The 56,959-nt window shown below is 74.8% G+C and carries 49 protein-coding genes, 1 tRNA gene and 2 pseudogenes (2 of these 52 running past the window's edge); 26 read left to right on the top strand and 26 right to left on the bottom strand.

Features of this window, described 5'->3' with window-relative positions; all coding sequences use genetic code 11:
* On the top strand, nt 1-1,581 hold the 3' portion of the coding sequence (locus tag ACF068_RS30390) for a RecQ family ATP-dependent DNA helicase (RefSeq protein WP_392277524.1). Its footprint begins 198 nt before the window's first position; 1,581 of the gene's 1,779 nt are visible here — the last part of the coding sequence; its start codon lies off the left edge, out of view; it ends in the stop codon at nt 1,579-1,581.
* Nucleotides 1,582-1,710: 129 nt separating this feature from the next.
* Nucleotides 1,711-2,334 carry a DUF6328 family protein gene (locus tag ACF068_RS30385; protein ID WP_392277523.1) on the top strand — a complete coding sequence of 208 codons (624 nt, stop codon included), beginning with the start codon at nt 1,711-1,713 and terminating at the stop codon, nt 2,332-2,334.
* 34 nt (nt 2,335-2,368) lie between these two features.
* Here the strand turns inward: ACF068_RS30385 and ACF068_RS30380 are convergent, their stop codons facing one another.
* Genes ACF068_RS30380 through ACF068_RS30370 form a run of 3 tightly spaced genes read right to left on the bottom strand, consistent with a single transcriptional unit; the run spans nt 2,369 to nt 3,926 of the window.
* Nucleotides 2,369-2,794: an ATP-binding protein gene (locus tag ACF068_RS30380; protein ID WP_392277522.1), complete on the bottom strand. Its 426-nt coding sequence runs from the start codon at nt 2,792-2,794 to the stop codon at nt 2,369-2,371.
* Nucleotides 2,795-2,798: 4 nt separating this feature from the next.
* Complete coding sequence (locus tag ACF068_RS30375) at nt 2,799-3,683, bottom strand: MEDS domain-containing protein (protein ID WP_392277521.1); 885 nt, start codon at nt 3,681-3,683, stop codon at nt 2,799-2,801.
* A gap of 57 nt (nt 3,684-3,740) precedes the next feature.
* On the bottom strand, nt 3,741-3,926 hold the full coding sequence (locus ACF068_RS30370; RefSeq protein ID WP_392277520.1) for a hypothetical protein: 186 nt from the start codon (nt 3,924-3,926) through the stop codon (nt 3,741-3,743).
* A gap of 364 nt (nt 3,927-4,290) precedes the next feature.
* Here ACF068_RS30370 and ACF068_RS30365 point away from each other — a divergent pair, with 364 nt between their 5' ends.
* The 4 genes and pseudogenes from ACF068_RS30365 (at nt 4,291) to ACF068_RS30350 (ending at nt 9,165) form a co-directional block, all read left to right on the top strand.
* Nucleotides 4,291-5,430, top strand: coding sequence for a hypothetical protein (locus tag ACF068_RS30365; RefSeq protein ID WP_392277519.1), 1,140 nt, complete (start codon nt 4,291-4,293; stop codon nt 5,428-5,430).
* Nucleotides 5,431-5,623: 193 nt separating this feature from the next.
* Nucleotides 5,624-6,460, top strand: a pseudogene (locus ACF068_RS30360) (AAA family ATPase); the annotation flags it as partial.
* A gap of 65 nt (nt 6,461-6,525) precedes the next feature.
* A pseudogene (locus ACF068_RS30355) lies at nt 6,526-7,467 on the top strand (LysR substrate-binding domain-containing protein); the annotation flags it as partial.
* A 288-nt stretch (nt 7,468-7,755) separates the two neighbouring features.
* Nucleotides 7,756-9,165, top strand: a complete 1,410-nt coding sequence (locus tag ACF068_RS30350) for a carbohydrate-binding protein (protein WP_392277518.1) — start codon at nt 7,756-7,758, stop codon at nt 9,163-9,165.
* Between the two features lie 178 nt (nt 9,166-9,343).
* Here the strand turns inward: ACF068_RS30350 and ACF068_RS30345 are convergent, their stop codons facing one another.
* The 3 genes from ACF068_RS30345 to ACF068_RS30335 form a co-directional block, all read right to left on the bottom strand.
* Nucleotides 9,344-10,471: a hypothetical protein gene (locus ACF068_RS30345; RefSeq protein ID WP_392277517.1), complete on the bottom strand. Its 1,128-nt coding sequence runs from the start codon at nt 10,469-10,471 to the stop codon at nt 9,344-9,346.
* Between the two features lie 145 nt (nt 10,472-10,616).
* A complete protein-coding gene (locus ACF068_RS30340; protein ID WP_392277516.1) occupies nt 10,617-10,949 on the bottom strand; it encodes a hypothetical protein in 333 nt (110 codons plus the stop codon).
* A gap of 43 nt (nt 10,950-10,992) precedes the next feature.
* Nucleotides 10,993-12,264, bottom strand: coding sequence for an FAD-dependent monooxygenase (locus ACF068_RS30335; protein ID WP_392277527.1), 1,272 nt, complete (start codon nt 12,262-12,264; stop codon nt 10,993-10,995).
* Between the two features lie 144 nt (nt 12,265-12,408).
* Between ACF068_RS30335 and ACF068_RS30330 the strand changes: the two genes are divergently transcribed.
* Entirely contained in the window at nt 12,409-12,564 is a 156-nt protein-coding gene (locus ACF068_RS30330) for a DUF6131 family protein (RefSeq protein WP_392277515.1), read from the top strand.
* 89 nt (nt 12,565-12,653) lie between these two features.
* Here ACF068_RS30330 and ACF068_RS30325 read toward each other — a convergent pair whose 3' ends face one another.
* The 3 genes from ACF068_RS30325 to ACF068_RS30315 all read right to left on the bottom strand — a co-directional run bounded on the left by ACF068_RS30325 (nt 12,654) and on the right by ACF068_RS30315 (nt 15,293).
* Entirely contained in the window at nt 12,654-13,214 is a 561-nt protein-coding gene (locus ACF068_RS30325; protein WP_392277514.1) for a DoxX family protein, read from the bottom strand.
* A gap of 154 nt (nt 13,215-13,368) precedes the next feature.
* Nucleotides 13,369-13,854 (bottom strand): hypothetical protein, encoded by a 486-nt coding sequence (locus ACF068_RS30320; protein WP_392277513.1) that lies wholly within the window; start codon nt 13,852-13,854, stop codon nt 13,369-13,371.
* Nucleotides 13,851-15,293: a WGR domain-containing protein gene (locus tag ACF068_RS30315; RefSeq protein WP_392277512.1), complete on the bottom strand. Its 1,443-nt coding sequence runs from the start codon at nt 15,291-15,293 to the stop codon at nt 13,851-13,853. The genes ACF068_RS30320 and ACF068_RS30315 overlap by 4 nt, the downstream gene beginning before the upstream one ends.
* 321 nt (nt 15,294-15,614) lie before the next feature.
* On the opposite strand from ACF068_RS30315, the gene ACF068_RS30310 reads away from it, so the two are divergent.
* Nucleotides 15,615-16,379, top strand: a complete 765-nt coding sequence (locus ACF068_RS30310; RefSeq protein ID WP_392277511.1) for a peptidoglycan recognition protein — start codon at nt 15,615-15,617, stop codon at nt 16,377-16,379.
* Between the two features lie 24 nt (nt 16,380-16,403).
* Here ACF068_RS30310 and ACF068_RS30305 read toward each other — a convergent pair whose 3' ends face one another.
* Nucleotides 16,404-17,228 carry a CAP domain-containing protein gene (locus tag ACF068_RS30305; RefSeq protein WP_392277510.1) on the bottom strand — a complete coding sequence of 275 codons (825 nt, stop codon included), beginning with the start codon at nt 17,226-17,228 and terminating at the stop codon, nt 16,404-16,406.
* A 340-nt stretch (nt 17,229-17,568) separates the two neighbouring features.
* Here ACF068_RS30305 and ACF068_RS30300 point away from each other — a divergent pair, with 340 nt between their 5' ends.
* The 6 genes from ACF068_RS30300 (at nt 17,569) to ACF068_RS30275 (ending at nt 27,964) form a co-directional block, all read left to right on the top strand.
* Nucleotides 17,569-17,826: a phosphopantetheine-binding protein gene (locus ACF068_RS30300; RefSeq protein WP_392277509.1), complete on the top strand. Its 258-nt coding sequence runs from the start codon at nt 17,569-17,571 to the stop codon at nt 17,824-17,826.
* Nucleotides 17,823-19,505 (top strand): amino acid adenylation domain-containing protein, encoded by a 1,683-nt coding sequence (locus ACF068_RS30295; protein WP_392277508.1) that lies wholly within the window; start codon nt 17,823-17,825, stop codon nt 19,503-19,505. The genes ACF068_RS30300 and ACF068_RS30295 overlap by 4 nt, the downstream gene beginning before the upstream one ends.
* Nucleotides 19,502-24,196: an amino acid adenylation domain-containing protein gene (locus tag ACF068_RS30290; RefSeq protein ID WP_392277507.1), complete on the top strand. Its 4,695-nt coding sequence runs from the start codon at nt 19,502-19,504 to the stop codon at nt 24,194-24,196. Before ACF068_RS30295 ends, ACF068_RS30290 begins: the two co-directional genes overlap by 4 nt.
* 37 nt (nt 24,197-24,233) lie before the next feature.
* A complete protein-coding gene (locus ACF068_RS30285) occupies nt 24,234-26,453 on the top strand; it encodes an NADP-dependent isocitrate dehydrogenase (protein ID WP_392277506.1) in 2,220 nt (739 codons plus the stop codon).
* A 244-nt stretch (nt 26,454-26,697) separates the two neighbouring features.
* The gene (locus ACF068_RS30280) at nt 26,698-27,201 is read left to right on the top strand and encodes a hypothetical protein (RefSeq protein ID WP_392277505.1); all 504 of its coding nucleotides are present in this window, start codon (nt 26,698-26,700) and stop codon (nt 27,199-27,201) included.
* A gap of 22 nt (nt 27,202-27,223) precedes the next feature.
* Nucleotides 27,224-27,964, top strand: a complete 741-nt coding sequence (locus ACF068_RS30275; protein ID WP_392277504.1) for an RNA polymerase sigma factor — start codon at nt 27,224-27,226, stop codon at nt 27,962-27,964.
* A gap of 757 nt (nt 27,965-28,721) precedes the next feature.
* On the opposite strand, the gene ACF068_RS30270 is transcribed toward ACF068_RS30275, so the two are convergent.
* A complete protein-coding gene (locus tag ACF068_RS30270; protein ID WP_392277503.1) occupies nt 28,722-29,288 on the bottom strand; it encodes a DM13 domain-containing protein in 567 nt (188 codons plus the stop codon).
* 144 nt (nt 29,289-29,432) lie between these two features.
* Here ACF068_RS30270 and ACF068_RS30265 point away from each other — a divergent pair, with 144 nt between their 5' ends.
* Nucleotides 29,433-30,518: an NAD-dependent epimerase/dehydratase family protein gene (locus ACF068_RS30265; protein WP_392277502.1), complete on the top strand. Its 1,086-nt coding sequence runs from the start codon at nt 29,433-29,435 to the stop codon at nt 30,516-30,518.
* Here ACF068_RS30265 and ACF068_RS30260 read toward each other — a convergent pair.
* Complete coding sequence (locus tag ACF068_RS30260) at nt 30,493-31,605, bottom strand: sensor histidine kinase (protein WP_392277501.1); 1,113 nt, start codon at nt 31,603-31,605, stop codon at nt 30,493-30,495. The genes ACF068_RS30265 and ACF068_RS30260 overlap by 26 nt on opposite strands.
* Nucleotides 31,602-32,333 (bottom strand): response regulator transcription factor, encoded by a 732-nt coding sequence (locus ACF068_RS30255; RefSeq protein WP_392277500.1) that lies wholly within the window; start codon nt 32,331-32,333, stop codon nt 31,602-31,604. The genes ACF068_RS30260 and ACF068_RS30255 overlap by 4 nt, the downstream gene beginning before the upstream one ends.
* Before the next feature lie 134 nt (nt 32,334-32,467).
* Here ACF068_RS30255 and ACF068_RS30250 point away from each other — a divergent pair, with 134 nt between their 5' ends.
* Genes ACF068_RS30250 through ACF068_RS30240 form a run of 3 tightly spaced genes read left to right on the top strand, consistent with a single transcriptional unit; the run spans nt 32,468 to nt 34,574 of the window.
* Nucleotides 32,468-33,145 carry a glycosyltransferase family 2 protein gene (locus ACF068_RS30250; RefSeq protein WP_392277526.1) on the top strand — a complete coding sequence of 226 codons (678 nt, stop codon included), beginning with the start codon at nt 32,468-32,470 and terminating at the stop codon, nt 33,143-33,145.
* Entirely contained in the window at nt 33,142-33,777 is a 636-nt protein-coding gene (locus ACF068_RS30245; RefSeq protein WP_392277499.1) for a DUF2064 domain-containing protein, read from the top strand. The genes ACF068_RS30250 and ACF068_RS30245 overlap by 4 nt, the downstream gene beginning before the upstream one ends.
* Complete coding sequence (locus tag ACF068_RS30240; RefSeq protein ID WP_392277498.1) at nt 33,774-34,574, top strand: class I SAM-dependent methyltransferase; 801 nt, start codon at nt 33,774-33,776, stop codon at nt 34,572-34,574. The genes ACF068_RS30245 and ACF068_RS30240 overlap by 4 nt, the downstream gene beginning before the upstream one ends.
* A 243-nt stretch (nt 34,575-34,817) precedes the next feature.
* On the opposite strand, the gene ACF068_RS30235 is transcribed toward ACF068_RS30240, so the two are convergent.
* Complete coding sequence (locus ACF068_RS30235; protein WP_392277497.1) at nt 34,818-35,972, bottom strand: molybdopterin-dependent oxidoreductase; 1,155 nt, start codon at nt 35,970-35,972, stop codon at nt 34,818-34,820.
* Between the two features lie 113 nt (nt 35,973-36,085).
* On the opposite strand from ACF068_RS30235, the gene ACF068_RS30230 reads away from it, so the two are divergent.
* Nucleotides 36,086-37,462 carry a glycosyltransferase 87 family protein gene (locus ACF068_RS30230; RefSeq protein WP_392277496.1) on the top strand — a complete coding sequence of 459 codons (1,377 nt, stop codon included), beginning with the start codon at nt 36,086-36,088 and terminating at the stop codon, nt 37,460-37,462.
* A gap of 16 nt (nt 37,463-37,478) precedes the next feature.
* On the opposite strand, the gene ACF068_RS30225 is transcribed toward ACF068_RS30230, so the two are convergent.
* Nucleotides 37,479-37,552, bottom strand: a tRNA-Pro gene (locus tag ACF068_RS30225).
* A 129-nt stretch (nt 37,553-37,681) separates the two neighbouring features.
* Between ACF068_RS30225 and ACF068_RS30220 the strand changes: the two genes are divergently transcribed.
* Nucleotides 37,682-38,176, top strand: a complete 495-nt coding sequence (locus tag ACF068_RS30220; RefSeq protein ID WP_392277495.1) for a DUF309 domain-containing protein — start codon at nt 37,682-37,684, stop codon at nt 38,174-38,176.
* 265 nt (nt 38,177-38,441) lie between these two features.
* Here the strand turns inward: ACF068_RS30220 and ACF068_RS30215 are convergent, their stop codons facing one another.
* Both ACF068_RS30215 and ACF068_RS30210 read right to left on the bottom strand, forming a co-directional pair.
* On the bottom strand, nt 38,442-39,668 hold the full coding sequence (locus tag ACF068_RS30215; RefSeq protein WP_392277525.1) for a cytochrome P450: 1,227 nt from the start codon (nt 39,666-39,668) through the stop codon (nt 38,442-38,444).
* 345 nt (nt 39,669-40,013) lie between these two features.
* On the bottom strand, nt 40,014-40,625 hold the full coding sequence (locus tag ACF068_RS30210) for a TetR/AcrR family transcriptional regulator (protein ID WP_392277494.1): 612 nt from the start codon (nt 40,623-40,625) through the stop codon (nt 40,014-40,016).
* 156 nt (nt 40,626-40,781) lie between these two features.
* Between ACF068_RS30210 and ACF068_RS30205 the strand changes: the two genes are divergently transcribed.
* Together ACF068_RS30205 and ACF068_RS30200 are read left to right on the top strand one after the other, a co-directional pair.
* Complete coding sequence (locus tag ACF068_RS30205; protein WP_392277493.1) at nt 40,782-41,558, top strand: phosphatase PAP2 family protein; 777 nt, start codon at nt 40,782-40,784, stop codon at nt 41,556-41,558.
* A complete protein-coding gene (locus ACF068_RS30200) occupies nt 41,555-42,424 on the top strand; it encodes a DMT family transporter (RefSeq protein ID WP_392277492.1) in 870 nt (289 codons plus the stop codon). Before ACF068_RS30205 ends, ACF068_RS30200 begins: the two co-directional genes overlap by 4 nt.
* Here the strand turns inward: ACF068_RS30200 and ACF068_RS30195 are convergent.
* The 9 genes from ACF068_RS30195 to ACF068_RS30155 form a co-directional block, all read right to left on the bottom strand.
* A complete protein-coding gene (locus ACF068_RS30195; RefSeq protein ID WP_392277491.1) occupies nt 42,414-42,782 on the bottom strand; it encodes a DUF488 domain-containing protein in 369 nt (122 codons plus the stop codon). The two genes, ACF068_RS30200 and ACF068_RS30195, sit on opposite strands and share 11 nt — an antisense overlap.
* Nucleotides 42,783-42,996: 214 nt before the next feature.
* Nucleotides 42,997-44,355, bottom strand: coding sequence for a trypsin-like serine protease (locus ACF068_RS30190; protein WP_392277490.1), 1,359 nt, complete (start codon nt 44,353-44,355; stop codon nt 42,997-42,999).
* Between the two features lie 152 nt (nt 44,356-44,507).
* Nucleotides 44,508-44,726, bottom strand: coding sequence for a DUF6059 family protein (locus ACF068_RS30185; protein WP_392277489.1), 219 nt, complete (start codon nt 44,724-44,726; stop codon nt 44,508-44,510).
* Nucleotides 44,723-46,516, bottom strand: a complete 1,794-nt coding sequence (locus ACF068_RS30180; RefSeq protein WP_392277488.1) for an acyltransferase domain-containing protein — start codon at nt 46,514-46,516, stop codon at nt 44,723-44,725. The genes ACF068_RS30185 and ACF068_RS30180 overlap by 4 nt, the downstream gene beginning before the upstream one ends.
* Before the next feature lie 306 nt (nt 46,517-46,822).
* The gene (locus ACF068_RS30175; protein WP_392277487.1) at nt 46,823-47,092 is read right to left on the bottom strand and encodes an acyl carrier protein; all 270 of its coding nucleotides are present in this window, start codon (nt 47,090-47,092) and stop codon (nt 46,823-46,825) included.
* 242 nt (nt 47,093-47,334) lie between these two features.
* Nucleotides 47,335-48,555: a ketosynthase chain-length factor gene (locus tag ACF068_RS30170; RefSeq protein WP_392277486.1), complete on the bottom strand. Its 1,221-nt coding sequence runs from the start codon at nt 48,553-48,555 to the stop codon at nt 47,335-47,337.
* Complete coding sequence (locus ACF068_RS30165) at nt 48,552-49,817, bottom strand: beta-ketoacyl-[acyl-carrier-protein] synthase family protein (protein ID WP_392277485.1); 1,266 nt, start codon at nt 49,815-49,817, stop codon at nt 48,552-48,554. Before ACF068_RS30165 ends, ACF068_RS30170 begins: the two co-directional genes overlap by 4 nt.
* A gap of 350 nt (nt 49,818-50,167) precedes the next feature.
* Nucleotides 50,168-51,757, bottom strand: a complete 1,590-nt coding sequence (locus ACF068_RS30160) for an acyl-CoA carboxylase subunit beta (RefSeq protein WP_392277484.1) — start codon at nt 51,755-51,757, stop codon at nt 50,168-50,170.
* A gap of 55 nt (nt 51,758-51,812) precedes the next feature.
* Entirely contained in the window at nt 51,813-52,607 is a 795-nt protein-coding gene (locus tag ACF068_RS30155) for a BTAD domain-containing putative transcriptional regulator (RefSeq protein ID WP_392277483.1), read from the bottom strand.
* A gap of 340 nt (nt 52,608-52,947) precedes the next feature.
* Between ACF068_RS30155 and ACF068_RS30150 the strand changes: the two genes are divergently transcribed.
* The 4 genes from ACF068_RS30150 to ACF068_RS30135 form a co-directional block, all read left to right on the top strand.
* Entirely contained in the window at nt 52,948-53,178 is a 231-nt protein-coding gene (locus ACF068_RS30150; protein WP_392277482.1) for a hypothetical protein, read from the top strand.
* Nucleotides 53,175-55,442 (top strand): TOMM precursor leader peptide-binding protein, encoded by a 2,268-nt coding sequence (locus ACF068_RS30145; protein ID WP_392277481.1) that lies wholly within the window; start codon nt 53,175-53,177, stop codon nt 55,440-55,442. Before ACF068_RS30150 ends, ACF068_RS30145 begins: the two co-directional genes overlap by 4 nt.
* A gap of 187 nt (nt 55,443-55,629) precedes the next feature.
* On the top strand, nt 55,630-56,829 hold the full coding sequence (locus tag ACF068_RS30140; RefSeq protein WP_392277480.1) for a sensor histidine kinase: 1,200 nt from the start codon (nt 55,630-55,632) through the stop codon (nt 56,827-56,829).
* Between the two features lie 26 nt (nt 56,830-56,855).
* A protein-coding gene (locus ACF068_RS30135) for a DNA-binding response regulator (RefSeq protein ID WP_392277479.1) crosses the window boundary here: on the top strand, nt 56,856-56,959 show its beginning. 511 nt of this gene lie beyond the right edge of the window; only the first 104 of its 615 coding nucleotides appear in the window; the start codon lies at nt 56,856-56,858; the stop codon falls past the right edge of the window.

The raw sequence follows: 56,959 nt of genomic DNA, 5'->3' as shown, positions 1-56,959 counted from the left end.
TCCGCGGTGTACCAGGTGCCCACCCTGCTGCTGGACGGCCCGACCGTGGTCGTGTCCCCGCTGCTGGCCCTCCAGCGCGACCAGATCGCCGGCCTGCTGGAGCACCGCGCGCCGCGGGCGGTCGCGGTCAATTCGGCGCAGGCGGAGGGCGAGACGGACGCGGCGTGGGAGGCGGTGACCACGGGGGACGCGGAGTACCTGTTCCTCTCCCCCGAGCAGCTCGCCAGGGACGACGTGGTGGAACGGCTGGAGCGTGCGGAGCCGGCGCTGTTCGTCGTCGACGAGGCGCAGTGCGTGTCCTCCTGGGGGCACGATTTCCGCCCCGACTACCTGCGCCTCGCGCAGGCCGCCCGGCGGGTGGGGCGGCCGCCATTGCTGGCGCTGACCGCCACGGCCGCACCGCCGGTACGGCAGGAGATCGTCGACCGGCTGGGGATGGCGGAGCCCGCGGTGGTCGTCGCCGGCTTCGACCGGCCGAACATCGCGTTGGACGTACGCCGCTTCCAGGAGGACGACGACCGGCGCCGTGCCGTGGTGGAACGCGCGGCCGGTGAGCCGAAGCCGGGAATCGTCTACGCCGCCACCCGCAAGGACAGTGAGCGGTACGCCGCCGAGCTGGCGGACCTGGGCCTGGCGGCGGCCGCGTACCACGCCGGGCTGCGCGCCGCGGAGCGGTCGCGGGTGCACGACGCGTTCCTCGACGGCACGCTCGACGTGGTCGTGGCCACATCGGCGTTCGGGATGGGCATCGACAAGGAGGACGTGCGGTTCGTGCTGCACGCCTCCCTGCCCGGGTCCCTCGACGCCTACTACCAGGAGATCGGCCGTGCGGGCCGGGACGGGAAACCCGCCCTGGCGGTGCTGCACTACCGGCCGGAGGACACCGGCATGCGGAACTTCTTCGCCGCCCGCACCCCCGGCGACCGCACCCTGGGCAAGGTCGCCGAGCACCTCGGCGAACGGGACGGGCCCCGGCCGCTGGACGAGCTGCGCGAGGAGACGGGACTGTCCCGCAACCGCCTCACCGCCGCGGTGAACCTGCTGGAGGAGGCGGGGGCGGCGCACACGGACCAGGAGGGTGCCGTACGGCCCGACCCGGACGTCCCGCAGGACGAGGCGGTCGAGCGGGCGGGCGAGGCGGCCCGCGCCCGGCGGCGGCTGGAGCGCACCCGGGTGGAGATGGTGCGCGCCTACGCGGAGACCACCGGGTGCCGCCGCCGGTTCCTGCTGGGCTACTTCGGGGAGGCCTACGACTCCCCGTGCGGTTCCTGCGACGTGTGCGAGGCGGCCGCGGCCGGCCCGGAGGGGGACGCCGTCGCCGCGCGGGCCACCGACCCGGCGGGCCCGGCCCCCGGAGCCGGAGCCGGGAGCGGAGCCACGGACGAAGCCGGGGACGGGGGCGGTGCCGGGGGCGGGCCGGGAGCGCGGGTGCGGCACCGGGAGTGGGGCGACGGGACGGTGCTGAGCCAGGAGGGCGACCGTCTGACGGTGCTGTTCGACACCATGGGGTACCGCACCCTCTCGCTGCCGGCGGTGGACGACCGCGACCTGCTGTCGGTCCTCGACGAGCCGTCGGTCTGACCGGCCCGACCCCGGGACGGCCCCCGGGCCGCATTCACCGACCGCCCGCCGACCGGACCGCTCCCCGTTCCGGTCGGCATGAACGGCCACGAACGGGGCAACCGGGCCTTCCGAGACACGGAGGGTGCCATGACCATGACGGAGCAGCCGGCCCGGTCGAGACCGGAGGGCCCCGACGCCCCGTGCGACTCCTGCGGGGCCGCCACCGGGAGGCGACGGGGCGCGGACCCCGGCACGGAGACGTGCGCGGGACCGGCCACGGAGCCGGGCGCGGAGCCGCCGGAGTCGGCGCGCGAGCGGGTCAACCGCCGCTGGAACGAGATACTCCAGGAGACCCGGGTCGCCCAGACGGGCGTGCAGATCCTCTTCGGGTTCCTGCTGAGCGTGGCCTTCACCCCGCTGTTCCGGGACCTGGGCACCTTCGACCGGGTGGTCTACGTCCTGACGGTGGTCCTCGGCGCCTCGGCGACGGGCTCGCTGATAGCGCCCGTGTCGATCCACCGCTTCCTGTCCGGGCAGCGGATGAAGGACGACGTGGTGCGGGCCGCGAGCCGGCTGATGGTGTGCGGCATGGTGCTGCTGGCGCTGACCATCGGATGCACGCTCCTGCTCATCCTGCATGTCGTGGTGCCGGGGCTGCTCGCGGAGGCGCTGGTCGGCGGCGTCATGCTCTGGTTCGGCCTGTGCTGGTACGGGCTGCCGCTGTGGCTGCGCCGGCGCGCCGCCGCCCGCGCGAACGCCGGGACGGACTGACGCCCCGCCCTCCCCGGGCCGGGGCACTACGGGGTCAGTCCAGCCGCATCGCGAACGTCACGGTGCTGCCGACCGGGTCGCGGGTGACGGTGAGGCGGTCGGTGATGAGGCGGGTGAGCCACAGCCCCCGGCCGTGACAGGCGCCGTTGAGCCCGGGCGCCAGGTCGGGGATGACGTCCTCGCTGAAGCCCGGGCCCCGGTCCGAGACGCGGCACTCCAGCTCCTGCGCCGTCCTCGCCAGCACCAGCACCCCGTGCCCGCCCGCGTGCTGGACGACGTTGCCGGCCACGGCGTCCATGGCCACCACGAAGTCACCGCGCCGGGGTTCCGGCAGCCCGGACAGGGCCGCGCAGCCCTCCACGCGGACGCGCAGCCGCGGGATGTCCGCACCGCCGAACCGGCGGCGCAGCAGCAGTTCCTCACCGATCCCGGGCTGGCCCCCAGGCGATTCCACCGTCATGGCGCTACCCCGTCGTCACGTCGAGGACGGCCGGGTCCGCGCCGAGACGGCGCAGCAGGCGGGCGTGGTGGGCGGAACAGCGGATCCGTACCGTCCGGTGGGCCGGCGCCCGGTCGAGGAGGCGGACGAGTGCCGTCGCGCACCCGGCACCGAGGAAGCCGGTGCGGAGCAGGTCCACCGTGCGGGGGCCGGACGGGGGCGCGGGGGCGTGGAGCAGGCCGGTGAGCGCCCGGGTCAACCGGTCGTGCGTGTCCCGGTCCGCCTCGCCGATGACGTGGAGCGTGCCCTGGTCGTACAGGCACCGCAAGTGCCCCAGCCGGGGCAGCAGGTTCTGGGGATGGGCCCGGCACATGGCCTCCAGGACCGGCTCGGGGAAGCGCCGCCGGTCGTACGCGCAGATCTCGCTGTAGAAGCCGTCGGTGAACAGGTGTCCGGCCCGGCGCTCACGGTCCATCATCATGTCGAGGTCGGCGCCCAGGTCGGCGACCCAGCCCATGTCGATGTACGTGCGCAGTCCGGCGTACCCTTCCGCGCGGGCGGCCCCGGACTCCTCGACGATGCGCTGCCACTGCCGGTCGGCGGTGAACCGCCGTGCCGGCAGGATCAGTTCCCGCATGCTGTTCAGCTCCAGTTGCGCCCTCTCGTATCCGGACGCGGCCAGGGGCCCTGGGGCCTCGCGCAGCCGCGACCGGAGTTCCGCCTCGGTCAGACGCGGCGGTCCGAAGACGATGACCTTCTCGCCGCGGGCCAGTCCGGACCAGACGAACGCGGCCAGGACGTCCCAGCCGGGGGCATCGTCGTCGTAGCACAGGAACGCGTGGTGACCGGGGCCCATGTGCTGCACGGGGAGCGTTCCGGGATGGTGCTCGTCACTCGTGAGCACACCCACCTGACCCACCCCCGTGTAACCGCCGTGTGGCGCTACGTTACCAAGCCTCGCGGGTCCTCACTGACGCTCCTCGGCATCGGGGTGCCTTTCGCGCAACGCGTCGCCGGGCACGGGCCCCTTGGGCGGTGCCGGTTCCGGTTCCTCCGCCCGGTCCGTGGTGGCGCCGTCGCGCCGCCCGGCCCGCCGCTTCTCCTCCGTCAGCCGCTTGCGGACCTCTTCGGGCTTGTCTCCGAGCTGGTTCATGACCGCCTCCGTGCCCTCGCCACCGGGAAGGGTGGCCGACCGGGGACGGGCCGGACGGCCCGCCCGCCGTCAGCGTCACACAGACCCGCCCGCCCCGCACGCGGCGGCGTCCGCCCCGGCCGGGGGCCGCCGCTCGGGCGGCGCCCGGCTCCCCCGCCGGCTCGGCCGCCGCCGACCGGGATCCGCCCGGAAAGCGGCCGGGGCGCGACCGGGCGATCCGGTGCAATGGAAGCAGCCGGAACCGGCTTGTGAGGCGGGTGGCGTCGGTGGGATCCTTTCCGCCATGCCTTCCCACCCTCCTCACCTGCCTGAACACGGGTCGGTCCTCGCGGAGGTGAGGAAGGTGAGGCGAGCGGGTGTGGTCATGCTGCGTGAGCTCGACGTTCCCGAACTCGCCCGGATCGCCGACGGGTTCCACGCCGGTGCCCCGACGGACGCGGCGGCCGGCGGCGGTGTGGAGCGGCTGTTACGGGCGGCGGTCTCCCGCATCGGCGGCGGGACGTTGCAGACGGCCGCCGAGTACAGCCTCGGGCTCGCCCAGGGCACCCGGGACTGGCCGGCCGCCGACCGGCGCCGCAGGGCGGCCCAGGTGTACGGCGTCAGCATCGAGAGGTTCCGCAAGCACCACGAGCTGATGGTGCTGGGGCAGATCGCGGAGCAGCTCGTCGGTATCGCCGCCGTGGGCGGCGGGACGCCGGGGGCCGGCGGCAGCGGGCGTCCCGCCGGGGACGGTCTCCGGCCCGGGAACGGGACCGCGTCCGGGCACGCTCTCCGGCCCGGGAACGGGGACGGCACGCCGCTGGCGGCCGCCGCCGTGCACCGTACGCACCGCACCGTGCGCGCCCGGGGGCGGACGCCCGTCCGGATCCACGTGCACTCGGTGGACCTCCTCCGTGACGTCGACGTCGTCGTGTCCCCGACCAACACCCACTTCGCGCTGCCCGCCGCCTACAAGTCGTCCGTGTCGGCCACGCTGCGGCGGGCCGGGGCGGACCTCGACCCGACGGGGGGACTCGTCGCGGACCGCGTCCACGACGAGTTGCGGGGGTGGCCCGCCCGGCACGGCACGCCGGGCCGGGCGGTCCTGCCGGGCACGGTCGCCCCCACCTCGGCCGGTGCCCTGGCCGCCCAGGGGCTCCGCCGCATCTACCACGTGGCCGTGGCACAGCCCCGGCCCGGCACCAACGACTACGACGTCCAGCCCGCCGACGTCACGCGGGGGGTGGCCCGGGCGTTCGCGCTGCTGGCCGAGGAGTCCGCCCGGTTCGACCCGCCGCTGCGTTCGGTGTGCCTGCCGCTGCTGGGCGCGGGGCGCGGCGGGCTCACCCCGCTGGAGAGCTTCGGCGCGCTGTGGCCGGCGGTGGAGGCCGAGCTGGCCCGCGCCGCGACCCCCGGCGGGGGCGCGCGCTGGGAGGTGCACTTCGTGGTGCGCGCCCACGCCCGGGCGGACCTGATCGAACGACTGCTCACCGACGAGGTCGGCCACGACGGGGGGAACCCATGAATCCGTACGCCGTGCTGGCGGCCGCGGCGGCCCACTGGGACCGGGTCGCCGGCCGCGTCGACGGCCCACTCCGCGACCGGCTGGCCGCGCTCCTCACCGAGGTGCGCCGCAAGCGGGCCGAGGGGGCCGGCGAGGCGGAGCTGCGGGCCGCCGCCGGGGCCGCGGCCCGGGTGCTGCGGCAGGCGCGGCCCGAGGAAGCCTCCGCGAGTGGCTCAAGCGCAAGCACCAGCTCATGCACGCCGATCTGCGCGACACGGCACTGCGCCCGCCGCGCGGGGTGCTGCTGGTGGGCGTCCCGGGCTGCGGCAAGTCCCTGTCCGCGAAGGCCATCGCGCACGAGTGGCAACTGCCGTTGTACCGGCTGGACATGGGCAGCATCCACGGCAAGTACCTGGGCGAGTCGGAGGGCCGCTTCCGCGAGGCGCTGGCGATGGCGGACCGGGTCGCCCCCTGCATCCTGTGGATCGACGAGATCGAGAAGGGGCTCGCGGGGCGGGACGACGGTTCGGGCGTGCCGCAGCGCATCATCGGGCAGTTCCTCTTCTGGCTCCAGGAGTCGCAGTCCCGGGCCTTCGTGGTCGCCACCGCGAACGACATCCGCAGCCTGCCGCCCGAGTTGCTGCGCAAGGGCCGCTTCGACGAGCTGTTTTTCGTCGACCTGCCCGACGCCCAGGACCGCAAGGAGATCATCGAGCTGTACTTCCACCGCTATCTGCGGGTGCGTCCCGACGCGGAGCAGCTCGACCGGCTCGTCGACCTGTCCGAGGGCTTCGCGGGGTCCGACATCGCCTCCGCGCTGCACGACGTGGGCGCGGAGGCCCATCTGTGCGGCGGCGCCGAGAACCTGCGGCCCTCGCTGATCCTGGACACCTTCGCGAACACGGTGCCGCTGAGCCGGGTGAACCCCGAGCAGATCGAGGAGATCCGGGCGTGGGGCCGTGAGCGGGCGGTGCCGGCCGGCCGCACCGCGGTCGCCGCGGCCTCCCCGGGTGGTACGGCTCCGCGCCGCATCGTCTTCCGGGAGGACTGAGCACACCGGTATTGGTCCGGACCTTTGTCTTGCCGGGCGGTTCGGGCGGGGGTCAAGCTGCTTGCATGGAACTGGAGTTGCGGCACCTCAGGACGATCAGGGCCATCGCCGACGCCGGCAGCCTCACCAAGGCCGCCACCGCCCTCGGCCTCGCGCAGCCGGCGCTGAGCGCCCAGTTGAAGAGGATCGAGCGCTCGCTGGGCGGTCTCCTCTTCGAGCGCGGCCGCCAGGGGGTGCGGGCCACCGCGCTCGGCGCGCTGGTGCTGGACCGGGCCCGGATCGTCCTGCCGGCCGTGCACGAGCTCCAGGAGGAGGCCGTGCGGTTCGCCCGGTCCGGGTCGCCGGCCGGCGGGCGGCGCCGGGTGCGCATCGGCGGGACGCACGGTCCGCTGCTGGGCGGTCTCGTGGACCGGCTCGCGTCCGCCGACCCGGATGTGGAGGTGGTCACCCACACCTCGTGGTCGGAGCGCGGGATCGCCGCGCAGGCGGCCGGGGGCGGACTGGACTACGCGCTGATCGGTACGTGCGGGGACAGCGCCCCGCCGGAGCCGGAGCGGCTGGTGTGGACGGAGGTGGCCCGCGACCCGGTGTTCGTGATGCTGGCCGCCGCCCATCCGCTCGCGTCGGCACCGGAGGTCGCGCTCGCCGACCTGGCGGCGGAGGCGTGGACGGACGTCCCGGGTGACGGGTGCTTCGCGGACTGCTTCACCGCCGCGTGCGTCCGGGCCGGCTTCACCCCGGCGTCCGTGTACGAGACGGACACCGCGTCCTGTGTCCATCTGGTCCAGGTGGGCCGGGCCGTGGGGCTCTGCCGCGCCACCTTTCCCGACACCCCGGGCATGGTGACCCGTCCGCTGGCGGGCGCGCCGCTGGTGTGGCGGCACCTGCTCGGCCGGCACCCGGACGCGCCCGCCTCGCTGGACGCGCCCCGGGTGGTCGCCCAGTTGCGGGCGGCGCACCGGGAGGCGGTGGCCCGCAGCGGGAGCTACACACGCTGGCTGGCGTCGCGGGCCGGGGGGCACGGGGTCAGGGTGTCCGCGGTCGCGGTGCCCGGGGCCGGGGTGTCCGGGGCGTCGCCGGACGGCGGCGGGGCCGGGTGGCCCGGGGAAGCGGGTGGGGCGGCGGACGGCGGTGGGCCGGTGGGCGGGGGCGGGTCCTCGGGCGCCGGAGCGCCGGTGGGCGGGTCCCATAACGCCGTGCGGGGGGCCGGCTGACATCTCCCCGCCGGCGCACCGCCGTCCGTACGGTTTCGGCACACCGCCACTCCCCCACCGCCGACACCGAGGAGATCCCCCATGTTCCACCGACACGCCAGAGCCGCGTGCGTGGGCGCCGCCACCGTCGGCGCGCTGGTACTGACCGCGCTCCAAGGCGCCGCGGCGGCGCCCTCGTACGGTACGGGCGTCCCGGGCGCGCCCGTGACGGCGGCTGCGCCGGGGGCCCGTTCGGCCGCGGACACGCTCGCCGTGTCCGCCGTACGGCGGGAAGTGGTGGACGCCATGCGGCGGGACCTCGGCCTCACCGCCGACCAGGCGCGGCGGCGGCTGGTCAACGAGGCGGAGGCGGGCGCCCTCGCGGCGGGCCTCCGGCAGCGGCTGGCCGCGTCCTTCGCGGGCGCCTGGGTCGAGGGGCCCGCGTCATCGGTGCTGACCGTCGCCACCACCCGGGCCGCCGACGCGGCGGCCATCCGGGCGAAGGGCGCCGAGGCCGACGTCGTGACGTACAGCCTGGCCCAGCTCGACGCCACCAAGGCGGCCCTGGACCGCGCGGCGAGGAGCGCCGCGTCCACCGGCGTACCCGTGTGGTACGTCGACGTGCGCAGCAACTCCGTGGTGGTCCGCGCCGTGGACACCGGGGCGGCCGCGGCGCTGGTCGCCCGGGTGAGCCGGACCGACCGGTCCCGGATACGGGTCGTCCCGACGGACGAACAGCCGCGCCCCCTCTACGACATCCGGGGCGGCGACGCCTACTACATGGGCGGATCCGGCCGTTGCTCGGTGGGCTTCCCCGTCACCCGGGGCACCCAGCAGGGCTTCGCGACGGCGGGGCACTGCGGCCGGGCCGGGACCACCACCAGCGGGTACAACCAGGTGGCGCAGGGCTCCTTCCAGGCCTCGACGTTCCCCGGCCGGGACACCGCCTGGGTGGCGACCAACACGAACTGGACGGCCACCCCGTACGTCAAGGGCACCGGCGGCGCGAACGTCCAGGTGGCCGGATCAGTGCAGCAGCCGGTCGGCGCCTCGATCTGCCGCTCGGGTTCGACGACGGGCTGGCACTGCGGCACCATCCAGCAGCACAACAGCAGCGTCACCTACCCGGAGGGCACGATCACCGGGGTGACCCGCACCTCCGTGTGCGCCGAGCCGGGCGACTCGGGCGGCTCGTACATCTCCGGCAGCCAGGCCCAGGGCGTGACGTCCGGGGGCTCGGGCGACTGCCGCGCCGGCGGCACGACGTACCACCAGCCGATCAACCCGCTGTTGCAGGCGTACGGGCTGACGCTGAAGACCTCCACGGGTCCCGAAGACCCGGAGGACCCGGAGGACCCCGGCGAGCCGGGCGGTACGTGGGCCGCCGGCACCGTCTACCAGGCGGGTGACCAGGTCACCTACGGCGGTGCGGCCTACCGCTGCCTCCAGGGCCACCAGGCGCAGGCCGGGTGGGAACCTCCGAACGTCCCGGCGCTCTGGCAGCGCGGCTGAGGGTGCGCGCCGCGCCCGTCCGGGTGCCGGGCCGTGGGGGCGCGTGCCGTGACCGGTGGCGGTCACGGCACGCGCGTACCCGTGTGCGGGGGCCCTGTGTGCGGGCTCCCCGTGTGCGGGGGCCTGTGTGCGGGCTCCCCGTGTGCGGCTGGTGTGCGGGGCCGTGTGCGAGGGCCCGTCACCACTGGCCGTCGGACACCGGCTTCCCGGGGGCGTCCCCGAGCGGCTGGACCTGGTGGGGGGCGGGCGGCTGCCACGGTTGGTGGTCGTCGCCGAGCCAGTCGCCGACCGGCTTGACGCCGCCGAGGGCGTCCGTCGGCGCCAAGTCCGTGGCGTCGTCGTCGTAGTAGTCGAACCAGGGCAGCCCGGCGCGGGTGTAGGCGGCGCGGTCCACGGGGGACGGCGGGGGCTCCTCTCCGGTGATGCGGCGCCATTCCGGCGGGGTCACCAGATGGACGAAGACCCGCCCGGCCGGGTCCTCCGCCCAGTCGGACAGGGGCCTGTCGTCCTGGTACACCTCCTGGCGCATGGAGCCGCCCACGCCCAGGCCCATGGCGGCCGCCGCACGCGGGGGCGGGCCACCGGGCGCCGCCGGAGGGGCGGCGGCCATCGGTGCGGCGGCCATGGGGGCCGCCATGGCCGCGGGCGGCGGGACGGAGCCGTATCCGGCGCCGGGCGGCGGCGGCACGGGACCGTAGCCGGTCACGGGCGGGGGCGGGGGCGCCGAGGCACGGGCGCGCGCCTCGCGCTCGGCGCGGAGCCGCTGCTCCTCGCGCCAGGCGTCCAGGGCCTCCGGGGACAGCGGGAAGGACTGGAGCTGGACGCCGCCCCAGCTCTCCTCCCCGGTGACCTGCCCCTCGACGGTGGCGCCGAGCCCGAGCGGTACCGCGACGAACTGCCGGACCGTTCCCTTCCCGGAGTTGATGCCGTCAAGCCAGGGCTGCCGCGGCAGGACCACGTAGTTCTGCGGCCGGCACGACAGCCGGCCGGTCCACCTCTCGCCGGACACGGCGCACACCTTGCCCACGCCCACCTGGAGGGCGGCCGGTTCCGGCGTACCGGCGAAGCTGAGCCACATGGCCTCCCGCAGGTACACGGGGAGCATCACCCCGCCGCGCTCGCGCATCCGGGGCGGCACGGCACCCGCGAAGTCCTCGACCCGGCGCACCGGGAACGCGCCGAGGCCCGGCGGCAGGGCGTGCGTCCCGGATTCCGGGAGGCGCAGCGTCCGGATGAACCGGACGCGTGCCCCTCCGCCCAGCACCACACTGTCACCGTCGACGCGTACGGCACCGCGAGCAGCCACGGCGCACCCCCCTCTGTACGGAACCTCTGTCTGTACGGAACTCCTACGCTGCTATCACGGCGTACGGCGGGCGGCGGTTCCGGAACCGGACGCTCCCGGAGCCGGGCGGTTCCGGAACGGGGGGTTCCGGAGTTCCCGGGGCTGCTCAACGCCCGCCCCGGTCACGGCGGTCACGATGCGACCACATGCGGGAGACCAGGAGGGACGCCTTGTTGATGAGCCAGATGCTGCTCAGCGAGAAGAGGGCGAAGGTCGCGAGGAAGGCCACGGCCATCATCACGACGAGCAGGGGGCCCTCGACCGTCGTCGAGCCCCGGAACAGCGCCCCCACCGCGCCTCCGGCCGCTCCCACGGCCGGGACCAGGACCGCCGTCAGCAGGACGCGGCCCCGGTGGGGCGGGGCGTCCTCGCACGCGAACCCGTCGTCGCGCGTGTGGCCCCGCCCGTGCTCCTCGTCGTCGCTTCTCGCCTCGTTCACACGAGAAGTCTGCGGTGTGCCCCGCCGCCACGGAAACCGGGTTTCATTCCCCGAGCCCCGGACGCGCGCCTTCCGGCCGGCCCGGCAGGTCCGGCCGGCCCGGCAGACGGCCGGCGCCCGCGACGGTGCGGGCGATCCGCGGTCCCAGCCAGCGCTTGAGCCGGCGCAGCGATTCGAGCCGGCCGGCCGCGCGGTCGATGCGGTAGTAGAGCTGCGGCGGGACGTACGGCAGCAGGGGTGAGTGCCGTTGGCCGAGCAGGGCGAACATCTCCGGTGGCGCCAGATCGATGTAGCGCGGCAGGTTCTCGTACCACCGGGCGCTGTAGCGGGCAGCGCTCTGGGTGGGGACGAGGGCGGTACGGCGTTCGCGTTCGTAGCGGGCGAGGGCGGTCTGGAGGCGGGGGACGTCGTGCAGGGCGTCGGTCAGCGCGATGGCGTCCTCCAGGGCGAGGGTCGTGCCGGCGCCGATGGAGTAGTGGGTGGTGTGGGCCGCGTCGCCGAGCAGCACGAGGTTGTCCCGGTACCAGGTCCGGTTGGTGACCGTACGGAAGTTCAGCCAGCGAGCGCTGCCGTCGTCGTGTGCCCGGCCGATCAGCGGGTGGCCGTCCAGCGGGCCGGCGAACAGGCGCTGGAGCAGGGCGAGGCCTTCGGCGTGGCTCGCGCGATCGAGGCCGAGGCCCGCCCAGGTCGCGGGCGCGCACTCGACGACGAAGGTGCTGTGCTCCTCGCCGTACCGGTAGCCGTAGCACCAGATCCAGCCGTGGGGGGTCTCGACGAAGGCGAACGTGAAGGCGTCGAAGACCTTGGTGGTGCCGAGCCAGACGTATGTGTTGCGGCCGGTGGCGACGTGGGTGCCGAAGTGGTCCGCGTGGCGGGTGCGGAGGGCGCTGTTGGCGCCGTCGCAGGCGACGACCAGGTCGGCCCGCGCGCCGATGCCGTCGAGGTCCTCGCCGGTGAGCGGGTGCCGGAAGTGGACGCGTACGCCCAGGGAGCGGGCCCGCTCCGCGAGGACGTCGAGCAGGGTGTGCCGGCTGATGCCGAACCCCTCGTCCCCGTGGTGCACCGTCGAACGGTCGCGGACGTACGCCACTCCGTCGCTCCAGCGGACCGAGTGGGCGGCGACCGCCCGTGCGGTGACCGGGTCGTGGCGGTGCAGCGTGTCGAGCAGCCCGGACCAGTAGGTGACGCCCCAGCCATAGGTGGAGCCGGCCGGATCGCGTTCGTGGACGGTGATGTCGTGGGACGCGTCCCGCAGTTTCATCAGGATCGAGAAGTACAGCCCGGCGGGCCCGCCACCGACGCAGACGACCTTCACGCACGCTCCCCGGGTGTGACGCAGAACGGTCAATTGACCACGAAACGTAGCAGCCCCTTGGCGACTCTGGTGCGATTTAGGCGGTTTGACCCAGACGTGACGGGGGAGGTCATGAGTAGTGGGACTCTCCCGATCGGAGGCGTCATGATCATCTTGGGCCTTGTCCTGCTCGTCATCGGTTTTGTCGCGGGCATCAGCATCCTGTGGACCATCGGAATCATCCTGCTCGTCATCGGAGCGGTCCTGTGGATCCTGGGCGCCATGGGGCACGCGATCGGCGGACGGCGTCACTACTACTGACCCGTCGCCTCCCACCGTTCGGCGGGCCGGTCCGGTCCGTCCCGCCCGCCGGGTGACCGGGGAGACGGACCGGACCGCACCCGCACCGTTCAGACCGCCCCTTCGCCACCGTCGCCGCCGCCGGTCCCGCCGGCGGCGGCTTCGGTCAGCCGGTCCTTCGCCCGCTTGCCGACCACGGCCGCGGCGGCCAGGGCGCTGCCGACGAACGCGGCGGCCAAGGTCCAGGGCTGGTCGACGTGATGACCGGTCGCGTGGTCGAGGGAGTACCGTCCCGCGCCGGTGACACCGATGGCGGCGGCCGTGAACCCGAGGAAGGCCGGGTACTCGAAGCCGCCGGACTGGTTGAAGAACCCGGCCGGGGCGTGCACGGCGACGGCACCGGCCATCGCGCCCGCCGCGGCGGCACCGGCGGCCGGGGTGGCCAGCCCCAGCATCAGCAGCACTCCGCCGCCCGCCTCCCCGACCCCCGCGGCCACCGCGCTCTGCCGGCCGGGCCGGAAGCCCATGGCCTCCATCGCCTTGGAGGTCCCCTCGATGCCTCCGCCCCCGAACCAGCCGAACAGCTTCTGCGCCCCGTGCGCGGCGAGTACCGCCCCGGTGCCGACGCGGAGGACGAGCAGGCCGAGGTCGCGTCGGTTGAGGGTGCTCATGGGGGGATCTCCCGGGCGTGAGGGTTCCGTGTGCGTACGGTTCCACTGTCGCCCGGGCGGGCGGGGCGCGGACCGTCGGACTGCGCCGAGCGGGTGAGCGGCCCGTGCCCGCGGCCCGCGCCGGCCGCCCGTGAGGGGGCCGTGAGGGCGCCCGTCAGCGTTTCGGGGCGGGGCCGGGCGCCGGCTCGACCTCCAGGAAACGGCGTTTGCGCGGGCCGCGGTACAGCAGGGCCTCCCAGCCGAGGCCGGCCAGGACCCGGGCGCACCCGGCGAGGGCGCCCTCCTCCTCCTGTGCGGCGCCGGCGCCCGGTGGGCCCAGCCACTCCACGCGGACCGTCCCCGGCCCCTCCCCCGGTGCCACGCGGTACCCCGTCGCGACCCGCCGCCCCTCCGCGCCGACCGCCGAGGGGGCGATTCCCGCCGCCTCCAGGGCGAGGGCGACCGCCCGCACCGGCCGGTTGCGTTCCCACTCGGCGGGCACCGCTCCGGGGTCGCCGCCCCCCGTGTTGGTCAGGCGCCGGATCTGGAGCAGGCCCTCGAACGCGACCCTCACCTCCGCGGCCCGGCGCTCCGCCGCGCCGTCCGTCGCCGGCGGGGCGGGACCGTCCCCGGTCGCGGCCTCGAACCCGTCGTCCGTCACAGCAGCCTCCTGATGTCACCGCGGACCCGGTAGAAGCCACCCGACGCGGGGTGCAGCGCGTCCACGACGTACCGCGCGCCCGGTTCGCGTATCGCCCGCGGGAACTGGACGTTCCACGACCGCTCGTAGCCGTCCGAAACCACGTGCACCCGCGTCCGACCGCCCTCCTGGACGCATTCCACGACCACCGCGCCGGACGGGGCGGCGGTCACCGTCGTCACCGAGGCGACGGCGGTGGCGGGCGCGTACGTGGGCAGCGCGGCGGCGAGCTTCACGTCCCGGGCGACCGGCACCGTGCCCTGCTGGGCGGCCGCGATCGCCGCCTCGCTCGCGTCCACGCACACCAGGGATCCGTCCGTGGTGACGAGGTAGAGCCGCTCCTCGTGGTACTGCATCGACAGGGCCGACCCGCCGCCCGTGCCCAGCTTCCACAGGCGCGTACCGTCCCGGTCGAAGCAGTACACGGACGAGGCGGCGTCCCCGGCGAACACGAACCGGCCGCCGGGCGAGGTGGCGCACGAGTACACCGCGCTGTCGCAGTCGTACGTCACCTCCAGCGCGCCGTCCGCCTTGGACAGCCGCTGGACGGCGCGGTGCCCCGTGCCCGCGTACACCGCGTCGGCCTCCTGCCAGCCGAACAGCACGGCGCCCTTGGTGGGCGTGTGCCACAACTCGCCGCCCCCGTCCGGTGCGTACGCCGTCACACCCCGGTGGTGGCCGTGGTAGACGGCCCGGTCGTCGGCGCGCACCATCCAGGCGTGCTCGCCCCGGCCGCCGCGGGCCCACTGGTGCTCGTCCTCGTGGTCGATCACGGTGAGCCGGCCGCCCCGGTCCGCGACGTTCAGCACGCCCTCGTGGATGTCCAGCCAGAAGATGTCGACGTCGGCGGAGATGTCGTACGCGGCGAACGGCAGCTTCGACGACAGGTCGTACACCCGGCCGTCGTCGCAGCCCGCGTAGATCCAGAAGTCGTCGGCGACCAGGCACTTGACGCCGTCGGGCAGGCTGTAGCGGGCCAGGACCTCACCGCCGTGGGCCAGCGTGTAGACGTCGCCCGACTGGTTCCCCACCCAGCAGCGCTCGTCGTCGACGTGGATCCCGAACGCCGACGAACCCGTACGGAAGCGCCACAGCACCGGGGCGACCGCCCGCGCGGTGGACGGCGCGGAGGCCACCTGACGCCGGGTGACGGCCCGGGGAGCACGCCCGCCGGGCACCGCCGGGGCGTACCCCTTGCGCACCTTCTCGCCCACCTTCTTCGCGGCGGCGGCCTGTGCCTTCTGCGGCGTCGGGAACGTCGACGTCTGCGTCTGCCCGGCGGCGCCTATCCGCCCGTAGCGCACGGACACGACCGAACCCTGCACCGTGACCTCGTAGAACTTGTGCGCACCGCCGCCGTCCTGTGACAGCTCCAGATACGTCGTCGACGTCGTCGACATGGCACACCCCTCCCCAGGACGGAGCCCACGGCCTGTTCCGCGAGTCCCACTGCCTGAACGGTAGGAGGCACCACTGACAATCGCCCCGGGCCCGTGCGCCGTTCGCCCCGCATCCGGGCCCGTGCGCCGTTCGCCCCGCATCCTCGCCCGTGTGCCGTTCGCCCCGCGCCCGCGCCGTGCCCCGTTCCGCCCCGGGGTCCAGCCACTCGGAGCAGTCCGGCGGGCGGGGCGGGCCGCCGCCGGGGACGATGGCCGTGGGCCCGGCCACCGGTGGGGATGCGGCACACCGCGAGCCGCGTGCCGACGAGCGGAGGGTGGAGCATGGAGCTGCTGCGGAGGCGCCGGAGCCGTAGCTCGGCCGCGCTGGCGGTCCTTCTGCTCCTCGCCGCGACGTCCCTGTGGCTCAACCCCGCCGGTTCGCCGCTGGGCAGTGCCTCCTCGGCGCCCGAGCGCAAACGGGCGCACCCCGCCCTGCACCAGGGGCCGCGGCCCGCGATCGTGCCGCGCCGGGCCTGGCACGCCGAGAGCGTGGACACCGCGCCCGGCGCGCGGTACGCGCCGTCCGTGAAGGCGGCCGTCATCCACCACACCAGCACCCCGAACGGCTACGACTGCGCGACCGTGCCCCGCACGCTGCGCGACGTGTACGCGGGCCACGCGTACGGCAGGGACTGGGACGACATCGGCTACAACTTCCTCGTCGACGCGTGCGGCACCATCTACGAGGGACGGGCGGGCGGGGTCGACCGGCCGGTGATCGGGGCGCACACCAAGGGCTTCAACGAGGGAACCGTCGGTATCGCGGCCATCGGGACGTTCACGCGCGGGGAGAAGGTCCCCGAGCCGATGCTGGACGCGATCGCGCGGCTGATCGCCTGGAAGCTCGGGCCCCGGGGACCCGATCCGCGCGGTCGGGTCACGCTGGTGTCCACGCACGACGAGGCGCGCTACCCGAAGGGCACCAAGGCGCTCCTGCCGGTGGTGGGCGGGCACATGGACGGCTACCCCACCCGCTGCCCGGGAGCCGCGCTGTACGCCCTGCTGCCCGACATCGGTGTGCGAGCGGCCCGGATCCAGCGGCGGTGAGACGGACGGAACCCCGTCCGCCGGTCAGCCGGCGGCACCGAAGTCCTGCACCCACCAGGGGCCGTTCGACCGGAGGCTGACGCCCACACCGATGTCCGTGAAGCGGCAGTTCATGACGTTCTTGCGGTGGCCCTCGCTGGCCATCCAGTCCCGTACCGCGCGGGCCGGGCTCCTGGGTCCGCGGTGGATGTTCTCGCCCCAGGCGCGCCAGCCGTAGCCCGCGGCCTCCATACGGTCGCCCGCGTCGTGCCCCCCGGGGCCGGCGTGCCCGTAGTAGCCGCGCGCGGCCATGTCGTCGGCGTGGCCCTGCGCGGCGGCCCGCAGCCGTGGGTCGACCCGCAGGGGCGCGCAACCGGCCTTGGCACGAGCCGCGTTGGTCAGGGCGACGACCCGCCGGGCGTACTCGGCGGCCGCACCGCGCGCCTCCGCGCCTCCCGTTTCGGCGCCCACCGCCCGGGGCGTGTTCCACGGGACCGCCGGCGCGACGGCCGGCTCGGGCGCGACGGGTGCGGCGGGCGCGGAGGGGCGCGTGGGCGTGGTGGGTGCGGAGGAGCGCGTGAGGGTGGCAGGTGCGGAGGAGTGCGTGGGGGTGGCGGGGTGCGTGGGGGCGGGGGGGTGCGTGGAGGTGGCGGGGTGCGTGGGGGCGGGGGCCGGGGCGGAGGCGGTCGGGCCGGTGTCCCCACCGCACGTCAGGAGGGTCCCGGTCACCAGGGCGGCGGACGCCGCCGTACCGGCGACCAGGGCCCCGGCGCGGCGGCGCGCCCGACGGCGTCCGGGCGCGGTCACCGGGCGCGTTCCGGTCCGCCGTCCGTCGGCGTCGCGGCGGTCGTGCGGGGGGCGCTGGGGCACGGTGACTCCGTTCTCCGCCGGTGACCGCCGGCCGGTCCGGCACGGACGAGAACGGGCGCAGCGACGGCACGAGCGCTTTCTTCGGACAGGGTCCCTACGGGGAGAGGCCTTCCGTACGGGCCTTCCCCGGAAACCGTCCAGCCGCGTGAACGACCTCATGGGGGGGACGGTTCACCACCCGGCCGCCCCGCCGTCCGGCGCCCGCCCGCGCCACTCCGATCGAGCCACCTATGGTGCAGGATGTGCCAAGGCTCGCCGGGCCCGTCCGACAAGACCCGTCCGGCGGAGGCGGATTCGAGCCGAGAGAGCAGAAGGGACCCCCAGGGTGTCAGCCCCGCACGTGAGCTTTGAGAGCGCTTCGCCCACCGACCAGGTGGTGGCCGTCGTGCTGTCCGTGGTGGCCGAGGTGACGGGCTCCGGGCCCCATCGGCTGACGGACAGTTTCTACGACTTCGGCGGCACCTCCCTGGACGCGATACGCATATGTCTGAGGGTCGGCCGGGAACTGGACGTGGAGGTCCCGCCGGAGACCCTGCTCGACAGCGAGGACCTCGGCGGCTTCGCCTCGGCCGTGGCCGCCGTACGGGACGCCCGGTGACCGGCGCCGTGGTGGCCCCCCGGGCCGCCGGCGCACCGGCGGCCACCTCGGGCGGGCCGCCGCTCATCCACCGGGCGGTCGAGTGGCACGCGGCGCGCCGACCGGACGCCGTGGCCCTGGTCGACGGTGCCCGGCACGTCGGCTACGCGGAGCTGGACGCGGCGGCGGAGGTCTGGGCGGCCGCGCTGCGGGTCCGGGGCGCGGGGCCGGGCACGTTCGTCCCGGTCGTCCTGCCCCGGTCGGCGACGCTGGTGGCGGTCCTCCTGGGCGTCCTGAAGTCCGGTGCGGCGTACGCCGCCCTGGATCCCGGCTGGCCCGCGGAGCGGCTGCGCGCGGTGGCCGGCATGCTCGCACCGCGAGTGGCGGTCGTACCGGACGGGTGCGACTGGTGGGACGGTCGGGACGGCTGGGACCGCCGGGACGGCCGGGGAGACGGGGGCGGCGGGAACGGCGCTTCGCTGTGCACCCCGGCGGCGCACGGCCTCCTCCCCCGGGACGCGGCCGGGGCTCCGCCCGTACCCGGGGAGGAGGAACGGGACGCGGCGCCGCCCGTGGTGGACGGCGACAGCCCCGCGACGGTCTTCTTCACCTCCGGCACCACCGGCCGCCCCAAGGCGGTGGTGTCCCCCCACCGGGCCACGCTCAGCCTGTTCGACGGCCGCTTCGCCCCCTTCACCTCCGACGGCCCGGACCGTCCGGTGATGCCGCAGGCCGCGCCGGTGTCCTGGGACGGTTTCACCCTGGAGACCTGGGGTCCGCTGATCAGCGGCGGGACCAGTGTGCTCCTCGACGGCGGCTTCCTGCTGCCCGGTACGCTGCGCGGCCTCGTCGCGCGGCGGGGCGTGGACACGGTCTGGCTCACCGCGTCCCTGTTCCACCTCTTCGTCGACGAGGACCCCGGCTGCTTCGAGGGGCTGCGGCACGTGCTGACGGGCGGCGAACGGCTCTCCGCGGCCCGGGTGCGCGCCTTCCTCGACCGCCACCCGGACATCGCGCTGACCAATGGTTACGGGCCCGTCGAGACGTGCGTCTTCGCCACCGCCCGGCGCGTACGCCGCTCCGACTGCGACGTCCCCACCGGGATCCCGGTGGGCGAACCGGTCCCGGGCCGCCGGGTGCACGTCCTGGCGGACGGCCGCCCAGCCGCCCCGGGCTCCACGGGCGAGATCTGCGTCGCGGGCGACGGCATCGCCCTCGGCTACCTGGGCGACCCGGAGCTGACGGCCCGGGCGTTCCCGACCGTCACCGTCGACGGAGTGCCCACCCGGGTGTACCGGACCGGGGACCTCGGGTTCCGGGACGACGACGGCGTCCTGCACTTCACGGGCCGCGCCGACCGGCAGGTGAAGGTACGCGGCCACCGGGTCGAACCGGAGGAGGTGGAAGCCGTCGTGCGCACCGTCCCCGGGGTGGCCGACTGCGCGGTCGTCCCCGTCCCGGGCCCGGACGGGCAGTACGAGCGCCTGGCCCTGTTCTACACGGAGGCCGGCACCGACGACCCGCCGCCGCCCCGGGCCGTGCGCCGCGCCCTGGCCGCGCTGCTGCCCCGCCACCTGGTTCCGGAACTGGTGCGCGTGACGGCCGCACTGCCGCTCACCGCCCACGGGAAGCTGGACCGTACGGCGCTGCCGCGCCTCCTGGAGCAGGGCCGCGGCGACGGCGGGGAGACCGGCGCATGAGCCTCTACGAGCAGCACCCGATGTCGTTCGAGCAGGAGTCGATCTGGCTCAACGACCAGTTCCAGGCGGGGGCGGGGCGGTACGTCGAGTCCTGGATCCACCGCTTGCGCGGTGACATCGATGTCCCGGCGATCCGGGCGGCGTTGACGGGCGTCGTCGCCCGCCATGAACCGCTGCGCACCGCCCTGGTCCTGGAGGGCGGCCGGACCGTGCAGCGGGTCCACCCGCCCGCCCCGGTGCCGCTGACCGTCCGCGACGTGGGTTCCGGGGAGGCCGGTTCCGGGGGCGCGGGCTCCGGGCAGTTCGGTGCGGGCGGGGTGGACGAGGCGGTCCGGGCGGCCGTCTCCGTGTCCGTGCCCGCCGACCGGCCGCCCCTGCTACGGGCCACGCTGCTGCGCACCGGCGAGCGGGAGGCGGTGCTCGTGGTCGCGCTGCACCACGCGGTCGTCGACGGCTGGTCGTTCCGCCTGCTCGACGAGGAGTTCAGCGAGCTGTACCGGGCCGCCGTCGAGAACCGGCCGCCCCGGCTGCCCGAGCTGCCCGTCACCTTCGGCGCGTACGCCCGGGCGCAGCGCGCGGCCGCGGCCGGGCGGGGCCCGGGGCAGGGGCGGGGGCAGGACTCCGGGCCGTCCGACGAGGCCATGGACTACTGGCGCCGGACGCTGGACGGCGCGCCCGCCGAGTCCACGTTCCCGCTGGACCGGCCCCGTCCGGCCGTGCCGGACCACCGGGGCGGGATGCTCGAGTTCTCGATCGGCCCCGAGTCGGCCGACGCCGTACGCGCCTGCTGCCGCCGGCTCCGTACGACCCCCTTCGTGCTGTTCACCGCCGTACTGACCGCCCTGGTGTCCCGGCTGTCCGGCCAGGACGACATCGTGCTGGGCACCCCGGTCACCCGGCGGGACCGGCTGGAGCTGGAACCGCTGATCGCCTGCCTCAGTGACGTCATGCCGCTGCGCCGCCGCGTCCGGCCCGGGCAGACGTTCCGGGAGCTGGTCGAGGAGAGCGCCGCGTGTGTGCGCGGGGCCATGGCACACCGTCACGTCCCGCACAGCCGCCTGGTCGCGGAGCTGGCGGGCGAGCGGGTACCGGGCCGCTTCCCCCTCTTCCAGGTGGTGTTCACGGTCGACGACGCGGACGCGCCGGGGCTGCGGCTGCCGGGTGTGGCCGCCGAGCGCCTCCACGCGCACAACGGCACCGCCAAGTTCGACGTGTTCCTCGAACTCGTGCCGCGCCGGGACGACGGCGGCTACCGCGCCCTGATGGAGTACGCGACCGGGGTGCTGGACCCGTCGACGGCCCGGCGCCTCGCCGAGCGTTTCCTCGCCCTCCTGGCGGACGCCACGGCCGACCCGGACGCGCGCGTGGACGACCTCGCCGTCATGTCCGGGGCGGAGCGGCGGCTGGTGACCCGGGAGCTGACCACGGGACCCGTCCTGGAGGCGCCGGGGCGGGGACGTGCCGAAGGACTCCCCCTGTCCGGAACCGGCGGCCCCCTGCCCGGCGCCCGGGATTCCCTGTCCGGCGACCGGGATCCCCTCCCCGGAGCCGGCGGGCCGCCGCATGCCCATGTGCTCGTCGACCGGACCGCCCGCCGGACCCCGGACGCCCTGGCGGTGGTGGAGGGCGGGCGGGCGCTCACCTTTGCGCGGCTTTCGGCCGCCTCCCATGATCTGGCCCGGTGGCTGGTGTCCCGGGGACTGGCCCGGAAGCGGATAGGTATCCGCATCGGCCGTTCCACCGACGCCCTCGTCGCCCTCCTGGGCGTGCTGCGCGCGGGCGCCGCCTGCGTACCCCTGGACCCGTCCCTGCCGGCCCCGCGCACCTCCCACATGGTGCGCGACAGCGGCATCGCCGCCGTCCTGACCACCAGAAGTGCCCCCGCTCCCCCGGACACCGGCGTGGCCGTGCTGTTCCTCGACGACGTGCCCGCGGACGCGCCGGAGGAGTCCCTGCCCGGGACGTCGCCGGAGGACGTGGCGTACATCGTGTACACCTCCGGCTCGACCGGGCGGCCCAAGGGCGTGGCCCTGCCGCACCGGTCGCTGGCCGTGCTCCTGGACTGGCAGGGCCGTTCGTCGGCCGCGGGCCCGGGTTCCCGCACGCTGCACTTCGCCCCGCTCGGCTTCGACGTGGCGTTCCAGGAGGTGTTCAGCACCTGGGCGAGCGGCGGGACGCTGGTCGTCGCGGACGACGGGACGCGCGGGGACCCGCACCGCCTGCTCGGCCTCGTCGAACGGCACGCGGTCGAGCGGCTCTTCCTCCCCTACGTCGCCCTCCAGCAACTGGCCGAGTACGCCGTGGCCGCCGGGCGTTCCGCGTCCACCCTCCGGGAGGTGATCACGGCCGGGGAGCAGTTGTACGTGACCCCGGCGATCCGGGCGTTCTTCACCACCGCCTGTCCGGGGGCCCGCCTGGAGAACCAGTACGGTCCGTCCGAGACGCACGTGGTCACCGCCCACCGGCTCACCGGCGCGCCCGGCACCTGGCCGGACCGTCCGCCGATCGGGCGGCCGGTACCGGGGAGCAGGGTGTACGTCCTGGACGGCCGGCTGCGGCCGCGTCCGCTCGGCACGGTCGGGGAGATCTGCGTCGCCGGGGACGCCGTGGCCCTCGGCTACCTCTCGGAGGAGGCCGGGACGGACCGCCGCTTCGTGCCGGACCCCTTCCGTCCGAAGCGGCCCGGCGGCCTGCTCTACCGCACCGGGGACGTGGGCTGCCTCCTGCCGGACGGCACGATCCGGTTCCTCGGCCGGGACGACGACCAGGTCAAGATCCGCGGGTACCGGGTGGAGCCGGCCGAGGTCGAGGCCGCCCTCAAGGGGGTGCCGGGCGTGAGCGACGCCGTGGTGCTCGTGGACGGGACGGGCGCGGACGAGCGGCGGCTGGTGGCCTATGTCACCGGGTCGGCTCCCGGCGGGCCCGATCCGCGGGAGGTGCGCGGGGCGCTGCTGGAGCGGCTCCCCCGCCACCTCGTCCCGGCGGACGTCCGCCGCATCCCGGGCCTGCCGCTCACCGCGAGCGGGAAGGCGGACCGGGCGGCGGTGCGGCGGCTGTACGGCCCCGCCGCGGGCCCGGCGCGTCCGGCGCCCCCCGGCCACGCCGCGCCCCCGCCCCCGCCGCCGCCCACCGCCACCGCCACCGCCCCCGCCGCACCGGCACCGGCACCGGCCGCCCCCGCCGTACCGCCGGCGCGTCCAACCGGGGACACGACGGTCACCACGGCGACCACGACCACGACGGCCGCCGGAGCGACCACGGCGGCGGCGATCTGGGCCGACGTCCTGCGGACGGAGGACACCGACCCGGACCGGTCGTTCTTCTCGCTGGGCGGGGACTCCCTGCTGGCCGTGCGGCTGTCCGTCCGCCTCCGCACCGAGCTGGGGCTGGACGTCCGCCCCGCCGACATCGTCGCGGCCCCGACCCTGGGCGCGCTGACGGCCCTGGCCACCGCGCGCGGGCGGGCCGTCCCGGCCGTGGGGCCGGGCACGCTGGACGCCGACGTCGTCCCCGCGCGGGAGGTGGTGCGGGTCGCCGGCGACCCCGGCCACGTCCTGCTGACCGGCGCGACCGGGTTCCTGGGCGCGTTCCTGCTGCGCGACCTGCTGGACCGGACCGGCGGGGTGGTCCACTGCCTCGTACGGGCCGGGGACCGGGCCGCCGCGGACAAGCGCCTCCGGGTGACGCTGGAGCGGTACGGGCTCTGGGACGACTCCCGGGCGCACCGCGTCGTGGCGGTGCCCGGGGACCTGGCGCTGCCGCGGCTGGGGCTGGCGCCGGACCGGTTCGACCGGCTGGCCCGTACCGTCGACGTGGTGTTCCACGCGGGTGCCGAGGTGAACCTCGCGTACGGCTACGAGCGGCTGGCGGCGGCCAACGTCGGCGGGACCGCCGAGGTCCTGCGTCTGGCGGCCGCGCACCGCACGGTCCCCGTGCACCACGTGTCGACCGTCGGGGTCTTCCCGCCGTCCGGGCCGCCGGCGGGCCGGGTCCCGCCCGGGCACCCGCTGGGGGACGTGGCGCTGCTGCGCAACGGGTACGCCGAGTCGAAGTGGGTGGCCGAGACGCTCGTCGCCCGGGCGCGGGAGCGGGGCCTGCCGGTGACGGTGTACCGGCCGACCCGGATCGCGGGCTCCAGCACGACCGGGGCGTGCCAGACGTCCGATTTCCTGTGGCTGCTGGTCAAGGGCTGCGTCGAGGCGGGGCTCGCCCCGGGCGACTACATGTCGGATTTCGACCTGGTGCCCGTGGACCACGTCAGCGGGGCGATCACCGTCCTGGCCGCCGACCCGGCGGCGGCCGGGGGGACGTTCCACGTCTCCAGCGAGCGGCTGCGCCCGTTCACGGAGGTCGTGGCCCGCCTGCGGGCCCTGGGCTATCGGCTGGACGACGTCCCGCTGGAGCGGTGGCACCGCCATGTGGAGCGGCACCCGGGCAACGCGGCGTACCCGCTGCTGGGGCTGTTGCCGCCGGCGGGCACGGCGGCGCCGCGCGAGGCGGCCTCCCCGGTGTTCGACTCCTCCGCCACCCGCCGGGGGCTGCGCGGCTCCGGAGTGGTGCCGCCGGACGTGGACGACGCGCTCTTGGCCCGCTGCGTCCGCTTCTTCGTGCGCGAGGGGTTCCTGCCGCCGCCGCCCGGCGGAAAGGAGCCGGACCCCTGTCGAGAAGACGTCGATCACGAGATATCTTGATGTCGAGCAATGTTGCAGACGTGGAGCGGAGCACCCGGTGACTGACTCGACCATCATCTACACACACACTGACGAGGCCCCGGCCCTGGCCACGCACTCGTTCCTGCCCGTGATCGAGGCGTACGCCTCGACGGCCGGGGTCAGCGTGGAGACCCGGGACATCTCCCTGGCCGGGCGGATCATCTCCGGCTTCCCGGAGTACCTCCAGGAGGGCCAGCGCATCGACGACGCGCTCGCCGAGCTCGGTGAGCTGGCCAAGACCCCCGAGGCCAACATCATCAAGCTGCCGAACATCTCGGCCTCGATCCCCCAGCTCAAGGCCGCGGTCGCCGAGCTCCAGGAGCAGGGCTACGCGCTGCCGGACTACCCGGACGACCCGAAGACGGACGAGGAGCGGGACATCCGCGCCCGTTACGACAAGGTCAAGGGCAGCGCCGTGAACCCGGTGCTGCGTGAGGGCAACTCCGACCGCCGTGCCCCCGCGTCGGTCAAGAACTACGCCAAGACCCACCCGCACCGCATGGGCGCGTGGACCGGCGAGTCGAAGACGAACGTCGCGACGATGGGCGAGAACGACTTCCGCTCCACCGAGAAGTCCGTGGCCATCACCGAGGCCGGTGCGCTGCGCATCGAGCTGGCCGGTGACGACGGCTCCACCACGGTCCTGCGCGAGTCCGTGCCGGTCCTCGCGGGCGAGGTCGTCGACGCCTCCGTGATGCGCGTCGCCGCGCTGCGCGAGTTCCTGACCGCGCAGGTGGCGCGCGCCAAGGCCGAGGGCGTGCTGTTCTCCGTGCACCTCAAGGCGACCATGATGAAGGTCTCGGACCCGATCATCTTCGGTCACGTCGTACGCGCCTTCTTCCCGAAGACGTTCGCGAAGTACGGCGAGACGCTCGCCGCGGCCGGCCTGACCCCGAACGACGGTCTCGGCGGCATCTACAAGGGCCTGGAGGGCCTGCCCGAGGGCGCCGAGATCAAGGCGTCCTTCGACGCCGAGCTCGCCGAGGGCCCCGAGCTCGCCATGGTGGACTCCGACAAGGGGATCACCAACCTGCACGTCCCGTCCGACGTCATCGTCGACGCCTCGATGCCGGCCATGATCCGCACCTCCGGCCACATGTGGGGCCCGGACGGCCAGGAGGCCGACACCCTGGCCGTGCTGCCCGACAGCAGCTACTCGGGCGTCTACCAGGTCGTCATCGACGACTGCCGCGCCAACGGCGCCTACGACCCGTCCACCATGGGCTCCGTCCCGAACGTCGGTCTGATGGCGCAGAAGGCCGAGGAGTACGGCAGCCACGACAAGACCTTCGAGATCCCCACCACGGGCACGGTCCGTCTGGTCGACCAGGCCGGCAACGTCGTCCTGGAGCAGGCCGTCTCGGCCGGCGACATCTTCCGCGCCTGCCAGACCAAGGACGCGCCGATCAAGGACTGGGTGAAGCTCGCCGTCACCCGCGCCCGCGCCACCGGCGACCCGGCGGTGTTCTGGCTGGACGAGACCCGCGCCCACGACGCCGTGCTCATCGAGAAGGTCCGGCGCTACCTGCCGGAGCACGACACCGAGGGCCTGGACATCCGCATCATGTCCCCGGTCGAGGCGACCAAGCTGTCCGTCGAGCGCATCCGCCGCGGCGAGAACACCATCTCGGTGACCGGCAACGTGCTGCGTGACTACCTGACCGACCTCTTCCCGATCCTCGAGCTGGGCACCAGCGCGAAGATGCTCTCGGTCGTCCCGCTGATGAACGGCGGCGGCCTGTTCGAGACGGGCGCCGGCGGCTCCGCCCCGAAGCACGTCCAGCAGCTGGTCAAGGAGAACTACCTGCGCTGGGACAGCCTGGGTGAGTTCCTCGCCCTCGCGGTCAGCTTCGAGCACCTCGCCCAGACCACGGGCAACGCCCGCGCCCAGGTCCTGGCCGACACCCTGGACCGCGCGACCGCGACGTTCCTCAACGAGGACAAGTCGCCGAGCCGTCGCCTGGGTGGCATCGACAACCGCGGCAGCCACTTCTACCTGGCCATGTACTGGGCGCAGGAGCTGGCGAAGCAGACCGACGACGCCGAGCTCGCCAAGGCGTTCGCGCAGCTTGCCCAGACACTGACCGAGCAGGAGCGGACCATCGTCGACGAGCTGATCGCGGTCCAGGGCCGGCCGGCCGACATCGGCGGCTACTACCACCCGGACCCGGCCAAGGCCGCGGCGGTCATGCGCCCGTCGGCGACCTTCAACCAGGCGCTCGCGACCCTGGCCTGAGCCGCGGCGGTACCCCGCCCGCACGCCACTGCATGACGGGACCGCCCCGTCCGGTACGACCGGACGGGGCGGTCCCGTCGCATCGGGGGCGGCGGCCGGGCGCCGGTGGGCGCCGGGCCGGGGGCAACACGGGCGCCGGCGGTGGAAAAAGTTCGCGGTGGGCGGCAACCCCCGCGCGACTCGCGCGTCGTGCGGGGGTGAAGGGCGTGATCCCGCGCCCCCGTACCCAGTCGGGAGAACCACCGTGCCCCATCTGAAGCGCGCAGTCGTCACCGTCGCCGTCGCCGGCGCACTCACCGCCGTCGCCGTGCCCGCCCGGGCGTCGGCGGGACCGGCCGCCACGCCCTCGGCCGCGCCCTCCCCGGTCACCTCCGCCGCGCCCTCCGCCGTGCCCTCGGCGGCCCCGTCCCCCACCACCAGCGCCCGGCCGGGCACCCCCGCACCGGCCGCTCCCACCCCCGCCCCCGTCACCACCAGCGTGCCGCCCACCGCTCCTCCGACCTCCGCGCCGACCTCCGCGCCGTCCCCCGCACCGACCGCCACCCCGACCCTCCCGCCCTCGCCCGCCGCCAGCGTGCCGCCGGGCGCCACCCCGCCGCCCGGGGCCGCACGGCCCTCCGCCGGCCCCGAACTCGCGCACACCGGCGGCTCGGGCGCCACGGACGCCGCCATCGGGGCGGGGGCCGCCGGGCTGATCGCGCTGGGGGCCGGGACCGTGTTCGTGGTGCGGCGGCGCTCGCTCCGCTGACGTGCTCGCCCTGAGGAACCCCGTGCCGCACCACGCCCCGCCGCTGTTCCACCCCGCCGTGCACCGGTTCACCCGGGCACGGCGGGGTGGCGGCCGGGGCGTGCGTGCGGTGTTGCGCGCCCTGCTGCTGCCCCGCGACCGGGCCGCCGCTCCGGCCGGTCACCCGCTCGCGGCCCACCCCGCACCGGCGCCGCACGGGGCGGTGCCGGACCGGGCGGTCCCGGACCCGGCCGTGACGGACCGGGCGGTGGCGCACGGGGCGGTGCCCCAGGAGCCGCCGCCCACCGTCACCGCCCTCTACCACGCGCACCGCCTCGCCATGGTGCGTCTCGCGGTACTGCTCGTGGACGACCTGGCCACCGCCGAGGACGTCGTCCAGGACGCCTTCACCGCCCTGTACCGGCGGCACGGCGAGCACATCACCGAGGTCGACAACGCGCTGGGCTATCTGCGCACCGCCGTGGTGAACACCTCCCGTTCGGTGCTGCGGCGCCGCCGGACCGCCCGCGCCTGGACACCGCCCGCCACGGCCGACGTCCCGTCCGCCGAGGAGCACGTGGTGCTGGACGAGGCGCACCGCGAGGTGCTCGCCGCGCTGGGCCGGCTCACCCCGCGCCGCCGCCAGGTCCTGGTCCTGCGGTACTGGGCCGACCTCAGCGAGGCGGAGATCGCCCGGACCCTCGGGATCAGCCGGGGCGCGGTCAAGTCGAACGCCAGCCGCGCCCTGGACGCGCTGGAACGGATCCTGGAGGGACGGATATGACGGCCTACGGGGAACCGGGGCAACGCCCGGAAGCCGGACGCCCCGTGGAGCACCGGCTCCGTCGGGCACTCGAGGCACGGGCGGAGTCGGTGACCGTACGGGACCTCCGTCCGGCCGCGCCGCCCGGTACCGCCCGCCCGCGGGCGTGGTGGCGGCCGGCCCCGGCGTCCCGGCACGGTGTCGCGGGCCTGGCCGGCCTCGCGGCCGCGGCCCTGGCGTGCGCGGCCTACCTGGCGCTGACGCCCGGGACGCCCGGCCCCCGGCCCGCCCCGCCCGCCGACCCGCCGGGCATGACCTCCCCCGCTCCCGCCCCGACACCGACCCCGGACCCGGCCCCCGACCCGGTGCCGGGCACCCCCACTCCCGGCACGCCGACGCCCGGCACGTCGTCACCGGGCAGCCCGACACTCGGCGTCCCCGCGCCCGGCACGCCGACACCCGGCACCGGCCCCTCGTCGCCGGATCCGGAACAGGACCCGGGACCGGGCCGGGCTCCGGACCAAAGCGCGTCCCCCAGCCCGGTCCCGAGCACCCCGCGGGCGACCCGGCCGGCCACCAGCCCGCCGCCCCCGAGCACCGCGGAGCCGTCCGCCGCCACCCCTCCCGCCCCCGGAGCCACCGGCTAGGCCATCGACCGCGCCCACCGGAAGCCCCGGCGGGGCAACGCGGTGGCGGGGCCGGCCGGCCGGTGCCGATGGGAGCGCCCGTGGCAGTGGACGAGCAGAAGGACCGGCCCGACCTGGCCGACTGACCCCCGTCACGTGCGGACGATCTCCGCGGCACCGAACGAGACGTCGAAACGGTCGCACCAGATGCTCACGCTCGTGTACGCCGACACATCGAGGTCCGCCGGCAGCGGATAGTTCTGGTCGCCCTTGTTCCCCTTGAGCTGGGCAAGGTTGACGTACTTCCCGTCGTCGAAGAGGCCCCAGCCGGCCTTCCCTTCCTTCACCGGTGCGTCGCTCAGCCACACGCGCAGGTCGGGGCCGTTGCTCGTGTCGAGGCCTTCGAGGCGGAGCGTGTGGGTGCCGTCCGCGAGCCGGACGATCCTCGCCGTGCCGGTCGTCGTGTGTTCGTGACTCACGAACGAGCCCTGCGCCACGGTGGTCGGGCCGGCGGGTGCCGTCGACGGCGTCACGGTCGCGGAGGACGACGGATTCGTGGGCACCGTCCCCGGCGGTGTGGCCGCGGAGGGCAGCGCCTCGTTGACGGTCTCGTCCACCCACAGCGCCCAGGGCTTGAACCACACAAGACCCGCCACCACGATCACCGCGGTGATGGCCACCGCCCCCGCCCACCACTGCTTCTTCGTGACACGCCCCACGGCGCACCTCCTTCGGACAGCACGACTTCTCCAGGCCATCCAACGCGACCGGAGGCGCGGGCGGGAGGTCCGGCCCGATGACGAAAGCCTTACGGCACGGCGCGGCGGCCCCGGAACCCGCGGACGGTCCGTAGCGTCGCGTCCATGCGCGTACTCGTCACAGGAGGAGCCGGCTTCATCGGCTCGCACATCATCGCTTCGCTCCGCCGGGCCGGCCACGAGCCGGTCGTGCTGGACGCCCTGCTGCCCAGCGCGCACCCCACCGCCCCCGACCCGCCCGAAGTGGAGTTCCTGCACGCGGACGTCCGCGACGCCACGAGCACCCGGGCGGCGCTGCGCGGCGTCGACGCGGTCTGCCACCAGGCCGCCATGGTCGGCCTCGGCAAGGACCTCGCCGACACGCCCGCATACGTGAGCTGCAACGACCTCGGTACGGCGGTGCTTCTCGCGGCGATGGCGGACACCGGCGTGCGGCGACTCGTCCTCGCCGGGTCGATGGTGGTGTACGGGGAGGGGAGGTACGAGTGCCCGCGTCACGGAGTCGTCCGGCCCGGCCCCCGCCGCCCGGAGGACCTGGAGGCCGGGCACTTCGAACCGCGTTGTCCCGTCTGCGGCTCCGAGCTCGCGCCCGGCCTGGTCGGCGAGGGCGCGCCGGCCGACCCCCGCAACGTGTACGCCTCGACGAAGCTCGCCCAGGAGCACCTGGCCGCCGCCTGGGCACGATCGGTGGGCGGGACGGCGGTCTCGCTGCGCTATCACAACGTCTACGGGCCCGGGATGCCCCGGGACACCCCGTACGCCGGGGTGGCCTCCCTCTTCCGCTCGGCGCTCGCCCGCGGCGAGGCCCCTCGCGTCTTCGAGGACGGCGGCCAGCGCCGGGACTTCGTCCATGTACGGGACGTGGCGGCGGCCAATGTGCTGGTGCTGGAGGCCGCGGGCGGTCTGCCGGCCGGTGCCCTCACCGCGTACAACACCGGCAGTGGAGACCCGCACACGGTGGGCGGGATGGCGGCGGCGCTGGCCCGGGCGCACGGCGGCCCCCAGCCGGTGGTCACCGGAGAGTTCCGGCTCGGCGACGTGCGGCACATCACCGCGGACTCGTCGCGGCTGCGGCGCGAACTCGGCTGGCACCCGGATGTCGATTTCGACGAGGGAATGGCGGAGTTCGCCCGGGCCGGGCAGCGGGCCTCGGCGGACGGCGCGGTCAGCCGGCGGCCGCGGGCAGGGTGACCTCGAAGCGGCAGCCGCCGGGCACGTTGCGCACCTCGGCGCGGCCCGCGTGCGCTTCGACGATGCCGCGGACGATGGCGAGGCCGAGGCCGGCCCCGGCCGGCGGGGTGCGGGCCTCGGTGCCGCGCCATCCGGTGTCGAATACGCGGTCCAGGTGCTCGTCGGGGATGCCGCCGCAACCGTCCGTGACGGACAGGACGACGGCGCCGTCCCGGTGTTCGGCGGCCACCGCGACCGTGCCGTCGGCGGGAGTGTGGCGGATGGCGTTGACCAGGAGGTTGGCGAGGACGCGGGTCATTTCCTTGCCGTCCACCTCGACCGGGACGGCCGCGACCCCCTCCCCCAGCAGCCGCACGCCCCGTTCACGGGCGAGCGGGTCGGCGCCGCTCAGGGCGTCGTCGACCAGGTCGTACACGGACATCCGGCTGCGGCTGAGGGTCAGCGCTCCGGCGTGGATGCGGGAGAGTTCGAAGAGGTCGGTGACCATGGCGGTGAGGCGCTCGACCTCGGTGCGGATCCGGCGGTGGTAGCGGGCGGGGTCGGCCGCCATTCCGTCCTCCAGGGCCTCCGCCATCGCCCGCAGTCCCGCGAGCGGGGTGCGCAGGTCGTGGGAGATCCAGGCGACGAGTTCCCGACGGGACGCCTCCAGGGAACGCTCCCGGCGCCGGGAGGCGTCGAGCTTGGCGCTGGTGGCGGCCAGTTCGCGGGTGAGGGCGGCGAGTTCGGCCGTGGCGGCTCCGTCGGGCGCGGAGAAGCTGCCCCCGTCGCCGAAGTCGCGTGCGGCGCGGGCCAGCGCACGGCTGCGGGCCACCACCCACCGGCCGAGGACGAGGGCGGTGCACAGGGACACCAGGGCGGCCATGGCGACCACGACGGTCACCACCCACAGGTCGTGCGCGGACAGGAACATCGCCTGGGCGACGGCGAGTGTTCCCGCGAGCATCGCCGACACCGTCACGGCGGCCACGACGGCGAGGGACACCGCGACCGAGCGGTGGCGTACGAGGCGGAGCGCGACCGCCCCGGCGATTCCGGCGAAGACGGCTCCGGCCAGGGCGAACGCGGCGATGAGCAGGACGTCCTTCATACCGTGGTGTTCTCCGTCCGCTCCGCTTCGAAGCGGTAGCCGACGCCCCAGACCGTCCGGATCAGGGACGGCCGGGCCGGGTCGTCCTCGATCTTGGCGCGCAGCCTGCGGACGTGCACGGTCACGGTGGAGAGGTCACCGAAGTCCCAGCCCCACACCCGGCGCATCAGATCCTCCCGGCTGTGCGCCGCGCCGGGGCGCTCCATGAAGTACGTCAGGAGATCGAACTCCCGCAGAGTGAGCGCGAGTTCCACGCCGGCACGGCTGGCCCTGCGGGTCACGGGGTCGACGGACAGGTCACCGGCGCGCAGCACTCCCCGGGACGCGGCCGGAGCCGCCGGGCGGCTGCGGCGTATCACCGATGCGACGCGCAGGACGAGTTCGCGCGGGCTGAACGGCTTGGTGACGTAGTCGTCCGCGCCCACTTCCAGCCCTGTGATGCGGTGCTCCTCGTCCCCACGGGCCGTCAGCATGATCACCGGCACGGGCCCGGCGGACCGCAGCCGGCGGCACACCTCGAGGCCGTCCAGGCCGGGCAGCATCAGGTCGAGGACGACGAGGTCGGGCCACCGCTCTCCGGCTCGGCGCAAGGCGTCGAGGCCGTCGGCCGCGTGTTCGACGGAGAAGCCGGCCCGTTCCAGGTAGCCGGTGACGACCTCGGCGACCGTCGGGTCGTCGTCCACCACCAGGATCCGGCCCCCGCTGTCCGGGACGATGCGCTCACTCATGCCGCACAGCCTCGCATCCGCTCCCGCGCGGCAGCCACGGCCACCCGGCGGACGTCGTGCGCCGTCCGTGTTTCGTAAGGACTTCCAGGGCCCCGAAGCGCCCTGCGATTCCTACGGTGAGAGCCGTGACCACCATGACCGCAGATGTCGTCCTTCCCTGTCTCGACGAGGCCGAGGCCCTGCCGTGGGTGCTGACCCGCATCCCCGCCGGATGGCGGGCGATCGTCGTCGACAACGGCTCCACCGACGGTTCCGCCGCACTCGCGGCCCGCCTCGGTGCCACCGTCGTGCACGAGCCCGGACGCGGCTTCGGCGCCGCCTGTCATGCCGGACTGCTCGCCGCCGAAGCCGAGTTCGTCTGCTTCTGCGACTGCGACGCCTCCCTCGACCCCAGCCTGCTGCCCGGCCTCGCGCGTTCCGTGGCCGACGGCTCCGCCGACCTCGTCCTCGGCCGCCGCCGCCCCACCGCACGCGGCGCGTGGCCGGCCCACGCCCGGGCCGGGAACCTCGCGCTGTCCCGACTCCTCCGCCGTCGCACCGGGCTGCGGCTGCGCGATCTGGGGCCCATGCGGGTGGCCCGGCGCGAGGCGCTCCTCGCTCTCTGTCTCTCCGACCGGCGCAGCGGCTATCCGCTCCAGATGGTCGTCCGGGCCGCCGACGCCGGCTGGCGGGTACGGGAGGTGGACGTGCCCTACCTCCCCCGTGCCGGCCGCTCCAAAGTCACCGGCACCTGGAAGGGCACCTGGCAGGCCGTGCACGACATGCGCCGCGTACTGGACGAGCCGGCGCCGGCCGGTGGTGAGCGCCCGTGACCACCCTCCTCGTCATCGCCAAGCAGCCCGTGCCCGGCCGGGTCAAGACCCGGCTCACTCCACCGTTCCCGCCCGAGGCGGCCGCCGCCCTGGCCGAGGCGGCCCTCGCCGACACGCTCGCCGCGGTTCTCGGGGTCCCCGCCGAGCGGCACGTCCTCGTGCTCGACGGGCAGCCCGGCGCCTGGCTGCCATCAGGGTTCCGGCTCGTCCCGCAGGTGACGGGCGGGCTCGACGTACGGCTCGCCGCCGCGTTCGCCGCCTGTGACGGTCCGGCGCTTCTCATCGGCATGGACACCCCGCAGGTCACCCCCGCTCTGCTGGCCCCGGCTCTGTGCTGGGACACGTGCGACGCGTGGTTCGGCCCCGCGGCGGACGGCGGCTTCTGGGCCCTCGGCCTCGCCTCCCCCGATCCCGCCCTCCTGCTCGGCGTCCCGATGTCCCGCCCCGACACCGGCACCGTCCAGTACGAGCGGCTGCGCGCGGCCGGGCTGCGGATCGGCACCCTGCCCGTGCTGCGGGACGTGGACACCGCCGGGGACGCGCGCCTCGTGGCGGACGGGGCGCCGGGCAGCCGCTTCGCCGCCCTGCACTCCGCGCTGACCGGAACGGCGCCGGCGGGAGCGGGCGCGTGACCGCGACGACGGCCTGGCGCGCCGACCCGTACGGCGACGCCCTGCGCACCGGGCGGGGCCCGCTCTTCCTGCGCCGCGACGACGGATGGCTCCTGCCTCTGGAGGTCGAGCGCTGGTGCGGGGCACCCGACCGCGCGGACCGTTCCGTCCTGGACCGCTGCCTCGGCACGGTCCTCGACGTGGGCTGCGGACCGGGGCGGCTCGTCGCCGCCCTAGGGGACCGCGCGCTGGGTGTGGACGTCAGCCCGGAGGCGGTCGCCCGCACCGAGCGGCTCGGCGCGACGGCCCTGTGCCGCTCGGTCTTCGACCCGCTGCCTGGCGAAGGACGCTGGGACACGGCCCTGCTCATCGACGGCAACATCGGAATAGGCGGAGACCCCGCCGCTCTGCTGCGCCGCATGCGGCAAGTGGTCGCCGGCTCCGGCCGGGTCATCGCGGAATGCGTGCCCCTGGACGTCGACGAGCGCTGCGAGGTGCGGGTGGACGACGGGCGGGGAGGGCGGGGCGCGCCGTTCCCCTGGGCCCGCACAGGCGTACGCGCGCTGTCCGCGCACGCGGCCGCCACGGGCTGGACGGTGGCCGAACGATGGGACCTGTGGGGCCGTCACTTCGTGGCCCTCACCGGTCGGTCGTCGTCCGGCTCCGCCGAGGGCGCCCCCGCCACCGCCGTACGAGGATCATCGCCACCGCCACCACGACCACCGCCGCGAGGACGATCGCCAGGTTCCGTCCGTACGGCAGCGGCAGCGCGGAGGGGTTCGGCGGCTCCCCCGGCCGGACCAGCAGCGGCAGCGTGACCAGCACCAGGCTCCCCGCCACGACCAGCGCCCCGCGCGCCACGCCCCGCTCGGGACGCCCGGCGAGCAGCAGGCCGACGGCGAGGACCAGCGGGGCGAGGATCCCGTCGTGCAGGACCACCGCCCCGGCCAGCCACACCAGCACGTCCAGCGGATCCGGCTGGTCCGCCACGCGCCACGCCCCGATGCCGATCAGGACGAGCCCCAGACCACCGACCCCGTACCGGAACACGCTCGCCGTCCTCACAGCACCTCCAGACGGTGAACCCACTTGGTCTGGAGCACGCCTGGCCGGCCGGGGGCGATGATCCGCGCGGGGAAGCCGTGGTCGAGGGAGAGGGGCTGCCCGTTGAGGGTCAGTGCGAGGAGCGTGAGCGGATCGTCCGTGTAGTCGGCGCCCATCTCCATCACCCGGTAGGCACCGCTCACCTCCAGCGAGGTCACCCGCACGGCGACGGAGCCGGGCCGCACACCGGCCCGCTCCACCAAGTCCCGTACCCGCACTCCTCCCCAGTGCGCCTCGACGCTCCAGCCCTCGACGCAGGCGATCGGCAGCCGGACCCGGGTCCGGGGCAGGGCTCGCAGCGCGTCAAGTGACAACGTGTACGCGCGGGGCCCGACGACCTCCAGCCTCCACTCCCCCAGACCGCGCGCCGAGACACCGGCCGCGGCGGCGGTCCGGTTGACGGGCAGGCCCTGCGGGCCGTGATCCGGGTGCCGGGGGGCGAGCAGGTCGAACGCCTTCAGCGGCGTGAAGGACTGCCCCACCGTCGTCAGCGTCACCACACCCACGGCAGCGCCCGCGCCCAGCAGCAGCGAGCGGCGGTCGGGTCCGTCCTCGGCCGGCAACGCCAGCGTCCCTGCCGACCGCCGGCTCCAATGGGCCACGATCTCCGGGGCCTTGACGGCGATGTGGAGCAGGATCGACCCCGCCGCGATCCAGGCGACGGCGAAGTGCACGGGCACGAACGAGAAGGGCCACGGATACCACTCCACGATGTTGAGCAGCCCGGACAGCACCTGGAACACGGCCGAGGCGACCAGGACCGCGACGGACACCCGCTCCAGGGCGTGCCGGACGGACCGGACCGGCGGCCACACGAACAGCCGCGGATACACCGCCCAGAGCTTGGCCAGGAGCAGCACGATCGCCGCCAGTCCCGCGGCGACATGCAGCCCCTGGGTGAGCCGGTAGCCCCAGACCGGCCGGGTGGGCAGATCGTCGGCGAGCGAGGCCGGCGGGTGCTGGAGATAGTGGCTGACGAGGCCGGTCGCGAAGCAGACGGCGAAGGCCACGCCGAGCCACCGGCCGACGGAGGTCGCCGTTCGCGCGTCGTGGAGACGGCCGGTGAAGGCGGGCGGGGCGAACCGCCGCGGCCAGTGCATGCGGGAGGTCATGACGTCCATGACAGCGCCGCTCGCCTCTGTACGGAGGCTTCGACACCTTACGAAACCCGAACGCCCCGACGGGTCGCCCGGCGCGCGGCCGTGAGCACTGCCAGGCTGCGCCCATGCTCCGTGCCCGCCGACTCGCCGTCACCACCCTCCTGATCGCGGCCCTGACCACCGCCTTGACGGTGCTGCTCCGCGGGGACACCCTCGGGGTCCCTTTCCTGACGGCTTACGCGGCATGCTGGGCGCTGTTCGCGACAGGCGTGGTCGCCCTGCGCCGGGTCCCTGCCCACATGGTCGTCCCGCTCGTGCTCGCGGGAGCGGTCGCCGTCACCGCCACCGGCCTCGTGGCAGCGCCGCGTACCAGCACGGACTCGTACCGGTACGCGTGGGACGGCCGGGTGCAGGCGGCCGGGATCTCCCCGTACGACCACGCCCCCGCCGACCCGGCCCTGGCCCGACTGCGCGACGCGTGGCTCTTCCCCGGCCCCGCCGCCTGTGCGCACGGCCGCGAGCTCGCCGCGCTGGCCGACGGCGGATGCACCCGCATCAACCGGCCGGCCGTCCACACGATCTACCCGCCCGTCGCCGAAGGCTGGTTCCTCCTGGTGCACGCCCTCGCGCCGGCCGACACCCGCCACAAGGCGCTCCAGACCGGCGCCGCCGTCCTGTCCCTCGCGGTGACCGGCCTGCTGGTCGCCGTCCTGCGACGGTGGGGCGATCCCCGGCAGGCCTCCTGGTGGGCCTGGTGCCCGGCCGTCCCCGTCGAGGCCGTCAACAACGCCCACGCCGACGTCCTCGCCGTCCTCTTCTCGGTCGCCGCCCTGGCCGTCGTCGCCCGCCGCCGCGTCACCGGCGGCATCCTGCTCGGCCTCGCCATCGCCGCGAAACTGCTGCCCGCCGTCCTCCTCCCGGGCGCGCTGTCCGGAGTGCGGCGGCCACGGACGATCCTGGCGGTCGTGGCCCCGGCGGTGACGGTCGTCGGGATGCTCTACCTCCCGTACGTCCTGCTCTCCGACGGCTCCGTCCTCGGCTATCTGGGCGGCTACGCACAGGAGGAGGGCTACGACGACGCGGGCGCGGGCAGTCGGTACGCCCTGCTGCGCCTCGTCCTGCCCGACGCGTGGGCGCCCGCCGCCGTCCCGCTCGTCATGACGGCGGCGACGCTCACGGTCTGGTGGCGCGGCGACCCCGAACGCCCCTGGCGCGGGGCCCTGCTCACCACCGGAACGGCCTTCCTCCTCCTGACCCCCGGCTACTCCTGGTACGCACTCCTGCTCGTCGCTCTCGTCGCGCTGGACGGCCGATGGGAGTGGCTGGCCGTCGCCGTCGCCGGCGCCGTCTCCTACCTCGCGGGGCCGGACATCGGGGCCGGGGTGGTGACCGGGGCATACGGAGCGGCGGCACTCATGGCGGGTGCGGGCTCGTGGGCCCGGAGGACCGCTGCCCAAAAACGATCTCGAGGCCGTACCGGATGCTTCCGATACGGCCTCTGACCTGCGTAAAAGCAAGTCGGGACGACAGGATTTGAACCTGCGACCCCTTGACCCCCAGTCAAGTGCGCTACCAAGCTGCGCCACGTCCCGATGCGCGCGTCCGGTGGCTTTCGCCGAGGGGCGGCGCGCAAGAAGAAGATTACCTCACTCCGGGGCGGGGTTCGTGTCGCGGGTCGGGCGGGCGTGGCCGGGGCCGCGCGGGCGGGTGACAATCGGGAGGTGGACAGGACGCGGAGGGACCGGGACGAGGAGGGGCGGGCACGCAACGCGCGTCCCCGGGACGGGCTGGGGCGCCCCCTGCCCTACGGCCGGGAGGGGGTGGAGCGGCAGCCCGAGGGGGTGGTGCGCACGCCCGACGGGACCGTGCGGGACGCCCAGCGACTGCTGGACGCCGGGATGCCCTTCCACGCCCACGAGGTCCTGGAGGACGCCTGGAAGTCCGGCCCGGAGGAGGAGCGGGAACTGTGGCGGGGGCTGGCGCAGCTCGCGGTCGGCCTGACCCACGCCGCCCGCGGCAACACGGCGGGCGGCGCCCGGCTGCTGCTGCGGGGCGCGGACCGGATCCTCGCGTTCGGGGTCCGTCGGCACGGGATCGACGTGGACGGTCTGGCCGCCTGGGCGCGGGCGCTGGCGGCGCGGCTGGAGGCGGGGGCGGCCGGAGAAGCGTCCGGGGCGGTGGACCCGGCGGCGGAGGCACCACGGCTGCGGGGTTGACGGGGCGGGCGGCCGGTGGGGGCGGGCATGGCGCGGTGCGGTGCGGACGAGCCCGCCTAGGGAGTGTCCGGAAAGTATCGGCGTACGCCCGGAGGGCGGGGGCCGCGGTGTCCGGGTGCGTGCGATCGCACGGCGGAGGAGGGAGTCATGGCGGTGGGGGCACCTCCCGTGCCCGAAGGGCTACGGGGGACCATGGCGACCGACGACAACGCCGCGAGCGCGCGTGCAGGACACCGCGGGCCAGGCGAGACTTTGCGGACACGACCTAGGTCGTCCAGGTGACGTGGAGGGTCTCGGGCGAACGGTGGATGAGGGTGGGTCGCATCCGGGTGGAGTGGTCGGCGGCGAGCGCGAGGTCCGGCAGGCGGCGGGTGAACAGCTCCAGGGTGAGCCGCAGTTGGGCGCGGGCGAGCTGGGAGCCGGGGCAGCCGTGGGTGCCGTGACCGAAGGCGACGTGGCGGACGTGGGGACGGGTGAGATACCGGGTGATGTCGAAGGTGTCGGCGCGTTCGTAGCGGTCCTCGTCGCGGTTGGCGGAGCCGTACGCGACGAAGAGGGAGGCCCCGGCGGGCAGGCGGGTGCCGGCGAGGGTGACGGGGCGGGTGGTGGTGCGGCGGAAGCCCTGCACGGGGCCGTCGTGGCGGAGGGCCTCCTCGACGGCCGCGGGTATCAGCTCGGGCCTGGCCCGGAGGAGTTCCCACTGTCCGGGGTGCGCCAGCAGGTGGAGCAGGGTGGTGCCGATGAGCGCGGTGGTGGTGAGGTGCCCGGCGATGAGGAAGTTCCGGAGGGTGGACACCAGTTCGCCGCGCTGGTCGCGGGTGAGTTCGCCGGTGCCGGGGGCGAGTGAGGCGACGAGGGAGGAGCACAGGTCGTCGCGGGGGTGGGCGCGGCGGTCGCGTACGTAGCCGTCCAGGAGGTGCTGGAGGGCCACGACGTCCTCGGCGGCGGCGACCTGCTCGTCCTCGCCCAGGGGCCGGAACAGCAGTTGTTCGGCGCGGTGTCCGCCGCGTACGGCGAGCGGGACGTCGGCGGGGTCGAGGCCGAGGAGCCGCCCGACGACCGCGCCGGGGAGCCGCTCGGCGTAGGAGGCCATCAGTTCGGTGCGGCCGTGCGCGGCGAAGCCGTCGACCAGGTCGTCGGCGACCTCGGCCGCGTACGGCAGCAGCGCGGTGACGCGGGCGGTGGACAGGCCGCTGTTGAGCGGGGCGCGGTGGCGCCGGTGGGCGGCGCCGTCGGCGGTGACGACGGTCGGGCGGTTGCCCAGGCCCCGGGCGAGGACGGCCAGCGCGGCCGGGCCGGGGACGGCGTCGGGGCGCAGGGCCCCGGCGGAGGAGAAGTCCTCGGGGCGCAGCAGCACCTCGCGGACGTCCGCGTCGCGGGCCACGAGCCAGGCGTCGAGTTCGGGTACGTGCAGGAGGCCTTCGGCCCGCCGGGCGCGCGCGTACAGGGGGTACGGGTCGCGCTGGAGGGCGTCGAGCGCGGCGAACGGCACCGGTGGGGCGGCGGGGACGCGCGGCCGGGCGGACGGCCCTTCGAGGGGTGCGGTGGACAACGCGGGTGGCTCGACTGACGTGGCCGGCGGACCGGCCGGTGGTACGGACGGCCCTTCGAGGGGTGCGGTGGATAACGCGGGTGGCTCGGCCGGGGGTGCGGGCGGCCCTTCAAGGGGCGCGGTGGGGTGGGCCGCCGGGCACGCCGCGGGGGGCACGGGAGGCGTCGGGGGGCCGGTGGGGGTGGTGGGGTTCATGCGGCGCCTCCGGACGGCAGGGTGGGGAGCACGGGCGGTCCGGCCATGGTGCCCCAGGCGCGCGGCGGCGGGAAGACGGCGGGGTGGCCGTCAGGAGCCGGCGGGGGCGATCCCGAGGGCCGGGAGGATCACCGCTTCGACGTAAGCGGGCAGGGCGTCCTCCTCGCCGAACCGGTCCTCGAAGAGCCGCTCGATACGCAGGACGCCCAGGAAGCCGGGGGCGACGAAGGCGATGGCCGGGTTGTCGGCGGCGATCTCGCCGCGTTCGACACCGCGGCGCAGCATCGCGTCCAGGGCGGCGACCTCCGGGGCGATGACCGTCTCGCGCAGCGCCCGGCGGAGGTCCGGGTGCTGGAGGTAGGCCTGGCCGACGGCTTCCATCAGCTCGGTGTCGCGGCCCCGGCGCCCGGCGGCGGCGACCGCGGCCGCCCGCAGGTCGCCCGCCAGGGAGCCGGTGTCGATACCGGTGAACAGGCTGCACCGGCTCTTGTCCAGCGCCGCGGTCACGAGCTGGGACTTGGTCTTCCACTGGCGGTAGAGGGTGGCTTTACCGCACTTCGTGCGGGCGGCGACACCCTCCATGGTCACGGCGTCGTAGCCGCCCTCGCGCAGCAGGTCGAGCACCGCCCCGTACAGCTCCTGTTCGCGCTCCGGGCTGATCCTGCTGCGGCGCGCGGCGGCCGTGGCGGCCTGCGTGGACATCGGTTCCTCCACGGGTGCGGGCGGTGTCTGTGCATGTACGAGGGTAAGCGCCGGGCAATCGAGACGCAAACGTCTCGATACGCTTGCGTCTCGATAGGATCGGATCTACGCTTTCACTCGTTTGCTTCCGTTTTGATCTGCGAATGAGGCCGGAGAATGGCTACCGGGACCGCCGGGATACGCCCTGCCGAGCCGGAGACGACCGATGTGCCGCGGCCGCCCCTGGTCCGGGAACTGGTGCTGGTGACAGCGCTGTTCCTCGTATACAAGTGCGGCCGGCTCGTCGCGAACGGGCACGAGGCGCGGGCCTTCGGCAACGCCGGCCGGGTGTGGGACCTGGAGCGGGCCGTCCACCTGCCGGGTGAGGGCGGCGTGCAGGACCTGCTGCTGCACGGCGGGGCGGTCGTCCGGGCCGCCAACGCCTACTACGCGTGGATCCACTTCCCGGCCACCGTGGCCTTCCTGGTCTGGCTGTACTGGCGCCGGCCCGGCCACTACGTCTGGGCGCGCCGCGTACTGGCACTGCTGACCGCCGCGGCACTCGCCCTCCACCTGCTCGTCCCGCTCGCCCCGCCCCGCATGCTGGCGGAGTCGGGGCTCGTCGACACCGCGCGGGTCTACGGGCCCTCCGTGTACGGCGCCGCTCCGGCGGCGGACGGCATGGCCAACCAGTTCGCGGCGATGCCCTCGCTGCACTTCGGCTGGGCGCTGATGGTGGCGGTCGGGCTGATCGCCGCCACGCGCGGCCGGTGGCGGGCGCTGTGGCTGCTCCATCCGCTCGTGACCCTCCTGGTGGTGGTCGGCACGGCCAACCACTACTGGCTGGACGCGCTGGTGGCCACGGTGCTGCTGGGCGCGGCTCTCGCCCTGGTGCGGGTGTCGTCGGCCGGGTGGCGGACGGCTCCGCCGGTGGCCCGGGCGGTGCTCCGATGAGGGCCACGGTGCTGGCCGTCCTCCTGTCGCTGGCCTCCGCCGCCGGGTACGCCCTGGCCGCGGTCGTCCAGGCGCGGCTGGCCGGGGGCGCCGGGGGCACCCGGGCGCTGCTGGCCCGGCCGCTGTGGTGGTGGGCGGTGGGGCTGAACGCGGCCGGGGCGCTCACCCACGTGGCGGCGCTGCACTACGGGCCGCTCACGCTGGTCCAGCCGCTCGGCGCCCTCACGCTGGTGGCGGCGCTGCCGGTGGGGGCGGCCTACGAGCGGCGGCGGGTGACCCGGACGGAGTGGCGCGGCGCGCTGTGGACGCTGGGCGGGCTGCTCGGCCTGGTCGCGGTGGTGGGTCCGGCCACGCCGGGCGACGCGCTGTCGCTGCCGGAGGCCCTGGCGGTGGCCGCGGTGACGGCGGCCGGGATCGCCGGGCTGGTGCGCCGCGCGGGCCGTGGCCTGCGGCTCGCCACGGCGGCGGGGATCTCGTCGGGCGTGGCGTCGGCGCTGACGCAGACGCTGACGGCCTCACTGGCGCGGGAACTGCCCGGCGGGCCGCTGACCTGGTGGCAGACGGCGCTGGTGGCCGTGCTGGTGTCGGTGTTCGCCACGGGCGGGCTGCTGCTGTCCCAGGCGGCGTTCCGGGGCGGGCTGGCGGCGCCGCTCGCGGTGGTGAACCTGGCGAACCCGGCGGCGGCGGCCGTCATCGGGGTGGCGCTGCTGGGCGAGACGTTCCGGGCGGGCCCGGTCGGCTGGCTGGTGGCGGCGGCCGCCGGGGCGGTGGCGGCGCGCGGGGTACTGCTGCTGACGGCCGGTCACCCGGCGCCGGTGCCCGCGCCCCGGGCGCCGGAGCCGGATCCGAGCCCGGTCACGCCGTGAGCCGCTCCACGAGCACGGCCGCGTGGCTGCGGTCGGGCTCCTTGGCGGCGGTGAGCAGGGTGAGCGGGCCCTTCCGGGCGAGCGTGCGCAGCCGGTCGAGGGCTTCGGCGGCCTCCGGCTCGGCGAGCTCGGCCTCGTAGCGGCGCCGGAACTCCTCGTACGCGTCGCCCTCGGCCGCGTGGTACCAGCGCCTGAGCTCGGTGGAGGGGGTCAGGGACTTGGGCCACTCGTCGACGTGCGCGTCCGCCTTGGACAAGCCGCGCGGCCAGAGCCGGTCGACGAGGACCCGCACCCCGTCGCCGGGGTCGGCGGGGTCGTAGATGCGGCGGATCTTCGGGCGGGAAGCGGCTCGCGTCATGTCTCCAGGCTAGACGTGGCCGCACCATATCGGCGTCCGCCCGGAGGGCGCGGGGGCGCGGTGTCCGGTGCGTCCGCCCGGAGGGCGCGGGGCGCGGTGTCCGGTGCGTGCGGTCGCACGCGGAGGAGAGAATCCCCGGGGCGGGCGGCTCGGGCCTCGGCGGCGGGGCCCCGGCCGGGGGCCGGCCGGGGACCCCGCTCGACGGTGCGGTGGGTCAGGCGCGCTGCCACAGGTGGGCGGTGGCGGAAGGCAGCCGGCCGGGCTGCGCCTGGTGCGACTGGAGACACCGGTAGGTGGCGCCGTCGTAGGAGACCCGGTCGCCGGCGCGGTACACCTTGCCCGCCGCCCAGGCGCCGCCCGCCTTGCCGGTGTCGCCCGGGTCGGCGGCGCTGGTCTTGAGCGTCAGCCCGTACTCCGCGAGCACCGGGTTCACGGGCTGGTGGAAGGTGGTGCCGCCGTCCTTGCAGTTGCCGGAGCCGCCGGAGGTGACGCCCTGGGCCTGCGTCCCGGAGACGTACGGGCCGCCCGAGTCGCCCGGCTCGGCGCAGACGGTGGTGCGGGTGAGGCCCTTCACGGTCCCCTGGATGTACGACACGCTGGTGTCGTGCTGCTCGATGGTGCCGCAGTGCCAGCCGGTGGTGGAGCCCGAGCGGCAGATCGACGCGCCGACGAGGGCCTCGGTGGAGCCGGCGACCTCGACGTTCTGGTCGCCCTGGCCCTTGACGTGGGCCGTGGCCGTCCACTCGGCGTTGGCGGCCACCCAGGCCATGTCCTTGCCCGGGAAGGTGGACGCCTTGAAGGCGCCCTGGGCCACCTTGTTGTGCCCCATGGTGGCGGCTCCGGTCTGGCCGCAGTGCCCGGCCGTGGCGAAGCCCTGCTGGTCGCCGGAGACCACGGCGAAGCCCACGGAGCAGCGGCTGGTGCCGATGTAGAAGGCGTCGCCGCCGCGGATCTCGTGCCCGAGCGGGCGCGGCCGCTCGGTCGTGTTCCGCACGCGCACCAGGTCGCGCTCGACGCCGGTGGCGGTGAGGAACACGTCGGCGGCGGTCTCCTTCGAGGCCTCCAGGACCACCGAGTTGGTGCGGAGGTCGACGTACCAGACAGGGGCGTCGGTGGTCTTGGTGCGCACCGAGCCCTTGTCGAGCTTGGCCTTGGCCGCCTCCAGTCTGCCGAGCCCGTGCCGGACCACCTTCGCCTCGGCGCCGCCGGCCTTGATGGCGGCGGTGTCGGCGGCGTCGGTGGTGGCGACGGTGAGGGTGGCGGAGACGGGTCCGCTCACCCAGGCCCCGGCGAACCGGTCGCCGAGGGTGTTGCGGAGCCGGCCGGCGCGGGCACCCGCCTCGGCCTCGTTCTTGAGCCGGGTCTCGGCCTGTTCGCGGGTCAGGCCGAGGTCCCGCTGCATGGCGTCGAGCAGGGCGGGGGACGGTTTGCCGGAGCCGGGGCTGCCGGACGCCGTGGGCGTCGACGGCGGCGCGGGCGCCTCGGCGGCGACCGCGCCGGGCGGACCGGCCAGCACGAGCGCGCCGACGGCGGTGAGGGCGGCGCACGCGGCTGTGGCGTGTCTGTGGAGCATCGGGTGTCACCTCTGTTCGGGGGTCTCTTCCGGGGAAGACGTGCCGAACCACAGGTGTTTCCGACGGACCGTCGGAGAATGTCGAATTAACGTTTCTTCGGCTTTACGGGAGACACGGGCGCCCGCCATGCGGCGTAACGCCCGCCCCCGGGTCACCCTTCTCGCGCCGGTTCCATGAGCTGCCGCCACAAGGCCAGCTCCGCGTCGCTCGGCGGGAGGTCCGGCCGCAGCCGCTCCGGATGGCCGTGCGGCGGCGGCCGCAGCGGGGGCCGGGCCTCCAGCGGCGGGGGCATCGGTACGCCCAGCCACAGCCACCCGGCGGCGGCCAGCGCGTCGTAACAGCCGCGCAGGAACCGTGTGATCACCCTCATGAGCGCAGCGCCGGCGCCGGTTCGCGGTGTCCGGCCGCCCCGGCCCCCGCGGCCGGGACGGCGTCCTCCTCGTCGCTCCAGGTCCACAGCCGGGACACCGCGTCCATGTCGAGGTCGTGGCCCTCGGTCCAGATCCGCGCCGCCGCGGTGAGCACCGACTGGCGGTCGGCCTCCGCCGTGCCCCCGCGGGCCGGCAGCAGCGGGGAGACCGCGCTGGCGCCGAGCCGGACGGCCCGGTGGCGGCGGGCGAACGCGGTGAGCGTCTGGCGCGGCCCCGCCTCGATGAGGAGGACGTCCTCGATGGCGACGAGCTCCTCCAGCGCCGCGCGGAAATGGACGGTGTCGGTGATCTGGCGGGCCCAGAAGCGGGGGCTCAGCGCCTCCTCCGGGCGCATCAGCGCCCCCGTGTAGCCGGAGTACAGCGGCAGCACCGGCTCCCGGAACGGGATGCGGCGGTAGTCGGCCTCCACCGCGTCGGACGCGGGGGCCATCGCCGGGGAGTGGAAGGGGCTCGTCGCGGGCACCGTGACCACGGTGAACCCGTCCGCCCGCAGCCGGGCCGCGGTGGCGGCCAGCGGCCCCGCCGAACCGGCGAGCATGACCTGCTGGGCGGTGTTGACGGCCGCGATGGCGACGTCGGCGTTCAGATAGGGGCGCAGCCGGTCCTCGCTCGCGGCGACGGCCAGCATGCCGCCCTCCGGTATCCGCACCGCCTCCCGGACCCGCGACATGACCATGGTGACCGCGTCGGGCAGCGACACGACACCGGCCATGACCGCGGCGACCAGCTCGCCGGCGCTGTGCCCGAGCAGGGCGGCGGGGCGCACGCCCCACCCGAGGACCATCCGGCCCAGGGCATAGTCGACCGCGAACAGCAGCGGCTGGGCGCGCCGTACGTCGTCGATGGGGACGCGCGGCTCGCCGGGGGTGAGCCAGTCCTCGCGGATCCGGTCCCCCTCGTCGCCCATGTGGGCGAGGACGGCGTCGACGGCGGCGGTGAACACCGGTTCCCGGCGGTACAGGCCGCGGGCCATGCCGGTGTGCTGGGAGCCCTGGCCGGGGAAGAGCAGGGCGACCGGGCGGGGCCGGTCGGCGCGTACCGCCGTGGCCTTGTGGACGGTCCCGGCGGCGAGCGCGGCGACCGCGACGGCCGCTCCGCGCACGGGCCCCGGGGGCGTGCCGCAGGGCACGGCGGTCGGCAGGGCGGGGAACGCCTCGCTGTGCAGTCCGCTCAGCAGGGGCAGCAGTTCGCCGCGCACCCGGACCTCGTCGTCGGCGTCCCGGCCCGACCAGAGCAGCAGCCGGTGCCGCTCGGGGGCGGTGGCGCGGTGTCCGTGGTACAGCGGGCGGAGCGGCGGGGTCGCGTCCTCGTCGCCGTCGGCCGGGTCCAGGACGCCGAGGACGCGGTCGGCGTCGGCGATCGCCTCGGCGGCCCGTTTGACCGCGTACACGGTGATGGTGTGCGGGTCCGGTTCGCCGAACCCGGCGACCATGGCGAAGTCGGCCCCGCCGCTGAGGAGTTCGTGGTGGGCCAGGCGCAGGGCGCGGCCGGGGGTGAGCGCGGTGCGGACGGTGAAGCCCTCGTGCTCGGGCCCGAGGTCGGGGTCGAGCGCGGCCGCGCCGATGTAGACGACGGTACGCACGGGGAGTTGGCCGGGCGGCCGTCCGAAGGCGCGGAGCACCGCCGAGACGGCGGCGGCCGAGGCCACGCTCTGGGTGCGTTGCTCGTGGGCGGGGCCGGGGCTGACGACGAGTCTCCGGATGACCGCGCTGTACGACGTGAGCGACATGCTTCCTCCTCGTGGCCGCGGCTCCGGCCGCTGACGCAGTGCGTTGCATGGCGTTGCATGGCGTTGCTGGGTGGGGGGCGGCCGCCCCGCTACGGGGGATGTTCGCGGGGCGGCCGCGTTCGGGGGCCGGGCCTAGGGAGTGTCCGGAAGGTATCGGCGTCCGCCCGGAGGGCGGGGGCCGCGGTGTCCGGTGCGTGCGATCACAAGGCGGAGGAGGGAGTCGATGCGGAGCATCGGCGACCGACGACAACGCCGCGAGCGCGCGTGCAGGACACCGCGGGCCAGGCGAGACTTTCCGGACACGGCTTAGGCGGCGGAGCCCTGGCCGGCGTTGATGAGGGCGAGGAGCGCCCCCGGGGTCTCCGCGTCGACGACGGCGTCGTCCGGGATGGCGATGCCGTACTCGCGCTGGATCTGGCCTATGACCTGGAGCAGGGCGAGGGAGTCGTAGCCGAGGTCCATGAAGGGGGTGTCGATGACGTCGCCGTCCAGGTCGATGCCCTCCTCCTCACCGGCGCTCTCGCGGAGCATGCGGGTCAGGTCGGCCAGGGTGACGGTGGTGGTCGTCGTGGTCATGGTCGGTGCCGTCCTCTCGTAGAACTACTCGGGTGGTGACTGCCGAACCCCTGCCGGTCCTGAGACGTGCGTCCGGCGGGAGCTGTGTCGTGGGGGGTACGTCGTGGGGGTGTGCCGGCCGGTGCCCGGACCCGGCGGTCCGGGCGGGCCCGGTGCGCGGTGACCGGCCGGCGCGGTGACCGGAGCGCGGCCGCGGGGCGCGCGGCGCCGGCGCGGTGTGCGTCCGGCGCCGTGCGCGGCCGTCAGGAGGCGCGCCGGACGACGAGCGCGGCGTTGAAGCCGCCGTGGCCGCGGGCGAGCACCAGGGCGGTGCGCAGCCGGGCCTCCCGGGCCTGTCCGGTGACGAGGTCGATCCGGTGCTCCGGGGAGGCCTCGGTCACATGGGCGGTCGGGGGGATCACCCCGTCGCGCAGGGCGAGCAGGGCGGTCGCCACGTCCAGTGCCGCGCCGCCGGCGAGCAGCCGCCCCGTCATGGTCTTGGGGGCGGTCACCGGTACGCCGTGCGGTCCGAAGAGCCCGGTGAGGGCCTCGGCCTCGATGCGGTCCAGCGCGGGGGTCCCGGCGGCGTCGGCGAAGACGACGTCGATGTCGGCCGGGCTGAGGCCGGCGTCGGCGATGGCGTACTCCGCGGCCCGTCGCAGGCCCGGCGGACGGCCGGAGCCGGGGGCGGGGTCGAGGGTCGCCGCGTACCCGGCGACCTCACCGTAGACCTGGCCGGCGCCGCGCTCGCGGGCCGAGTGCTCGTCCTCGACGATGAGGATCGCGCCGCCCTCGCCCGGCACGTACCCACTGGCGTCGGACGCGAAGGGCAGGTAGGCCCGCGCCGGGTCGTCGACCGTGCTCATCAGGCCGGAGGCGATCTGCGGCACCCAGCCCCAGGGGCAGATGGCCGCGTCGACACCGCCGGAGATGACCGCCGGGAAGCCCTTGCGGACGTGGCGGCGGGCCTGTCCGATCGCGTCGATGCCGCCGGCCTGCTCGGTGAGCAGCACACCGCTCGGTCCGCGCAGCTTGTGACGGATGGAGATCTGGCCGGTGTTGACGGCGTAGAACCAGGCGAAGGACTGGTACGCGCTGACGTACTCCTTGCCCTTGCTCCACAGGTTCTCCAGCTCGCGCTGGCCGAACTCGACGGCCCCTCCGGACGCCGAGGTCACCACGCCGATGCCGAACTCGGGCATCTCCTCCGGGTTGATGCCGGCGTCGGCCAGGGCCCAGTCCGCCGCCGTCAGGGCGAGGCGGGTCATGTGGTCGGTCTGCGGCATCAGCCGGCTGGGGATGTGCTCCTCGGCCACGTAGTCGGACACCTCGCCCGCGATGCGGGAGGGGTACTGGCCGGCGTCGAAGCGGGTGACCGGGCCCAGACCGGACTCACCGGCGAGGGTGGCCTTCCAGAACTCCTCGGTTCCCAGCCCGTTGGGGGCGGTGACGCCGAGGCCGGTCACCACCGTTGCCGTGGTCATGCGGTTCTCCTCTCCGGGCGGGCCAGCACCATGGCGCTCTGGAATCCGCCGAAGCCGCTGCCGACGCTGAGGACCACGTCGGTCTTCTTCTCGCGGGCGGTCAGGGGGATGTAGTCGAGGTCCAGCTCGGGGTCGGGCTCGTGGAGGTTGGCGGTGGGCGGCAGCACACCGTGCTCCATGGCCAGGGCGCACGCGGCGATCTCCAGGGAGCCGATCGCGCCGAGGGAGTGCCCGATCATCGACTTGATGGAGCTGATCGGCGTGCGGTACGCGTGGTCCCCGAGGCTGCGCTTGAACGCGCCGGTCTCGTGGCGGTCGTTCATCTTGGTGCCGGAACCGTGGGCGTTGATGTAGTCGACCGAGTCCGGGGCGAGGGCCGCCTCGCCGAGGGCGACGTCGATGGCCTCGGCCATCTCGCGGCCGTCGGGCTTGAGCCCCGTCATGTGGTACGCGTTGCAACGGGAGGCGAATCCCGCGATCTCCGCGTAGATGTGGGCGCCGCGGCGGCGGGCGCTCTCCAGCTCCTCCAGGACGAGGATGGCGGCGCCCTCCCCGAGGACCAGGCCGCTGCGGGTCCGGTCGAAGGGCCGGCAGGCGCTCTCCGGGGTGTCGTTGCGGGGGGTGGTGGCGTGGATGGCGTCGAAGCAGGCCGAGGTGATCGGGGAGATCGGGGCCTCGGTGGCGCCGGCGATCATCACGTCGGCGGTGCCCTCGCGGATCAGGTCCACGGCGTGCCCCAGCGAGTCCAGGCCCGAGGTGCAGCCGGTGGAGACCACGGCGGCCGGTCCCTCGGCGCCGGCGGCGCGGCCCACCTCGGCGGCCATCGAGCTGGGCACGAAGTGCCGGTACAGCTCGGGGACCGCGTACTCGTGGTCCACGTTCCACTTGCGCCCGCCGTCGCTGACCACGACGTACTCCCGCTCCAGGCTGGTGGTGCAGCCGACCGCGCTGCCCAGCGAGGTGCCGACCCGGCCCGGGTCGAGGGCGGTGATGTCGAGGCCGCTGTCGGCGAGCGCCTCGCGGGTGGAGACGACCGCGAACTGGGCGGCCCGGTCGAGCCTGCGGATCTCCTGAGGGCTGAGCCCCGCGGCCGCCGGGTCGAAGTCGCACTCGGCGGCGACCTGCGAGCGGAACGGGGAGGGGTCGTAGAAGGAGATCCGGCGGGTGGCGGTACGCCCCGCCGTGAGGAGGTCCCAGTACTCCTTCACGCCGACCCCGCCGGGGGCCACGACGCCCAGTCCGGTGATGGCGACTCTGCGCATGCCGCTACCTCGCCTTCGACGGGGCCGAATGCCCCAACGGGCACCTGCCGGATGGAACTGTGCGGGCCACTGTCGATCCCTTCGTCCGTGTCACTGCTGAAGCCGTTTCGGGTGCTGAAGCCGTTTCGGTGCTGGAGCCGGTCCGGCGCCGATGCGATTCCGGTGCCGGGGTGGTGCCGGTGCTGTGGCCGGGCCACTGCGGCGGCCGGGGCGGTTCGGGGTGGGAACGCCCCGGCCGGCCGGACCGGACGGGCGTCCGCTCGTGGCGTGCCGCCGTTTCCGGTGACGCCATGGAACGTCCGTCGGCTCGATCGGCGCTCGCGCGCACATGGACCTGGGGGTCCGGGCGGTCAGGTGGGGACGTTGCCGTGCTTGCGAGCAGGCACTTCGGCCTTCTTGGCGCGCAGCATGGCGAGCGAGCGGATCAGGGTGCGGCGCGTCTCGGCCGGCTCGATGACGTCGTCCACGAGCCCGCGTTCGGCGGCGTAGTAGGGGTGCATGAGCTCGGTTTTGTACTCCTGGATGCGTTGCGCCCGGGTGGCCTCCGGGTGGTCGGAGGCGGCGATCTCGCGGCGGAAGATGACGTTCGCCGCGCCTTCGGCGCCCATCACGGCGATCTCGTTGGTGGGCCAGGCGAACGACAGGTCGGCTCCGATGGAACGCGAGTCCATCACGATGTACGCACCGCCGTAGGCCTTGCGCAGCACGAGGGAGATGCGGGGCACGGTGGCGTTGCAGTACGCGTACAGCAGCTTGGCGCCGTGCCGGATGATGCCGTTGTGTTCCTGGTCGACGCCCGGGAGGAAGCCCGGGACGTCGACGAGGGTGACCAGCGGGATGTTGAAGGCGTCGCAGGTCGACACGAAGCGGGCGGCCTTCTCGCTGGCGTGGATGTCCAGGACGCCGGCGAGCGAGGCGGGCTGGTTGGCGACGATGCCGACCGGGTGCCCGTCGAGGCGGGCGAGCGCGCACACCACGTTGCGCGCCCAGCCCTCGTGGACCTCGAAGTACTCGCCGTCGTCGACGATCTCCTCGATGACGCCCCGGATGTCGTAGCTGCGTCCGGGGTCCGCCGGCACCAGATCCGCGAGGGCCTCGGTGAGGCGGTCGGGCGAGTCGTCGCCGCGGGCGGCCGGGGGCATCTCGCGGTTGTTGGAGGGCAGCAGCGACAGGAGGAACCGTACGTCCTCCAGGCATTCGGCCTCGTCGTCGTAGGCGAAGTGGCAGACCCCGGAGGCGGTGGCGTGGACGTCGGCGCCGCCGAGGCCGTTGTGGGTGATCTTCTCGCCGGTGACCGCCTGGACGACGTCGGGTCCGGTGATGAACATCTGGGCCGTCTCCCGCACCATGAACACGAAGTCGGTGAGGGCCGGGGAGTACGCGGCGCCGCCGGCGCACGGGCCGAGCATCACGCTGATCTGCGGGATGACCCCGGACGCGGCGACGTTGCGCCGGAAGATGCCGCCGTAGCCCGCGAGCGCGGTGACGCCCTCCTGAATGCGGGCGCCCGCCCCGTCGTTGAGGCTGACCAGCGGGGCGCCGGCGGCTTCCGCCAGGTCCATGACCTTGTGCACCTTGGCGGCGTGGGCCTCTCCGAGCGCGCCCGCGAAGACGCGGAAGTCGTGCGCGTAGGCGAAGACGGTCCGGCCGTGGACCAGCCCCCAGCCGATGACGACGCCGTCGCCGTGCGGCTTCCTGTCCTCCAGGCCGAACCCGACGGCCCGGTGCCGCCGGAGCGGTTCGATCTCGGTGAAGGTGTCCGGGTCGAAGAGCAGCTCGAGGCGCTCGTGGGCGGTGAGCTTGTTCTTGGCGTGCTGCCGCCGGGTGGCCTCGGGGTCGGGCCCGCGGCTCACCTCTTCCTTGAGCCGGCGCAGCTCCGCGGCGGCGCGTCGCAGGTCAGGGGCGGCTTGGGTGACCGTCAGGTCGTCGAGGATCGTCATCGGCCGAACGTAGGCAGCTCGGCTCGAGACGTACTGGAGCAGACCGGAGCGGTCGTCAGCCGGCGGTGGACAGGGGCAGTTCCAGCGCCGGGTCGGCGGAGAGCACGGCGTGGTGGAGCCGCTGGAGGCGGGGCGAGGGCTCCAGGCCGAGCTCGTCGATGAGCGTGCCGCGCAGCCGCTGGTAGGCCTCCAGGGCCCGCCAGGCCGCACCGGCGCGGTGCAGCGCGGTCATGAGCTGGGCGCAGAAGTTCTCGTGCATGGGGTGCTTGGCGACCAGGACGCGCAGCTCGGGCACGATCTCGGTGTGCCGGCCCAGCCACAGGTCGGCGTCGATGCGCCGTTCCAGGGCGGCCATGCGGTCCTCCTCCAGCCGCAGCACCTCCAGTTCGAGGACGGGGCCGACGCGGACGTCCACCAGGGCGGGTCCGTGCCACATCCGCAGGGCGCCGCCGAGCAGTTCGGAGGCGGCGTAGTGGTCCCCCGCCTCGTGCGCGGCGCGTCCCGCCGCGGCGAGCCGGCCGAACTCCTGGACGTCGACCTGTCCGGGCTGGACCTGGAGCAGGTATCCCCCGTGCTGGGTGACCAGGACGTCCTTGGCCTGGCGGGTGGGGTCGCCGTCGAGGGCGGCGGTCAGCTTGCGGCGGAGCTGGAGGATGTACGTCTGCAGGGTGGTGGCCGCGCTGCGCGGGATGTCCTCGCCCCAGATCTCCGCCATCAGCGTCGGTACGGTGACCACGCGGTCGGCCTGCAGGGCGAGCAGGGACAGTATCTGTCGCGGTTTGGCTGCGGTCGGAACGATGGACACCCCGTTCTCACGGGCTGCCAGCGGTCCGAGGACCTTGATGTCCATGTGTGTGCCCTCCTCTTCCCGTGTTTCCGCGGCCGTCCCCCGTGGGCCGACCGCCGGCTCCGGAGCCCGGCTCTGGAGCCTGGAGCGAGCCTGACATCAGCGCTGTTGGAGCCCCAGTGAGCGGGTCACGAGGGCGGGCATGAAAATGTCATGCCCCGGTGGTGACTCCCGCACTGTGCCACCGGTCTCACCGGGCAGCAGAATCCGTGGCCAACGGCACGTCGAACGACTTCCCGTACGACACCGCCTCAGGAGGGGGATTCTCTTGAACACCGTCATGCGCAGCACCGCCCTGGATTCCACCAGCACCATGACTGTTCAACTGACGCATGATCATCGCGTGGCGATGCTGACGGCCCGCACGGGCCTGGAGCAGGAGCTCGCGAAGCGTTACACCGAGGACCCGTGCTCGCTGCTCGCCGAATTCGGGCTGCCGGCGACCGAGCCGATGTACGGGGGCGGACCGGTGTCCGGTACGTCGGGCCTGGTGATCGAGGACCTGAGCGGCTCCGCCGACTCCGACCCGTGGGTGTGCTGGATGCCGATGCACACCGGGAGAGTGCGCGGATGACGGCGACGGACGTACCCGCCTCGGCCCTGCCGGTCGGCTTCAAGCCGCACCTGCGGGTGGAGGTCGTGGACGGGGAGGCCGTGTACCTCCTGTCGGAGCGGGGCACGACGGCGCTCCAGGGTCCGTACGTCGAGATGCTGGCGCCGCTGCTCGACGGCACCCGTACGCTGCACGCGCTGCTGGACGAGGCGCCGACCTCGCTGCCGCCCGCGGAGCTGGGCCGGGTGATCGCCGATCTCGCCCGGGCCGATCTGGTCGGCTACCGGGACCCGAGCAGCGACGACGCCTCCGCCGCGTACTGGGAACTGGTGGGGCTCGCCGGACCCCACGCCGTGTCCGCGCTGCGCACCACCACGGTGGAGGTGGTCGCGCTCGGCCGGACGGACGCCGCGACCGTGGGCGGACTGTGCGCGGCGTCCGGCCTCACGCTCGCCCCCGAGGGGACGGGGGCGGGATTCACCCTGGTGCTGTGCGACGACTACCTCGATCCCCGGCTCGCCGGGATCGCCGCCCGGCACCGGGCGGAGGGGCGCCCCTGGCTGCTCGCCAAGCCCACCGGTGCCGAGGCGTGGGTGGGCCCGGTCTTCGGCCCCGGCGCCGGCCGGCCCTGCTGGTCGTGCCTGGCCCACCGGCTGCGTGCCCGGCTGTTCCCCCAGTCACCCGTCCGGCAGGCCCTCGGCCTGTCGGGCGCGGTCCCGGTGCCCGACGCGTCGCTGGCCGTGGTGCGGGGCCTGGGGCTGAACACCGCCGTGCTGGAGACGGTCAAGTGGGTCGCCGGGCTACGGTACGAGGAGCAGGACGCCCTGTGCACGCTGGACACCCGCACGCTGCGGACCCGGCACCATCCGGTGGCCCGGCGCCCGCAGTGCGCCGAGTGCGGTGACCCGGGGATGGTGGGGGCGCGGGTGCGGCGCCCGGTCGAGCTCCGGTCACGGCCCAAGGCGGCCGCGACCGGCAGCAACCACCGGGCGCTGGCCCCCGAGACGGTGCTGGCCCGGTACCGGCACCTGGTCGATCCGCTGACCGGCGTCGTGCCGGAGATCCGCCGGGTGCCGGGCACACCCGACGGGATCGACCGGTGCGTGTCGGGGCACAACCCGGCGCTGCGGGCGGCCTCGCTGGGCGGTGTGCGCAGCGGTCTGCGCAGTGGCAGCGGCGGCAAGGGCGCGACGCCGGTGGAGGCCGAGGTGGGCGCGCTGTGCGAGGCGGTGGAGCGTTACTGCGGCACCCGCCAGGGGGACGAACCGGTCGTGCGCGACAGCTTGAGGGGCCTGGGCGCGTCGGCGATCCATCCCAACGCGTGCCAGCTCTACGCGGACTGGCAGTTCCGGGACCGTGAGCGGTGGAACGCCACGTGCCAGCCGTTCCACCGGGTGCCGGCGCCGTTCGACCCGGCCGCGCCGGTGGACTGGACGCCGGTCTGGTCGCTGACCTCGGAGGAGCACCGTCTGCTGCCCACGTCGATGCTGTACTACGAGTCCGGGCCCCGGGCCGGTGAACCGGCCCTGTGGGCGGACTCCAACGGCAACGCGGCCGGCAGCAGTATGGAGGACGCGGTGGTCCAGGGTTTCCTGGAGCTGGTGGAGCGCGACGCCGTGGCCCTGTGGTGGTGCAACCGGACACGGCAGCCCGGTGTGGACCTCGACGCCTTCGACGATCCGTGGCTGGCGCGGACGAGGGAGACGTACGAGCGGCTGGGGCGCGAGACATGGGCGCTGGACCTGACGTCGGACTTCGGAATTCCGGTCATGGTGGCGTTGTCGCGCCGGACCGGAGAGGACGGCCAGGGAATTGTCTTCGGCTTCGGCGCTCACTTCGATCCCCGTCTCGCCCTGCGGCGTGCGGTGACGGAAATGAGCCAACTCCTGCCCGTGGGAAGGGCTGAGACGACTTTTCGCTCGTCTCATCCGCAACTGGATCATTGGTGGACCTACGCGACACTCGCGAATCAGCCATACCTGGTGGCGGATCCGCGGGAGGCGGCCCGGTGTCCGGGGAGCTATCCCGAAGCCCGTCGCGACGATCTGCTGGCCGATGTCGAGGTGGCGCGGGAGTTGGCGCGTTCGCGCGGGATGGAGCTGCTGGTCCTCGACCAGACCCGCCCCGACGTGGGCCTTCCCGTGGTGAAGGTGCTGGTTCCCGGGATGCGGCACTTCTGGGCGAGATACGCCCCCGGCCGTCTCTTCGACGTCCCGGTCCACCTCGGCAGACTGGACCGCCCCACCGAGCCGCACCGTCTCAACCCGATTCCGATGTTTGTCTGATTTTGATCGCCGATCGCAAGCAGTGGCTCAGACGCAACGGAAAGTCATAACATGCGCTTCGCCAGCCCCCATTCCCGGCGAGGAGACGGCGATGCCGGACGAATCTTGCGAAGCGAGATCCTTTGTTGCGCCCCGGCCACTGCTCGGCAGGGCGGCTCCACCAGAAGAGTCAGGCCAATACCAGTCGGTGGAAAGCAATTTCCGCACCCCGCCCCGGCAGCAGATACCGGCGCCGCGACTGGCCCGCGCCATCGTGGTGGTGGCCCTGGCCGCCCACTGCGTCGTCACGGTGCTCAACGTGCTGCACCAGGGCACCGGGGACCGGACCCAGCTCCTCGTGTGCGTCGGCGTCGTCCTGTCGGTGTTCGCCGTGCAGTTCACCGTCTCCTCGCCCCGCACCCGGGCCTGGACCCTCGGCAAGCGCATCGCCGCCCTGGGGGTCCAGGCGCTGCTCAGCTACCTTCCCCTGCTGTGGTTCCAGGTGAGTTGGGGCAGCATGCAGGGTCCGCTGGCGGCCACGGCGCTGCTGACGCTCCCGGTCCGCATCGCCTGGCCGGCGTACGGGCTGATCATCGCGGCGATCCCGCCGTACGCCCTCGCCACCGGTGTGGGCGTCGTCGAGACGTGCTACCTGGTCATCGCCAGCGGTCTCACCGGACTGGTCATCTACGGCCTGAGCCGGCTCGCCGACCTGGTGCAGGAACTGCACGCCACCCGTGAGCGGATGGCCAGGATGGCCGTCACCCAGGAGCGGTTGCGGTTCGCGCGGGACCTGCACGATCTGCTCGGCTACAGCCTGTCGGCCATCGCCCTGAAGGGAGAGCTCATCCAGCGGCTGGTGCGCGTGCGGCCGGACCAGGCCGCCGAGGAGACCGCTGATCTGCTCCGCGTGGCGCGGCAGGCGCTGTCCGACGTGCGGCTGGTTTCCAGCGGGTACCGCGACATGTCCCTGCGGGACGAGGCCGAGTCGGCCGGCGCGGTGCTGGCGGCCGCCGACGTGCGGGCGGAGGTGCGGGTCGACTGCGGGCGGCTCCACCCGGCCGTGGACACGGTGCTGGCGACCGCGCTGCGGGAGGGCGTGACGAACATTCTCCGCCACAGTCGCGTACAGGTATGTACGATCAGGGCACTCGTCGAAGACGAAACGGTCCGCCTGACCTTGGTGAACGACCGGCCGCACGAGGAGGGCGGCATCGTGTCGTCGGCCGCCCGGCGCGGCGGCAGCGGCCTGGACAACCTCCGGACGCGCTTCGCCTCGATCGGTGGCGGACTGAGCGCCGGTGTGCGGGAGGACGGGCGGTTCCAACTGGAAGCGTGGGCTCCCGTTCGCCCGCAGGGGACCGGAGCCGGAACTCCGGACGCGGCCCGGGAGAGAGCCGCGGCCTGAAACGGTCGTCGATGACGGGGGTCTTGATGCTGTCCGTGAAAATCCTCCTCGCCGAGGACGTACACATGGTCCGGGGGGCCCTGATCGCGCTGCTGGAGCTCGAACCGGACCTGCGCGTGGTGGCCGCGGT

It is taken from the genome of Streptomyces sp. NPDC016309, assembly GCF_043077235.1.
Lineage (GTDB): Bacteria > Actinomycetota > Actinomycetes > Streptomycetales > Streptomycetaceae > Streptomyces.
This window is presented reverse-complemented; position numbering and strand designations above follow the sequence as displayed.

Bases quoted from the DNA above. Each gene is read 5' to 3' on its own strand.
- ACF068_RS30385 (WP_392277523.1), top strand. From the start codon at position 1,711: ATGACCATGACGGAGCAGCCGGCCCGGTCGAGACCGGAGGGCCCCGAC.
- ACF068_RS30380 (WP_392277522.1), bottom strand. From the start codon at position 2,794: ATGACGGTGGAATCGCCTGGGGGCCAGCCCGGGATCGGTGAGGAACTG.
- ACF068_RS30370 (WP_392277520.1), bottom strand. From the start codon at position 3,926: ATGAACCAGCTCGGAGACAAGCCCGAAGAGGTCCGCAAGCGGCTGACG.
- ACF068_RS30365 (WP_392277519.1), top strand. From the start codon at position 4,291: ATGCTGCGTGAGCTCGACGTTCCCGAACTCGCCCGGATCGCCGACGGG.
- ACF068_RS30350 (WP_392277518.1), top strand. From the start codon at position 7,756: ATGTTCCACCGACACGCCAGAGCCGCGTGCGTGGGCGCCGCCACCGTC.
- ACF068_RS30330 (WP_392277515.1), top strand. From the start codon at position 12,409: ATGATCATCTTGGGCCTTGTCCTGCTCGTCATCGGTTTTGTCGCGGGC.
- ACF068_RS30325 (WP_392277514.1), bottom strand. From the start codon at position 13,214: ATGAGCACCCTCAACCGACGCGACCTCGGCCTGCTCGTCCTCCGCGTC.
- ACF068_RS30315 (WP_392277512.1), bottom strand. From the start codon at position 15,293: ATGTCGACGACGTCGACGACGTATCTGGAGCTGTCACAGGACGGCGGC.
- ACF068_RS30310 (WP_392277511.1), top strand. From the start codon at position 15,615: ATGGAGCTGCTGCGGAGGCGCCGGAGCCGTAGCTCGGCCGCGCTGGCG.
- ACF068_RS30290 (WP_392277507.1), top strand. From the start codon at position 19,502: ATGAGCCTCTACGAGCAGCACCCGATGTCGTTCGAGCAGGAGTCGATC.
- ACF068_RS30265 (WP_392277502.1), top strand. From the start codon at position 29,433: ATGCGCGTACTCGTCACAGGAGGAGCCGGCTTCATCGGCTCGCACATC.
- ACF068_RS30260 (WP_392277501.1), bottom strand. From the start codon at position 31,605: ATGAAGGACGTCCTGCTCATCGCCGCGTTCGCCCTGGCCGGAGCCGTC.
- ACF068_RS30255 (WP_392277500.1), bottom strand. From the start codon at position 32,333: ATGAGTGAGCGCATCGTCCCGGACAGCGGGGGCCGGATCCTGGTGGTG.
- ACF068_RS30250 (WP_392277526.1), top strand. From the start codon at position 32,468: ATGACCGCAGATGTCGTCCTTCCCTGTCTCGACGAGGCCGAGGCCCTG.
- ACF068_RS30235 (WP_392277497.1), bottom strand. From the start codon at position 35,972: ATGACCTCCCGCATGCACTGGCCGCGGCGGTTCGCCCCGCCCGCCTTC.
- ACF068_RS30230 (WP_392277496.1), top strand. From the start codon at position 36,086: ATGCTCCGTGCCCGCCGACTCGCCGTCACCACCCTCCTGATCGCGGCC.
- ACF068_RS30210 (WP_392277494.1), bottom strand. From the start codon at position 40,625: ATGTCCACGCAGGCCGCCACGGCCGCCGCGCGCCGCAGCAGGATCAGC.
- ACF068_RS30205 (WP_392277493.1), top strand. From the start codon at position 40,782: ATGGCTACCGGGACCGCCGGGATACGCCCTGCCGAGCCGGAGACGACC.
- ACF068_RS30200 (WP_392277492.1), top strand. From the start codon at position 41,555: ATGAGGGCCACGGTGCTGGCCGTCCTCCTGTCGCTGGCCTCCGCCGCC.
- ACF068_RS30195 (WP_392277491.1), bottom strand. From the start codon at position 42,782: ATGACGCGAGCCGCTTCCCGCCCGAAGATCCGCCGCATCTACGACCCC.
- ACF068_RS30190 (WP_392277490.1), bottom strand. From the start codon at position 44,355: ATGCTCCACAGACACGCCACAGCCGCGTGCGCCGCCCTCACCGCCGTC.
- ACF068_RS30185 (WP_392277489.1), bottom strand. From the start codon at position 44,726: ATGAGGGTGATCACACGGTTCCTGCGCGGCTGTTACGACGCGCTGGCC.
- ACF068_RS30180 (WP_392277488.1), bottom strand. From the start codon at position 46,516: ATGTCGCTCACGTCGTACAGCGCGGTCATCCGGAGACTCGTCGTCAGC.
- ACF068_RS30175 (WP_392277487.1), bottom strand. From the start codon at position 47,092: ATGACCACGACGACCACCACCGTCACCCTGGCCGACCTGACCCGCATG.
- ACF068_RS30170 (WP_392277486.1), bottom strand. From the start codon at position 48,555: ATGACCACGGCAACGGTGGTGACCGGCCTCGGCGTCACCGCCCCCAAC.
- ACF068_RS30165 (WP_392277485.1), bottom strand. From the start codon at position 49,817: ATGCGCAGAGTCGCCATCACCGGACTGGGCGTCGTGGCCCCCGGCGGG.
- ACF068_RS30160 (WP_392277484.1), bottom strand. From the start codon at position 51,757: ATGACGATCCTCGACGACCTGACGGTCACCCAAGCCGCCCCTGACCTG.
- ACF068_RS30155 (WP_392277483.1), bottom strand. From the start codon at position 52,607: ATGGACATCAAGGTCCTCGGACCGCTGGCAGCCCGTGAGAACGGGGTG.
- ACF068_RS30145 (WP_392277481.1), top strand. From the start codon at position 53,175: ATGACGGCGACGGACGTACCCGCCTCGGCCCTGCCGGTCGGCTTCAAG.